Genomic DNA, 56834 nt, shown 5'->3' with positions numbered 1-56834 from the left:
CAATAGAACAGCTGGTCGTCAGAGATCTTCGACGTCGTCGCCTCGTGCTCGAAGACGGCGCTGGCATTCTTCGACTCGATATAGGGCACCGTGTGCGCGCCGCAGCGGTCGCCGATCAGCAGCGAGTCGCAGTTGGTGAAGTTGCGCGCGCCGCTCGCCCGCCGGTGCGCCGAAACGAGCCCGCGATAGGTGTTCTCGGAACGCCCCGCCGCGATCCCCTTGGAGATGATGCGGCTCGTCGTGTTGCGCCCGAGATGGATCATCTTGGTGCCGGAATCGACCTGCTGGAAGCCGTTCGAGATGGCGATGGAGTAGAACTCGCCGCGCGAATTGTCGCCGCGCAGGATGCAGGACGGGTACTTCCACGTGATCGCCGAGCCGGTCTCGACCTGCGTCCACGAGATCTTGGCGTTCCGGCCCCGGCAATCGCCGCGCTTGGTGACGAAGTTATAGACGCCGCCCTTGCCCTCGGAATCGCCCGGATACCAGTTCTGCACCGTGGAGTATTTGATCTCCGCGTCGTCGAGCGCGATCAGTTCCACCACCGCGGCGTGGAGCTGGTTCTCGTCGCGGGCGGGCGCGGTGCAGCCCTCCAGATAGCTGACGTAGGCCCCCTTGTCGGCGATGATGAGCGTGCGCTCGAACTGGCCGGTGTTGCGCTCGTTGATGCGGAAGTAGGTCGACAGCTCCATCGGGCAGCGCACGCCCTCCGGCACGTAGACGAACGATCCGTCCGTGAACACGGCCGAATTCAGCGTGGCGAAGAAATTGTCGGACACCGGCACGACAGTGCCGAGATACCTCTTCACAAGTTCGGGATATTCGCGGATCGCCTCCGAAATGGGGCAGAAGATCACGCCCGCCTTGCGCAGCTCCTCCTTGAAGGTAGTCACTACGGAGACGGAGTCGAACACCGCATCGACCGCGACGCGCCGCGAGGGCTCGACGCCGGCCAGAATCTCCTGCTCGCGCAGCGGAATGCCGAGCTTTTCGTACGTGCGCAGAATCTCGGGGTCGACCTCGTCCAGCGACTTCGGCGCGGGATTTTTCTTCGGCGCCGCGTAGTAGTGCAGATCCTGGTAGTCGATGACCGGATAGTTCACCCGCGCCCAGGTGGGCTCACGCATGGTCACCCAGCGCCGCAGGGCCTCGAGGCGCCATTCGGTCATCCACTCCGGCTCGCCCTTCTTGGCCGAGATCAGGCGGACGATGTCCTCGTTCAGTCCCTTGGGGGCCTTGTCGACCTCAAGCTCCGTCTCGAAGCCGTACTTGTATTGATCCACGTCGAGCGTGCGGACACGCTCGATTGTTTCCTGCACCGCAGGCATAGCACAACCTCCTGTTGCGGTTTCAAGGACCGCTGGTTGGTATGGCGTCCGCCATTTCAGGCCGCACTGCGACCGCTATGGCGAGATATAAGCATACCGACGACCTTTTCCAAAGCCGTTCTAAAAAAATCAAGATCCGCCTCGCGGGAAGCCCAGCCGAGGCTCACCCGCAACGCGCCTTCCGCGGTCCCCGGCGGCACGCCCATCGCGTCGAGGACGTGGGAGCGCTTCACCTTGCCCGACGAGCAGGCGGAGCCGGACGACACCGCGAAACCCGCAAGATCGAGCGCCATCAGCAGCGTTTCCGCCTTGAGGCCCGGCACGGCGAAAGCGCTCGTGTTGCCGAGACGCTGCGCACTGCTGCCGAATATCTCCACCTGCGGCAAAGCCACTTTCAAACGATTCTCGAATGCATCGCGTAAAGCCTTCAGGCGGGCTGGATACGCGTTGATCCGCGACAATGCAAGCGCCCCCGCTACGCCGAAGCCGACGATGCCGGCGACATTTTCGGTACCGGCCCGCCGTCCCCGCTCCTGCCCGCCGCCGCGCACCAGCGAATTGCCCAGATCGACGGCGTTCGAGCCCAGCACCAGCGCGCCCACCCCCTGCGGCCCGCCGAGCTTGTGCGCCGACAGGGTCAGCATGTCGGCGCCGAGCGCCCCGATGTCGAGCGCCATGCGGCCCGCCGCCTGCACGGCGTCGGCATGCATCACACCGCCCGCCGCATGCACGAGCGCGGCGATCTCGGCGACGGGCTGGAGCACTCCCGTCTCGCTGTTGGCGACCTGCACGCTGACCAGCGCGCCCGCCTCCGGCTCCTCGCGCGCGAGAACGGCGAGCCGCTCCTCGAGCCAGTCAAGCCGCAGCACGCCGTCGCCGCCGACCGGAACAGGCTCCACGCGGTCCGGCGCGAAGCGCCCGCCGGCAAGGACGCTCGGATGTTCCGTTGCGCCGACCAGGAGGCGCGTCACGCCACGCGCCCCGCCGGGCGCGCAGCCGTTGACGCCGCACGCGCCGGCAACCCGCACATGGGGCGTCAGGGCCATCGTGTTGGCCTCGGAGCCGGAGCCGGTAAAGATAACGTTATCGGCCTTCGCGCCGACAAGCCTCGCCACCGTGATGCGCGCATCCTCGACGCGGCCGCGCGCGGCGCGTCCCTCGGCATGCACCGACGAGGGATTGCCCGTGAGCGCCAGTGCGCCCGTCATTGCCTCCAGCACCTCTGGCAACAGGGGCGCGGTGGCGTTGTAATCCAGATATATGCGCTCGCGCGTCATCTCACCCGCTCGCTTCCGCTTCCGTTTGGTGCCCGCCGATCCTGCCTCCGCATCCATCATGGCCATTTATGGCGGGCCGATGGCCGATGATGGCGCAATATGCTTGCTTTTTCCCCCCCGTGCCATGCTACAGAAGCTACATGATGCCTTGCATTGTCTTATGCCAGAATGCCGCTGCCGGAACAATTCTCGCCCCTGGGCTATCCCTGCGGCGCGAGGTCCGGAACGGCACGCGCGTGGCGGCGGGGGGTGAAGTCGCGCGCGGGGTGCTGTGGAGGCCGGATCAGGCGGCCCGTCGGCCGGCATTCTGATCGCCCCGGTTCTCATGATTTCCCGCAACTTGCGTCCTGACAGCGTAGCCAGACTGACGCAGACTGCACGAATGGTGTTCGATGCCCGAGATTATCTTTTCCGGCCCCTCCGGCCGCATTGAAGGACGCTATCACCCCGCCAGGGACAAGGGCGCGCCCATCGCGCTCATCCTGCATCCGCATCCGCAGTTCGGCGGGACGATGAACAACCAGATCGTGTACAACCTCTACTACACGTTCGTGAATCGCGGCTTTTCGGCGCTGCGCTTCAATTTTCGCGGCGTCGGGCGCTCACAGGGCACGTTCGACCATGGCGCGGGCGAGCTGTCGGACGCGGCCGCCGCGCTCGACTGGGTGCAGTCCGTCAACCCGGAGGCGCGCAACTGCTGGATCGCCGGTGTGTCGTTCGGCGCGTGGATCGGCATGCAGCTTTTGATGCGTCGCCCCGAGATCGAAGGCTTCCTGTCGATTGCGGCGATGGCGAACCGCTATGATTTCTCGTTCCTCGCGCCCTGCCCGTCGTCCGGCCTCTTCATCCACGGCGAGCAGGACCGCGTCGCGCCGCTGCGGGAGGTCATCGGCGTCATCGAGAAGGTCAAGACCCAGAAGGGCATCCAGATCGAGCACGCGGTCATCCCCGGCGCGAACCACTTCTTCGACGGCCACATCGAGCCGCTGATCGCGAGCGTCAACGAATATCTCGACCGGCGCCTCGGCCCGGCGCCGGCCAGGGAAGAGATCTGAGAGAATCGGAACCAGGATTTGCCGGCGACGCCCCGCACGCTGCCTGATTGTCCTGAGGAAAACGGTTCGCTTCAACGGCATATGCCCGGTGGCCGGTTTCCACCGGGCCGCTTCCGCTGTAATCTGCCGCGGCAGACACAGGCAGGCGCAGGGTTCGATCGTTTCCATCTCCGAAACGCGCGGCCGCGCCTTTGCCGCGTCGGGCGAGGAAGTGTTGGACAGGGCCGCTTGCCGAAACTGGTAGACGGAAGGCACTTAAAATGCCTCGGGCTTCGCCCGTGTGGGTTCGAGTCCCACAGCGGCCACCATAACTCCAACGGCCACAGCGCTGCCCGTCAGGGATAACGTGCAAAAGGCGGTGCGGCACTCTGAAAATGTAGCTAAAGGCTCGCGCAGCGGCGACAGGGGTTCCGCGGTGTTTGGTCATGCGATGCTGAAGTTCGCAAAAGCTTACTCCCAAGGCATTCGGCAAGAGAGCAAGTGCCGGTTCAGAGCTGTTTGACTGCTCGCTTGTTCAGGTCCACGCCGTCCCGCTTGCCCGCGAACAGCCCGCTGGCGGAAAACGTCGGTTTCTTCGTATCGCTCTTGGAAACGATATGCCCTCTGAAATTACCCGACTTAGGCGAATCCACCGACGCCAAAGAAACGGACGCAACATTGCCGGTATGGCCGGCGCCCTTAATAGGAGTAGCCATTACATAATCCCTTTAAATAAACACACGAAACAATCAAATACGCACAAAACGTTCCTCGCCCTCTCCCGCCGCAATCGCGGCGGCGGTGTTTTCAGGGCGCACCAGCGCCTCGAAAAGCGAGCCTTTCAGGAACTCGATCTGATCGACGGCGGCCTTCAGCTTCTCCTGAAACCGCTCCTGTGTCAGATCCGACAGCGGCACCGTCTCCGACCACACCACCTGGCCATGCTGCTCGTCGACGGTCAGCGCGCCCTGGCCGTTGAATATCGCATAGTGGCACTCGGCCAGCAGGCGGCGGAAGAAACCCTCGTCGCTCGTCGGGATCGGGCCGACGGGCCCGTAGAGCAGAAACGCGTCGCGCGGCCCGTCGTAAAGGATGTTGAGGGCGTGATCGTCGAACATCAGCCCGACAAAGCCGTGCTCGCCGAACGTCAGCCCCGGCAGGCCGATATACTTGCCGAAATCGGACAGAAGCGCTTCCGCATCCAGCGAAACAGCCGCACGAACATCGCTCATCAAATCTGCTCCCGAACTCATGGTTTTACATCCGGCATCAACAGACGAAGGAGGAAAACGAAGCTTTAGACGCCAACATGATCGCTATATCGTAATAAACGATAATATTGCAAAATCAAACACGCCGCGATTTTCTTTATACAGAAACAAACAAAAAACGGAAGAGGCGCCCTCAACTCCACCACAAGAAACATATCCACACATAACGGTTGCCTGTATTGCATGAATAGACGCGGATGTCAAATCCTTCCTGATTTCTGGCGCCAATGTGACGCGGTATCGCCACATTTGTGGTGTCAGCCGTTGCCTCCCCCGCGCCGATAGCGTCACGCGCGGACTGCGACATCCCCGCGCTTTGGCCCGGCCGTCGTTCGGCATATGCTGCAAGGATATGGCCCGGCGCGGGTTGCGGTTGCTCGGAGCACACGTTCCGATGGAATCGGAACCTGTGTTTTAACTTTTATCATTTTTCCGCAGCTTGATTCAATGTGATGATCAAATTGAATCAAGCTGCTATAGCGATGGCGGCATGGCCGCCAGCACCGCGGACGGGACGGCGGCGCGCAGAAAGGAAACGAAACCGATGGACGATTTGGCGGAGCGCAGGGCGCAGATCGTGGCGGACATCATGGCCGCTACGGGCATCGACGACGACATGATCGCCCGCCTCGTCGATACGTTCTATGCCCGCGTGCGCGCTGACGCCGTGCTCGGCCCGATCTTCGAGAGCCATGTCTCCAACTGGGACACGCACCTGACGCAGATGCGGCTGTTCTGGTCGTCGGTCGCGCTGATGAGCGGCCGCTATCACGGCCGGCCGATGCCCAAGCACATGAACCTGCCGATCGACGCGCGCCATTTCGACCATTGGCTGGCGCTGTTCGAGACGGTCGCGCGCGAGGTGTGCCCGCCCGCCGCGGCCGAGCACTTTCTCGACCGCGCGCGGCGCATCGCCGAGAGCCTGGAATACGGCGTCGCCACCCGCCACGGGGCCGCGCTGGAGCACGGGGAGCGCTTCATCAACCCGTCCCTGCCGGCGGCGGAGCCCAGATCCGCCCCGGAACCGGCGACACGGAACGCGGCGGGCGGCCGCGCATAAGAAAGCCGAGCATGAGCCAACGCCAGGCCCGCCGACACCGCCGGCCTGCCGCTCCCCGCAGGCTTGCCCGCGAGTCTGCGCGCCTATCGGCAATCGCCCGTGTTCGATCGGGAGACGATCCTCGATGCCCTGAAACGCCATCACAGTCTCAAGGCCGGCGTCTGGGCCGTCATCCATGTGCTGGAGAGCGCCCTGCACGTGCGGCCCAAGCAGGCACACTCCGTCCGGGCCGAGAGACCGGTGCGGTTCGTGGTGGAACCTTTACGCTGCCACGGAAGCGGGCAACCCCCACGCGTGACGCGCGGGCTCACGCCTTCTTGACGAACTCCGTCTTCAGCACGAGGCCCTTCACCTGCTTGGTATTGGCCTCGATCTCGCCGGACTTGCCGGTCAGCCGGATGTTCTTCACCAGCGTGCCACGCTTGAGCGTTTCCGAGGTGCCCTTGACCTTGAGATCCTTGATCAGGGTCACGGAATCGCCGTCCGCGAGCGCGGCGCCGTTGCTGTCCCTGACGATGTCCTCGTCGCTCATACCGTATCTCCATCCGGCGTGTCGTCATCGACGCCCACTTCGGCAGGGTCCATATCGTAGAAGCGGGAGCAGAATTCGCAGGTCACGCCGATGCGGCCGTTGTCTCCCACCATGTGACGCCGGTCGTCCTCGTCGAAGGTCGTCAGCATCGCGGTTATCCGCTCCCGGCTGCAACGGCACGCCTCATGCACGCCCTGGGCCGCGAACACCCGCACGCCGCGTTCGTGAAACAGCCGGTAGAGCAGCCGCTCGCTCGACACCGTCGAGTCGATCAGCTCGTGATCCTCCACGGTATCGACGAGCAAATGCGCCTCCTGCCAGCGGTCGTCCTCCGGCCCTGCGGCAGCCGCCACCTCCGCCGCCTGTGGCAGAAACTGCACCAGCATGCCCCCGGCGCGATAGCCGATGCGCCGCTCGCTGCCCGCGCCCAGCGTTTCCTCGCCGACGGCAAGGCGCACGCGCGTCGGGATCTGCTCCGACTGGCGAAAATAGGTGTGCGCCGCCTCCTCCAGCCCCTCGCCTTCCAGCGCCACGATGCCCTGATAGCGCGTCATGTCGCCGCCCTGATCGACCGTGAGCGCCAGATGGCCGTGGCCGATCAGCGCGCCGGTGCCGGCCTCGCCCTTCTCCTCGGCCGCGCGCACGCGCTCGGCGTCGAAGCGGGCGCAGGCGCGCAGCCTGTCGGGCGCATCGTAATCCACCACGATCATCTCGATCGGCCCGTCGGAGCGGGTCTGCAACTGGAACTGGCCCTCGAACTTGAGCGACGAGCCGAGCAGCGCCGTCAGCGCCGCGGCCTCGCCGACCACGCGCGCCACCGACGGCGGATAATCGTGACGCGACAGGATGAGATCGATGGCCGGCCCGAGCCGCACGACGCGCCCGCGCACGTCGAGCCCCTCGATGGCGAAGGGCAGCACGCTGTCGTCGGCGCCTTCGTGCGCGGCTTCCCCGGCGTGCGGAACGCTCATTCGCCTGCGCCTTTCGCGCCCCTCGCCCCCTTCGCGCCCGCTCTTTTGGCAAGCCTGGCGACATCCGCCGGCGCCACGTCGCCGAGGCCGATGCCGAGGCACCAGGCCAGCACGCCCTTTTGCGCGTGCAGCCGGTTTTCCGCCTCGTCGAACACCACCGACTGCGGGCCGTCCATCACCTCGTCCGTCACCTCCTCGCCGCGGTGGGCGGGCAGGCAGTGCATGAAGACGGCGCCCTCGTTGGCGGCGGCCAGCAGCCTGTCGTTGACCTGATACGGCCGCAGCAGGTTGTGGCGGTAGCGCTCGTCGTCGTCGCCCATGGACACCCAGCAATCGGTGATGACCGCATCGGCCCCCTTCACCGCCTCGAACGGATCGCGCGTAAGCAGAACGTTCGCCCCCTCGCGCCGCGCCCATTCGACGAGATCGGCGCGCGGCGCCAGCTCCGCCGGCGTAGCGATGGCGATGTTGAAGCCAAGCTTGGCGGCGGCATGCACCCAGGAGGTGAGCACGTTGTTGGCGTCGCCGGTCCAGGCCACCGTCCGGCCACCGATCGGTCCGCGATGTTCCTCGAACGTCAGCAGGTCGGCCATGATCTGGCACGGATGCGACTGCTTGGTGAGGCCGTTGATCACCGGCACCGTGGCGAATTCGGCGAGCTCGCGCATGGCGGCGTGGTCGAGAATGCGGATCATGATCGCATCGACGAAACGCGACAGCACGCGCGCGGTGTCGGGAATGGACTCGCCGCGCCCCAGCTGCATCTCCGCGCCCGTGAGCATGAGCGGTTCGCCGCCCAGCTCCCGGATGCCGACGTCGAACGACACGCGCGTGCGGGTCGACGGCTTGTCGAAGATCATGGCCAGCACCTTCCCGTCCAGCGGCCGGTACTGCTGCGGCCCGCCCCTGACCCGGCGCGCCTTCAGCGCCTTGCCGAGTTCGAGCATCTCGCGCAACTGCTCGCCGGCGAAATCGGTCAGGTCGAGGAAATGGCGCACGCCCGTGCCCGAGGCACTGTTCGAGATCGTGGTGGCCAATGCTGCGCTGCCCTGCGTCATTCTGGGTTACTTTCTGTCTTTTCCACCTCATGGGGCGCATCGAACGAGGCGGCGACGGCATCGAGCCCGTTGATCGCCGCGCCGATCTCGTCCTCGCTGATGATCAGCGGCGGCAGCAGGCGCACGACATTCTCGCCCGCCGCGATCGTCACCAGCCGCCGCTCCAGCGCCCGCTTGACGAATTCGCCGTTCGGCACCTTGAGCTTCAGCCCGAGCATCAGCCCCTCGCCGCGCACCTCCTCGATCACGTCGGGATGACTGTCCTTCAACTGCGCCAGCCGCTGGCGCAGCAGCCCGGAGCGCGCCTGCACGTCCTCCAGAAAGCCCGGCGCGAGAATGATGTCGAGCACGGCGTTGCCCACCGTCGTCGCCAGCGGATTGCCGCCGAAAGTCGTGCCATGGGTGCCGAGCGTCATGCCCTTGGCGGCCTCCGCGGTCGCGAGCATCGCCCCGAGCGGAAAGCCGCCGCCGATGCCCTTGGCGATCGCGACGATGTCGGGGCGGATGCCGGCCCACTCATGGGCGAAGAGCTTGCCCGTGCGGCCGATGCCGCACTGCACCTCGTCGAGCAGCAGCAGCAGCCCGTGATCGTCGGCGATCTGGCGCAGGCGGCGCAGGTCGGCCGGCGGAACCGGGCGGATGCCGCCCTCGCCCTGCACGGGCTCGATCAGGATGCCCGCCGTCTCGGGCGTGATGGCGGCGGCAAGCGCCTCCCAGTCGCCCAGCGGCACCTGGTCGAACCCCTCGACCTTCGGACCGAAGCCCTCGATATACTTCTGTTGCCCGCCGGCGGCGATGGTCGCCAGCGTGCGCCCGTGGAACGCGCCCTCGAAGGTGATGAGGCGGAAACGCTCCGGATGGCCGCTGACGGCCTGATACTTGCGTGCCGTCTTGATGGCGGCCTCCAGCGCCTCCGCGCCCGAATTGGTGAAGAACACCGTATCGGCGAAGCTCGCGTCGACGAGGCGCTGGGCCAGCGTCTCGGCTGCGGGTATCCGGAACAGGTTCGATACGTGCCAGAGCTTGTGCGCCTGCTCCTCGAGCGCCGCCAGGAGATGCGGGTGAGAGTAGCCGAGCGCATTGACGCCGATGCCGGAGCCGAGGTCGAGATATCGTTCGCCGCCGCGCGCCTCGAGCCAGACACCCTCGCCCTTCTCGAATACAACATCGGCCCGCGCATAGGTCGGCAAAATCGGCGACGTCACAGCTTGTTACTCCAGAACGTGAGAGCGGCACGCGCGCCACGCACGCGGCACGCCCCGGCGTGGCACGCATCCGCCGCAAACGATCCGGGCCGGGGATCGGGAAACCGGATCGGCACCGGGTTCGGGAGCCGGGACGGAAGACCGGAGGGCAAGCACCCATCAGAGCCCGGCGAATGCGAACGGCGCAATGGAAAAAGCCGCCCCACGGGACGGCATGTTGTATAACTTAGCGGCCGCGGCAGGCAGTTTCAAGTTGAATCTGAGCCGCGCGGCAGGATGGTGGCATTCCCCGCAAGGGCAGCACTGCGCGCAAAGGCCGCAGCCGCCGCCCTGCCGGCGGGCGGCGATCCGCCGATATCGGCCGGCAGGCCGAAAACCGGAACGAAATCCGTCCCCCAGGAGGTTTCGGGCGGGATTTTTTGCGCGATCGTCGCCTCCGCGCCTTGAAATTGCCCGCATTCACAGCAATTTCTGCGCTGTCAAAGAATTGTTTACGACTTCTCCTGTGGGAAAATGCATGCGAAAGCATGCGCGACTCTTGCAGGAGAGTCGCGCCATATTGTAGTTTCCCGGGTGACGGCCACGAGATGTCGTTTGGCTGCCTCCTACCCAGCGTTTCCTCTCAGGTGAACGTTGCGCCCGGCGATCTGCCGTTTGGGGCGGGATGGAGGATTCCGTGCGACGCGGGGTGGAATGGAGCATGATGATGAGCGATCCTGGTAATACCTGGACTGATGAACGTGTCGAGCAACTGCGTAAACTCTGGAGCGATGGCCTGAGCGCCAGCCAGATCGCGACGGAGATCGGCGGCGTGAGCCGCAATGCGGTCATCGGCAAGGTTCATCGTCTCGGACTGTCCGGACGCGCCAAGGCTCCGGTGGCCGCGACCCCTCGCCCGGTGCGCAAGGCCCCGGCGGCGGTCACGCCCGCCCCCCGGGCTCCCGCCGTCCCGCCAGCCGACCCCCCGCCGCAGGCCCAGACGTTCGGCAATACCGCCCTCGCCGCCGCTCGTGCGGTTGCCGGGCCGGCCGAGGATGTCGTCGCCAAAGTCGTTCCGCAGGCGGTGCCTCAAATCGCTCCGCAGGTGGTGCCGGCAGCGCGGGAAAGCGTCGTTGTGCCGCTCTCCGAGCGCGTCACCATCATGGACCTGCGAGAATATATGTGCCGCTGGCCGGTGGGCGACCCGACCTCGCCGAGCTTCCGCTTCTGCGGCGCACGCTCGGTGACGGGTATGCCCTATTGCGCGCACCACGCCGGCATCGCCTATCAGCCGGTTCTCGAACGCCGGCGGGACCGCAAGCGGGCCTGAGCAGGTCGGCCCGACGACATCACTGCCGAGATAGAGAAAGCCTCCCGAGGAACTTGGGAGGCTTTGCCGTTTCAGCGGACACCGCACCGGCAGAAGCGGCGCCGGCGGCCACGGCCCCGCCTATTCGGCGCGGGCAAACGTCTCGTCGAAGGCATAGCCCGCGCCGCGAACGGTGCGGATCGGATCGGGACTGCGCGGACGGTTGATCGCCTTGCGCAGACGTCCCACGTGGACGTCGACGGTGCGCTCGTCGATATAGACGTCGTGCCCCCAGACGCCGTCGAGCAGTTGCTCGCGGGTGAAGACACGTCCCGGGCTCTGCATCAGAAATTCGAGCAGCTTGAATTCGGTCGGCCCCAGATGCAGCTCGCGGCCGTTGCGGCGCACACGGCGCGTCTCGCGGTCGAGCTCGATGTCGCCGGCGAGCAGCAGGGTGGCGACATGGCCGGGTTTCGTGCGCCGCAGCAGCGCCCGGACACGCGCGAGCAGCTCCGGCACCGAAAACGGCTTGACGACATAGTCGTCGGCGCCGGTGGCAAGCCCCCTCACCCGCTCGCCCTCGTCGCCGCGGGCGGTGAGCATGATGATCGGCAGCCGCTCCGTATCGCCCCGGGCGCGCACCCGCCGGCACAGCTCGATGCCGGAAAGCCCCGGCAGCATCCAGTCGAGCAGCACGAGGTCCGGAACCTGTTCCCTCAGGCGTATCTCGGCCTCGTCGCCACGCGCCACGCTATCGACAGAATAGCCCTCGGCTTCCAGATTGTAGCGCAGCAGCAGCGCCAGCGGTTCTTCGTCCTCGACGATCAATATGCGCGGTCCCACCATAAGATCCTCGTTATACCGCTCGCAGGGGCGCGAGACATCACGTGTTCAAAGATCTGCATACCCTCCGGACATCGGAGAAGGAAACATGGTTTTGCGCGTCAGCCGGCTCGGCCGACCGCGATCATAGCTTTTCCGCCGTCGCGAAGCTCGTCGTGTCGCCCTTGGGGCGCTCGCCCGACAGCGTCTCGCCGGTGGTGAGGTAATAGATGGTCTCGGCGATATTGGTGGTGTGGTCGCCGATGCGCTCTATGTTCTTCGCCAGGAACAGCAGATGCGTGCAAAAGGTGATGTTGCGCGTATCTTCCATCATATACGTCAGAAGCTCGCGGAAGACCGAATTGTAGAGCGCGTCGATGCGGTCGTCCCGGTTCCAGACATCGAGCGCCTTCTGCTCGTCGCGCTGGGCGTAGGCGTCGAGCACGTCCTTGAGCTGCGCCTGCACGAGGTCGCTCATGTGCTGAACGCCGCCGACGATCTTGGCCGGATGGGCCTCGTTGCTGATGGCGAGCACGCGCTTGGAGGTGTTCTTGGCGAGATCCCCGATGCGCTCCACGTCGCCGGCCACGCGAATGGCGGACACGAGGTCGCGCAGGTCGATGGCCACCGGCTGGCGCCGGGCGATGGTCGCGACCGCGTGTTCCTCGATTTCGTGCTGCAGGCCGTCGAGCCTCGCATCCGCATCGATGACCTGGCGCGCGAGCGCGACGTCGCGGCGCACCAGCGCACGCGTCGAATCGTCCAGCATTTTCTCCGCGATGCCGCCCATCTCGGCGATCTTGCTGCGCAAGAGTTCGAGATCGGCATCGAATGACGTCACGATATGCTCAGGCATGACCACACATCCCGTTCAAAAGGCCAGAATGGACAGCACCCCGCCGCCCGATCCCAGCGATCAGCCGAAACGGCCGGTGATATAATCCTGCGTCCGCTTATCGTTCGGCGCGGTGAAGATCTTCGTCGTTTCCGCGAATTCCACCAGCTCGCCGAGATACATGAACGCTGTGAACTGAGACACGCGCGCCGCCTGCTGCATATTATGCGTGACGATGGCGATCGTGTAGTCCTCGCGCAATTCGTCGATCAGTTCCTCCACCTTCGAGGTGGAAATCGGATCGAGCGCCGAGCAGGGCTCGTCGAACAGGATCACCTCCGGCTTCACCGCGACGGTGCGCGCGATGCATAGACGCTGCTGCTGCCCGCCCGAAAGGCTCTGGCCGGAGACGTTCAGCTTGTCCTTCACCTCCTCCCACAGCGCGGCGCGGCGCAGGGAGGACTCGACCCGCTCGTCCATTTCCGCCTTGTTCAGGCTCTCGTAAAGGCGGACGCCGAACGCGATGTTCTCGTAGATCGTCATCGGGAACGGCGTCGGCTTCTGGAACACCATGCCCACCTTCGCGCGCAGCGCGTTGACGTCCTGGCCGGGATCGAGCACGTTGCGGCCGTCGACCATCACCTCGCCCTCGGCCCGCTGGCCGGGATAGAGGTCGTACATGCGGTTGAGCACGCGCAGAAGCGTGGACTTGCCGCAACCCGACGGGCCGATGAAGGCCGTGACGATCCGGTCGTACAACGGCAGGTTGATGTTCTTCAGCGCCAGGTTGCTGCCGTAGTAGAACTTGAGGTTGCGGACCGAGACCTTTTCGGTGAGCGGGCCCGCGGGGATCGCCGGCGGCCCGGGGGACGTGGCGGTCTGGATTGTCATTTCGTCCTCCTCGTGGAGAGAGCCCGAGCCGCGATGCTCATCGCGAGAACCGTGAAGGTGATCAACAGGGCGCCCGTCCACGCAAGCTGCTGCATGTTCTCGTCAGGCGTCTTGGTGAAGTTGTAGATCACGACCGGCAGGCTGGCGATCGGCTGTGACATCGAAGTCGAAAAAAAGTTGTTGCTGAGCGCGGTGAACAGCAGCGGTGCCGTCTCGCCGCTGATGCGCGCCACCGCCAGCAGCACGCCGGTGACGATCCCCGCAAGCGCCGCCTTGTAGGCGACCTGCCTGATGATGATGGACCGAGGCAACCCGAGCGCCGCCGCCGCCTCGCGCAACTGGTTCGGCACGAGCAGCAGCATGTCCTCGGTGGTGCGCACCACGACCGGGATCACGATGACGGCGAGCGCCGCCGAGCCCGCCCAGCCCGAGAAGGTGCCGAACGGCGCGACCAGGATTTCGTAGATGAACAGGCCGATGACGATCGACGGCGCCGACAGCAGGATGTCGTTGATGAAGCGCACGACGTTCGTCAGCTTTTCATAGCGGCCGTATTCCGCCATGTACGTGCCGGCCAGAAGCCCGAGCGGCGTGCCGATGAGCACGGCGAAGAACACCATCATCAGCGAGCCGATGATGGCGTTGAGCAGGCCGCCCCCCGTGCTGCCGATGCTCGGCGTGATCTCCGTGAACACGTGCGGCGACAGCCCGGCCAGCCCCTGCCAGACAAGCACCGCGAGAATGAGCACCAGCCAGAGCATGCCGAACAGGGCCGCGACCGTGCAAAGGCTCATGGCGATGCGATTGGAGCGCCTGCGCGCGGCGTAGAGCGCCATGGTCAGCCCTCCAGCTTGTTGAGGCGCGCCAGCATCAGCCGCGCTGCCGCCAGGACGATGAAGCTGATGATGAAGAGGATCAGGCCCAGCGCCACCAGCGACGAACGGTAGAGCCCCTCGGAAGCCTCGGCGTATTCGAGCGCGATCGTCGCCGATATGGTCGTGCCGGGCTGCAGGATGGAGGCCGAGATCTGCTTGGCGTTGCCGATGACGAAAGTCACCGCCATCGTCTCGCCCAGCGCGCGGCCGAGCGCGAGCATCACACCGCCGACGAGGCCCGCGCGGGTGTGCGGGATGACGACGCTGCGCACCACTTCCCAGGTCGTGCAGCCGAGGCCGTAGGCAGCCTCCTTCATCACGGGCGGCACCGTCTCGAACACGTCGCGCGACACCGAGGCGACGAAGGGCAGCACCATGATCGCCAGGATGAGGCCGGCGGTGAGCGTGCCAAGCCCGTAGGGCGGACCCGCGAAAACCGCGTTGAGGACCGGCACCGGGCCAAACAGCGAGATCAGGAACGGCTGCAGCGTCTGCTGCAGGAACGGAGCGAAGACGAAAAAGCCCCAGATGCCGTAGATGATCGACGGAATGCCGGCGAGCAGTTCGATCGCGATGCCGATGGGCCGGCGCAGGATCGGCGGGCACAGCTCGGTGAGGAAGACCGCGATCCCGAGCCCCACGGGCACGGCGATCAGCATGGCGATCAGCGACGTCACCAGCGTGCCGTAGATCGTCGCCAGCGCGCCGAACTCCTCGGCATTGGCGTCCCACGACTGGGACACGAAGAAATTGAACCCGAAATGGCTGAGCGCCGGCCACGCGCCGTATGCGAGCGACACGACGATGGCGAACAGCAGTCCCAGCACCAGAAGCGCTGCGGTTCGGGTCAGATAGAAGAAGAACCTGTCCCCCCGCCTGAACTTGTCCAGGATCCGCGAACGGTTCCCTATCCCATCGCCAGCGTGGGATACGTCCTTGATTGCAACGTCGGCCATAACTCTTTGCCTGTGCGCGAAAAAAGCACTCGTCGGCCCGCCGCACGACAGCGCCGCCGCATGCGGCCCCTGTCGGGCGGAAGGCGCGACAGATCCGGCGGCGGGAGCCGTGGCAAAGGCCTGAGGCCAGTGCGACGAGCGGGCAAAAACGGGGCGCTCCGATGGCACCCCCCTATATCATCGGCTCGTCAATGTCACGAACCTGCCGCCGGGACGAGCGGCAGCTCAGTTGGTTTTCACCTCGGCCGCCCACGCCGCGCGGATTCGGTCCGTCAGGCTGTCGGGCAGCGGAATGTAGGCGAGCTCGTCCGCATAGGGAGCGCCCTTGGCATACGCCCAGTCGAAGAACTTCAGAACGGCCGCGACCTGCTCCTTGTCCTTCGGGTCCTTGTGCACGAGCACGAAGGTCGCGGCCGTGATCGGCCAGGACTCGTCGCCGGGCTCATCGACGAGAACCACGCCGAACCCGGGAGCCGATGTCCAGTCCGCGTTGCCGGCCGCCGCCTGGAATGACGCCGTCTCGGGCGTGACGACCTTCCCCGCCTTGTTCTTGAGCTTGGCGTAGGAAAGGTTGTTCTTCTTGGCGTAGAAATATTCGACATAGCCGATCGAGCCGGCGATCTTGGCAACGTTGTTGGCGACGCCGTCATTGCCCGGCGCGCCCAGGCCGACGGGCCACTGCACCGTGGTGCCGGCGCCGAGCTTGCCCTTCCAGTCGGCCGAGACTTCCGACAGGTAGCTGGTGAAGGCGAAGGTCGTGCCCGACGAATCGGCGCGGCGCACGACGGCGATCGCCGTCGAGGGCAGAGTGACGTCCGGGTTCAGCGCCTTGATGGCGGCGTCGTCCCACTGCTTGATCTCGCCGAGGAAGATCTTGGCCAGCGTGTCGCCATCGAGCGTGAGCACGCCGGGCTCGATGCCTTCCAGGTTGATGATCGGCACCACGCCGCCGATGACGGTCGGGAACTGGACGAGGCCGGACTCTTCGAGATCCTTGCCGGAAAGCGGCGCGTCGGAGGCGCCGAACGCAACCGTATTGCCCTTGATCGCCTTGATGCCGTTGCCCGAACCGCTCGACTGGTAGTTGATCTGAACGCCGGTTTCCTTGTTGTAGACTTCAGCCCACTTCACGTAGATGGGCGCCGGGAAGCTCGCGCCAGCGCCGGTCACGGTCTGCGCGGAAGCAGGGGCGGCGAATGCGGCGGCGGCGATGCCTGCGGCGGCATAAAGATGGGAAAACTTCACAGAACGCCTCCAGAATAAAAAACAAAAAACCGACACAACGCCCATCCGCCGGGGCAGCGCATGCCCGGATAACAGGCAGGAAGCCTAAACGGTCGAACACGCTCTCTTTATGACACACAAATGACGCTTCAATGACACAATACAACCGGAGCGGACATCCCTGACGTCTCCGCCGCGCCGCCTGCGGCCGCCGCACTGCCGATAACCGCCGGCGTCTCAACGATTCCACGCTCCGGCGACATGCGCCGCCGGTGGAGGTGCGACGGCTGCTGCGCCGGCAAAACAGATTAGCGTCGTATGACACCCGGCGCAAACGACCGCCAGGCCCATGAAAGCGGCCGCATGGAAGAGCTGTGGAATTCAGTCGTCGGCGCCGTGATTGCTGATCGCGGGCAGGTACACGGTGAACGACGCCCCTTCCCCGAGGCGGCTGGCGATTTCGAGGCGCCCGCGATGGCGGTTGACGATATGCTTGACGATGGCGAGGCCGAGACCCGTGCCGCCCTTCTCGCGGCTGTGGGCGACGTCCGCGCGGTAGAATCGCTCGGTCAGCCGCGGCAGATGCTCGGGCGCGACCCCCGGCCCGTAGTCGCGCACTTCGACCATCACTTCCTGCTCGCCGCGCTTCGCTCCCTCCACCGTCTGCATCGTCACGTCGACCCGGCGGCCGTTCTGGCCGTACTTGATGCCGTTCTCGACCAGATTCTCGATCACCCGCAGCAGGTCGTCCCTGTCGCCGATGACGAACAGCGGCCCGGGCGGCTGCTCCAGCGCCAGCGTGACGCCGCGCTCCTGCGCCAGCGGCGCGAGCGTCTCGATCATATGGCGCACCAGAAGCCCCACCTCGACCACCTCGCTCGGCGGCACGTGCAGGTTCATCTCGATTCGCGACAGCGACAGCAGGTCGTCGATCAGCCGGGACATGCGCTGGGCCTGATCGCGCATGATGGCGAGGAACCGCTCGCGCGCGGGCTCGTCGTTGCGCGCGGGCCCCTGCAGGGTCTCGATGAAGCCGATGAGCGAGGCGAGCGGCGTGCGCAGCTCGTGGCTCGCGTTGGCCACGAAGTCGACGCGCATGTGCTCGAGGCGCCGGGCGCTGGTGAGATCGCGAATCAGCAGCACCGCGCCCTGCGGCTGCGAACGCGAATGCGCATGTGAATGACCCGGCGCCGTCGCGGCCGCTGGGGCGAGCACGGGCGCAATATGCGCCTCCAGCGTGCGCTCCACCGCGCCGTGCTCGCGAAACTCGGCGTTCACCGCCGCGCCGCCGTGGAGCACCGTCTCGATACCCTCGAGCACGGCGGGCGCGCGCACGATGAACGCGAGCGGCCGCGCCTCGACCAGAAGCGGAAACAGCTCCCGCGCCGCCGGATTGAGGTTCAGCACGATGCCGCGCCGGTCGATCAGCACGATCGGATCCGGCAGCGCGGCGAGCAGGGACTGAGGGGCAACCGGTTCGGAGGCCGCCGGCTTGACCCGGTCGGGCGGCAGCCGGCCGCGCAGCGGCCGCCGGTCGCGGAACAGCCCGCCCACCGCCAGAACGGCGAGCACGCACGCGACCAGCACCGGCCAGGAAAGCGTGCCTTGGAAGAAACCGATCACGATGAAGATGGTGCAGACCACCAGTGCCGACCGAATGGCGATCGCGCGTGCGCTCAACTCCATACCCGTATCCCGCCCCCGTCAAACGCCCATGCCAGAGGCGCCAAATTGTCAGTTTCCTTCCTAACTCGCTATGATGCCATTCGATTCATGACAGGGAGACGGCACATGGCGAACCATAAGAAACACGCATCGCGGGAGGCCGCCGCGCAGGACACGCACGACATCCTGTCGCAGTTCGACATCGATGCCCCCGAGCTGCCGGCGCCCATCGCCGACGCGGCCCTGCGGTCGGGCGGATTTCCCTACGACGACAAGCTGGCGCGCAAGATCTATAAGCGCGAGCTGCGCAAGCTGCAAATCGAGCTTCTGAAGCTCGCGACCTGGGCGCGGGACTCGGGCGAACGCCTCGTGATCGTTTTCGAGGGGCGCGACGGCGCCGGCAAGGGTGGCGCCATCACCCGGTTCACCCAGCACCTCAACCCGCGCTCGGTGCGCATCGTGGCGCTGCCGCGCCCGTCGAACATCGAGGCGCAGCAGTGGTACTTCCAGCGCTATGTGTGCGAGTTGCCGGCCGCCGGCGAGATCGTGCTGTTCGACCGGTCATGGTACAATCGCGCCGGCGTCGAGGCCGTGATGGGCTTCTGCTCCCCGGCGCAGACCGAGCGCTTCCTGCACGAGGCGCCGCTGGTGGAGAAATTGTGGACCGACGACGGCATCAGGATCGTCAAGATCCTGCTGACCATCGGCCCCGAGATGCAGATGGCGCGCCTGCACGCCCGCCAGCACGACCCGCTCAAGCGCTGGAAGCTGTCGCCCATCGACTACGAGGCGATCCCGCGCTTCGATGCCTATTCCCGCGCCTTCGACCGCATGATCGAATTCACCAGCACGCCCCATGCGCCGTGGACCGTCATCCGCGGCAACGACAAGCTGCGCGCGCGACTTGCGGTCATCCAGCACGTTCTCGACGTCATCCCCTATGCCGACAAGGACATCGCCGCCGTCGGCACGCGGGACAGGGGCGTGGTGCTGTCGGCCAAGCGCTTCCTGTGCAAGGGGGGAGAGCCGGTCGCCAACGGGGAGGATTGAGGGCCGCAGCGTTGCGCACGGCCACTGACATTGCAGCCCGGGGCCTCCATGTTGACGACGGCGACGAGACGTGAGGTCGCCAGCCCGTCATGCAGTTCGCTGCAAGGTGAAACGTCGCCGGACGGGTGAGCTTTTCGCTGAACCGTCCACGTGCTAGATTTTCAGCATGCGACGGAGACGAGAAATGCGCTGGCGAATTGGCCCTGCCCTTGCACGCAGGTCCGTGCAAATCCTGATCTGGTCCGGTCTGCTCCTTGGCGCTACCGCCTCCGGCGCTGTAGCTCAGACGGCCTCGCCCGTCGTCAACACGCCGCGCGACATCGGCCCGGCGCTGGTTGCGTGCTGGAACCCGCCGGGCGGCTCCGACGGCCTGACGGCCACCGCCCGTTTCAGTTTCCGGCGCGACGGCAGCCTCATGGGGCCGCCACGCATCACCTTTTCACGGCTCGGCGAGAACGACGCCCGCGCGCGGGCGTTCCTGCAATCCATCGCCGACGCCTTCCTCGATTGCACGCCGCTGAACTTCAGCCCGTCGTTCGGCAGTTCCGTGGCAGGGCGCATCTTCACCCTGCGCTTCATCCCCTCCGCGCGGCGCATCTGATACCCGGCCTCAATGCGTATGGCTCATTGAGACCGGACCGAGCCCGCACGCGACCGGCCCAAGGCCGGAAGCGTGGATCTGGGAAGCGGACCGGCTGCCGCAGCCGGCTCAATGCTTGGGAGCGCCTTCCGCGGGAGCGCCTTCCTTGTGCTCCGCGCCGCCATGCCCGGCGTCGCGCGCGCCCAGGCTGCGCACGGCGAACGTCACCGGCACCGTGCCGGCCTCCTTGAACACGAGGTCCGCGGTGAAGGTCTCTCCCTCCCTCAGCGGCCGCTTCAGGCCGATGAACATGGCGTGATAGCCGCCCGGCTTCAGCTCGACGCTCTCGCCCGCCTTCACGGGCAGGCCGTCGTCGAGCTTGCGCATGCGCATCACGCCGTCGGTGACGGCCATCTCGTGCACCTCGAACTTCTCGGAGATGTCGGTCGAGCCGGACAGCAGCACGTCGTCCTTGTCGCCCTTGTTGATCAGCACCAGATAACCGCCGGCGACACGGGCGCCCGTGGCGGTGGCACGCGACCACGGCGCTTCGATCGTCAGGCCCGTCGAGGTGGTGACGGCCTCCCCGTGCGCGTCCGGCGCCTCATGCGCCCCTTCATGCGCCTGGGCGACGGGCGCATAAGCGACCGGCAGCGACAGCATCAGGGCGAACAGGGAGGCGCGAAGCACCGGCGCAGCCGGGCGGCGGATCGGAAGAATGGTCTTGAGGGTCATGTCTCTCACTCCAGGGCGCGCCCCTTCCCGACAGGGGGCATTGCGCCATCCATTTGATCACAATATCGAAAAGCGGTGAATGGGTGGTCAGGTCGCAGGCGGCCCGCGTGCCGGGGGAGACAGCCTCGGGGCGGCGAGGCGCGGGGCCTCGCGGATATCGCCAAGGGCGAGCGCGCGGCGCCACTCCGGCGTGAGCAGGGCATAGGCGCCCGCCGGTCCGGGCAGGCCGGCGCCCTGCAGCGCGCATATGCCGCAGCACAGGCGAGCGGGTGCACGGTCCGGGTTGGTGTGTTCGCCGGCATCGAACGCGTCCGACCATGCCGCCCCGGGACGGCAGAGCACCGTCGCCAGCCTTATCGCCACCTGCACGTCGCCGCGCGCGGCGATGACGATGGAATCGGCGCGCCCCTGCGATCCCATTGCCATGACCGTGGTGGCGAAGGCTAGCAGGATCAGGTGCGCCGCCAGCCCGTAGGCGACGACGCACGGGATCGCCGCCCGCAGGAAGCGGTTCAGCCAGTGCAGGCGGCGCATAGGGCCGTGCCTGCCGATCGTTTGACGCCTGCGGGGGAACATGGTCGAATAGGCTTGGTCCCGGCCTGAAATAAGTTCGCTTGGCGCATTTTTTGCGAGAAAGGTGCGTGTCAGCATTTGACTTGTGCAGCCTTTTGCCCCCACTTATCGCGCCCGTTGCACAAAACTCAAGTGCAATCGTCGCGTCAGCCATCGGGGATTGAATCATGAAAGTCGTTGTCGTCGAGTCGCCTGCCAAAGCGAAGACGATCAACAAATACCTAGGCGCGGACTACGAGGTTCTGGCCTCCTTCGGCCATATCCGCGATCTGCCACCCAAGGACGGCTCGGTCGACCCGCAAGCCGATTTCGCCATGGTCTGGCAGGTGGAGGACCGCGGCGCCAAGCGCGTCGCCGAGATCGCCCGCGCGGTCAAGGGCGCGGAAAAGCTCATTCTCGCCACCGACCCCGATCGCGAGGGCGAGGCGATCTCGTGGCACGTCGTCGAGGCGCTGGCGCAGAAGAAGCTGCTCAAGGACCTGCCGATCGAGCGGGTGACCTTCAACGCCATCACCCGCGATTCCGTCGCCGAGGCCATGGCGCATCCGCGCCAGATCGATCAGGCGCTGGTCGATGCCTATCTGGCGCGCCGCGCGCTCGATTACCTCGTCGGCTTCAACCTGTCGCCGGTGCTGTGGCGCAAGCTGCCCGGCGCGCGCTCGGCCGGCCGCGTGCAGTCGGTGGCGCTCAGGCTCGTCTGCGACCGCGAGCGCGAGATCGAGACCTTCGTCTCGCGCGAGTACTGGTCGCTCGTCGCGCTTCTGGCGACCGTCGAGGGCGCGACCTTCGAGGCCCGCCTCGTCGGCGCCGACGGCAAGAAGATCAACCGCCTCGATATCGGCACCGGCGAGGAAGCGGAGGCCTTCAAGCGCGCGCTGGAGACGGCAGCCTTCACCGTCGCCTCGATCGAATCCAGGCCCGCCAGGCGCCATCCGCAGCCGCCCTTCACCACCTCGACGCTGCAGCAGGAGGCCTCGCGCAAGCTGGGGCTTGCGCCGGCGCGCACCATGCAGCTTGCGCAGCGGCTCTACGAGGGCGTCGAGATCGGCGGCGAGACGGTCGGCCTCATCACCTACATGCGAACCGACGGTGTCGACATGGCCCCGGAGGCGGTCGCGGCCACGCGCGCCGTCATCGGCCGCACGTTCGGCGACGCCTACGTGCCGGGCGCCGCCCGCAAGTATACGTCCAAGGTCAAGAACGCCCAGGAGGCGCACGAGGCGATCCGCCCCACCGATCCGGGCCGCCTGCCCGCCGCGGTGACGCGCCATCTCGACGCCGAGCAGGCGAAGCTTTACGAACTCATCTGGACCCGCACCGTCGCGAGCCAGATGGAATCGGCGCAGCTCGAACGCACCACGGCCGACATCACGGCGCGGGTGGGCGCGCGGGTGCTCGACCTGCGCGCCACCGGGCAGGTGGTGGTGTTCGACGGCTTCCTCAGGCTCTACCAGGAGGGCCGCGACGACGAGACGGACGAGGACGGCGGCCGCCTGCCGGCCATGAAGGCGGGCGACCCGCTGGAGAAGCGCGAGATCCGAGCCACCCAGCACTTCACCGAGCCGCCGCCGCGCTTCACCGAGGCGAGCCTCGTCAAGCGCATGGAGGAATTGGGCATCGGCCGCCCCTCGACCTATGCCGCCGTGCTCGCCGTGCTGCGCGAGCGCGAATATGTGCGCCTCGACAAGAAGCGCCTCGTGCCCGAGGACAAGGGCCGCATCGTCACCGCCTTTCTGGAGAGCTTCTTCCAGCGCTACGTCGAATACGACTTCACCGCCGATCTGGAGGAAAAGCTCGACCGCATCTCCAACCACGAGATCGACTGGAAAGAGGTGCTGCGCGACTTCTGGCGCGATTTCCTGGCCGCCATCGAGGGCACGCGCGAGCTGCGCATGACGCAGGTCATCGATTCGCTCAACGAGGTGCTCGGGCCGCATATCTTCCCTGCACGCGCCGACGGCGGCGACCCGCGCGCCTGCCCGTCCTGCGGCAGCGGACGGCTGTCGCTCAAGATCGGCAAGTTCGGCTCCTTCATCGGCTGCTCGAACTATCCGGAATGCCGCTACACGCGCCAGCTCAACGCCGGCGAGGGCGAGGGCAACGGCGGCGACAACGGGCCGAAGGTGCTCGGCACCGATCCCGAGACGGGGCTCGAGGTGTCGCTGCGCGACGGCCGTTTCGGCCCCTATGTCCAGCTCGGCGGCGACGCGGCCGAGGAGGACACGGCGAAGCCGAAAGAAAAGTCCAGGGAGAAACCGAAGCGCCAGACGCTGCCGCGCGGGCTCGCGCCCGACGTCGTCGATCTGGAAACAGCGCTGAAACTGCTGTCGCTGCCGCGCCCCGTCGCGACGCACCCCGAAACCGGCAAGCCGATCAAGGCCGGAATCGGCCGATTCGGTCCCTATGTGCAGCACGACAAGACCTACGCGAGCCTCGCCAAGGACGATGACGTGCTCGATATCGGCGCCAACCGCGCCATCGACCTCATCATCGCCAAAGAGCAAGGCGGCGGACGGCGCGGCGCTGCCTCCGACCCCGGCAAAGTGCTGGGCGAGGAACCGGAAACCGGCAAGACCCTGTCGCTGAAGGCCGGTCGCTACGGCCCCTATGTGACCGACGGCACCACCAACGCCACGTTGCCCAAGGGGGTGGAGACCGATTCCTATACGCTGGAAGAGGCGGTCATCCTGATCCGCGCCAAGCGCGCGGCGGGCAAGAAGGCGCCGGCCGGGAAAAAGACGCCGGCCGCAAAGAAGCCAGCGACCGCGAAGAAACCCGCCGCCGGCACCACAACCCGGAAAACCGCCACGCGCGCGAAAAAGGCCGACGCCGGAACCTCGCCCGGCGAGGGAGCGCCGCCGGAAGGCAGCGCGATGAACGATGGTCCGGCAACCCCCAAGGCCGCCGAAGCCTACGGGAGCCCGGCGGCCCGCGGCCGCAAGAAGACCGTCGCGGGCGAGTAGGCGGCAGGTCGCGCCTCAACCTTTCGCAGGCTGATCGACCCGGCTGCTCCATTCATCCTCGGCCGGGCGGGAGCAGACGGTGAGCTGGCCGATGTCGCGGCAATAGCGTTCGGCGTCCGGGATGCGCGGCGCGTAGGCTTGCCGGGCCGTCGGCCCGATGATACGCGTCTCCCCCGGCTCCAGCGGTGCGGCAATCTCCAGATGGTCCGCGCAATCGCGCTTGTCGTGCCAGCGGGCCAGATACATGGTGTTGACCGGCACCGCCGTCTCGGAGGCGATGACGAGCAACTGGATGATGTACCCGAGTTCGGTCTCGGTGTCTCCTTGGGGCACGCATTCCCAGCGCGGATAGATGCGCAGAACCGACGCCCGCGAGATCGCTTCCCGTATCGGCACGACGTCGAAAGGCCATGCGTTCGTGCTCGTGTTGTTCGCGCTCGTGTACAGTTCACGCGCCAGCGCCACCCGCGCATTCCTGTTGTCGGCGAACTGGATGACCGCGACGATCACCAGCAGCCCCGTCCTCAACCAGGCGTTCCGCACGCGCGACAGCCCCAGGACAACCGCGAGGACCAGCATATAGGCGACGGGCCAGAACATGCGTCCCGACGAGCGGAAGTGATCGAACAACGACTTGATGCCCTCCGGGAACCGGTTCGTCGCGTAGAAATCCTCAAGAATGTAGCCGCCTATTCCGATGGTGCTGGACAGGGAGAACACGACCATGAACACTGACGCCAGCACCAGTCCGGCATGACGGCGCAAATCGCCAAGCAGCGCTCCTCGCCTGACGAGCAGGAGGAAGACGAGCCCGATCAGCATGCCGAGGCCGAGATACTGATATCCTTCCCATGCCCCATACTCCTGGGTGTAGAGCAGGGGAAGATCGAAAGGCAGCAGCGTCGAGCCCGCCGGCCAGAAGGGCGACAGCAGGTTCATGCCGAAAATGCCGAAGCCGCCGCCTCCGTGCGCGCCGAGATAGTGGGTCTGCCACGCCACGCCGATGCTGGCGCCGATGGCGACGAGGCTCGCCAGCAGCGACGAGCGCCAGCGCGCATCGCCATTGAAGACATGCGTCAGCGGAACGGCGGCGAGCAGCGCCGCCGTCATCGCCCACAGATAGGGGTGCGTGAACAGCGCGACGACGATGAACAGGAATGCGGCCACCCAATACCGCCACGTGTTGTAGCGCACGATGTAAAAATAGAGGCCGAACACGATCCAGATGAGGAAATGGGCCGTCAGCGACGCATGCGGAAAGCGGTTCCACCAGCTCGGCATGGCGATGGCGACGACGGCGATGCAGACCGCCGGCAGCAGGCGCCGCTCGCCGGCCGCACGCAGACACCAGACCGCCGTCACCGGCTGCATGGTCCACGTCAACGCATACCACAGACCAAAGCCGTGAAAACCATCGGGAAGCAGAAAGGAAAACGCCTTCAGCAGCATCGCGAGGACGGGAATGGAGTCGGTGAACGCGACATGGACGCCGTCCGGGAAGTTGAGCCGGGGGACATCGAGCAAAGGCCAGCGCCATGCGTCGGCGATAAAGTAGCGCTGGCCGATAATATGCTGCGCGAAGTCCTGCGAAATCGCATGCGCGGCGATAACCGGGGGCCAGATGAAATCGACCGGAAAGACCGACAGGGTAATATACAACCCTAGCGCGAAGGCAAAAACATACGAAAGAACAGTCGGCAACCCGTCCCCGCTGAAACGCATTTGCCCGTCTCCAGTATCGCTACTGCTCCAAAACGGGAATGCAGTGCAGAACTTGATACTCCGCTGTTCTTGACATGTTTCTGCTGCGTTATCCAGCCTGGAAATGACAGGCGTGCGTTATTACCCGCCGCGCGGGAACTCCAGCCCCATCTCGCGGTAGCGCGCCGGATCGTCGGCCCAGTTCTCGCGCACCTTGACGAAGAGGAACAGGTGCACCTTCGTCTCCGTGATCGCGCTGATCTCGGCGCGCGCGCGCGAACCGATGGCCTTGATGGTCTGGCCCTGATGGCCCAGCACGATCTTACGCTGGCTCTCGCGCTCCACGAAAATCGTCTGCTCGATGCGGACCGAGCCGTCCTTCTGCACCAGCCACTGGTCGGTCTCGACCGTGGAGGCGTAGGGCAGTTCGTCATGCAGGCGTTCGAACAATTTTTCGCGGGTGATCTCGGCGGCGAGCTGGCGCAGCGGCGCATCGGACATCTGGTCTTCCGGATAAAGCCAGGGCCCCGGCCGCGCATAGCCCGCGAGGCGGGCGCGCAGGCTCGGGACGCCGTCGCCGCTGATCGCGGCGATCATGAACGTCTCGTCGAAGGCGAGCTTCGCGTTGATCGCCTGCGCCAATTCCAGCAGCGCCGGGCGGGGCACGAGATCGATCTTGTTGAGGATCAGCACCTTGGGGTGGCGTACATCCGGCAACTTCCTGAGAATGGCCTCGCTTTCCTCGTCGAGCCCCTTGCGGGCGTCGATCAGCAGGCACACGGCGTCCGCGTCCCCCGCGCCGCCCCAGGCCGAGGTCACCATGGCCCTGTCGAGCCGGCGCTTGGGGCGAAAGATGCCCGGCGTGTCGACGAAGATGAGCTGGGCGTCGCCTTCGATGGTGATGCCGCGCACCAGCGCGCGCGTGGTCTGCACCTTGTGCGACACGATGGACACCTTGCCGCCCACCAGGGCGTTGAGCAGCGTGGACTTGCCGGCGTTCGGCGCGCCGATCAGCGCGATGAAGCCGCAGCGGGTGCCGCCGCCTTCGTCCTGCGCGTGGGTGTTTTCCTGTGTCATGACTGGTCGATCCGTATCCCCTCGCGGGCGAGGAACGCACCGGCGGCGTCCTGCTCGGCGTTGCGCTTCGAGGCGCCGTGTCCCTCGGCCACGGGCTTGCCCTCCACCCGCACGACGACGCGGAACTGCGGCGCGTGGTCCGGGCCGCTGCGATCGGCGATCTCGTAGGTGGGCGCGGGAAGCCCCCTGCCCTGCGCCCATTCCTGCAAGGCCGTCTTGGCGTCGCGCAGCGGCCGGCGGGGTGCGTGCATGCGCGCCGCGAACGCGGATTCCACCAGCGCACGCGCGGCCTCGAACCCGCCATCGAGAAACACCGCCCCCACGATGGCCTCGCAGACATCGGCGATGATGGCGGCGTTGTCGCGCGCGCCTGCGGCGATCTCGCCCTCGCCGAGGCGCAGGTGCGGCCCCACGTCCCAACCGCGCGCCACCTCGGTGCAGCTTTCCTTGCGCACGAGTTCGGCCAGCCGGCGCGACAGCTCGCCCTCCTCCGCCTGCGGGAAGGCGGCATAGAGCATGTCGCTGACCACGAGCCCGAGCACGCGGTCGCCCAGGAACTCGAGCCTTTGATACGATTTCACCTTCTGCGTCGGAATGGCGCTGACATGGGTAAGCGCCATTTCCAGCAGGCCACGATCGCCGAAGCGATAGCCTAGCCGCTCCTCCAGCGCCGCAAATCCACCCGTTACAACTCCACCCGTCACAAGTCCGCCCATCAACGAACTCGCTTGAAGATCCGGTCCCAGCGCACGGCCTCCGGCCAGCGCCAAAGCTGCCATGCGGGGGCGCCGTCGATGGAGAAGAACAGCACCTCTGCCCGGCCGACGAAATTGTCGAAAGGCACGAAGCCGACGGCGCTCATGTCGCGCGAATCCGCCGAATTGTCGCGGTTGTCGCCCATCATGAAATAGTGCCCCTCGGGCACCTTGTAGAGCGGCGTGTTATCCCACGGCCCCCTGTCGCCGTAGCGCTCGATCACCACGTGGCTGACGCCGCCGGGCAGGGTCTCGCGATACATGGGAACCTGCGGCCCCGAGCCGGGCGCGGCGTCCTCGTCATCGCGATAATTGCCGATCGCCTCGCGCTCGACCATCTTGCCGTTGATGAAGAGCCGCCCGTCGATCATCTGCACCGTATCGCCGGGCAGGCCAATGACGCGCTTGATGTAATCGGTGCTCTCGTCCCGCGGCAGCTTGAACACGGCCACGTCGCCGCGCTTGGGCTCGGCCCCCAGGATGCGGCCCTCGAACGGGATCAGGGCGAGCGGGAACGAGAAGCGCGAATAGCCATAGGCATATTTCGACACGAACAGGTAATCGCCGATCAACAGCGTCGGGATGAGCGAGCCGGAGGGGATGTTGAACGGCTGGAACAGCAGCGAGCGCACCACCAGCGCGATGAGCAGCGCCTGTGCGACGACCTTCACCGTGTCGAGAAACCCGCCTTCCCTGCGGGCGGGCTTGACCTGCCTGTCCTTCACACCGGCGGTATCCGCCTTGTCGGGCTTGACGCCACTTTGCTCCATCGTCCGTCCATCTGTTCGTGCCGCCATCCCCGCCGCCCGTGTTGTGTAGCCGGTTTTGGCGGGTAGGGAAACGGATTTTTCGGGGCTTTCGGATAGATTGGAGCTTCACGAACGGGCGATGTCCCGCTCGATGAGCGTCCGCACATAGTGCGTGAAGGGAACGCCTTTCTGCCGGGTCTTTGTCTTGATTGCTTCGAGCAGAGATTGCGGAATGCGCATGTTCAGCACCGACGATTTCTTCTTGAATTCGTAACTTACCGGCTCTGCCACGTTTCAGTCGTATTCGGAGAGAACGGCATTGTCGACGAAGTCTTCTACTGCCTTATCGTCGGGCAGGGTCGGCCAATTGCCACTACCTCCAATCAAAGCCTTCGATCTCAATCATGAGCATCCTATACAAACGCAACGCATAGGTGCCTCCTGACCCGAAAAACGCCCCGGCCTTTCGGGCCGGGGCGCTGAGCTAACGTTGGGGATCGGCGGGGAAGCCGCCGATCCGGATATGCTTGTCGCAACTTACTGGAACAGCGACAGGATGTTCTGGGTCGAGCTGTTGGCGATGCCGAGCGCCTGGATGGCGAGTTGCTCCTGCACCTGCAGGGCCTTCAGCTTGGTGGACTCTTCGTTGAGGTCTGCATCGACGAGCTGGCCGATGCCGCGGTTGTTGGCGTCGATCAGGTTCTTGACGAAGCTCCGGTTGCCCTCGATACGGGCCTTGGCGGCACCGATGACGGAAGCGGAGAGGGTCAGTTCCTGCAGCGCATCGTCAACCGCCGAGATGTAGGCCGACAGGACGCCCTTATCGAACGCTGTATCCGTCAGAGCGGAGATGTCGATATCCGAGACGCGGACAGCCTTGGCGCCCGTACCATCCACGCTGGAAACGACGGTGCGAACCTTATCGAAAATGCCAAGCTTGTTGTTGTCGGAATTGGCCCTTGCTGCAGCTTCATAAGCTTTGCGCGCATTGTCAGCGGTCTTGGCGACAAAGGTGTCACGCGCCGTCGTGCCGAGATACTTGTTGACAGTCGCGGCAATGGCAGCGTCATAGTCCGCGAGCGCTGCCGTAGCGTCGCTAGCGTTGTCGGCCCCCATCGGATCGGTGCCGGTCGTCACACGAGCAGCGATAGCACCCAGGGCCGTCGTCAGCGTTGTCCTGTGGGCATTGAGCTCGTTGAGAAGCGCGGTCCTGTCGTTGGGTGCGATCGCTGCAAGAAACTCCTCGCCGCCGGCCGTGAAATCGGCCTCCGGGCCAAGCGCCAGCGCGTCACCCAGATCTGCATCGGTCAGTGCGACGATATTGGCGATCTCGGCGAGAAAATCAGCCTGCGTTGTTGCGCCATTAATAAACTCGTCTCTGGAAGCCTGTGGAGTCGCAACGCCAGCAATACTATCGGCCTCGGCTGGATCATAGGTTTTCGCAAGTGATGCGTTCCAAGCAGCATCCGTTGCGCTGGAAACGTCGCTGATTGCGGTCAGCGCAGCCTCATAGACCTCGCGGGGCGTATCAGTGGTGCTGACATCCAGGGCGTCCGTTACCGCCGTCTGGGCTGCGGAGCTGTTCTCGTACAGCTTCGTCTGATTGATGTCGATGGTGATGTTCTCGATCGTCACCACGCCGCCGGCGCGGGTGAAGGAACCGACAATATCCTTGCTGGCGCTGTAGCCGGTCACCGACGAATCCTGCGTCAGCCAGCTCTCGCTATTGATGACGGTGGATTTCGACACGTCCTTCAGGCGGTTCTGGAGCTGGGTAATCTCGGCCTGCACCTGGGCGCGCGGCACGCCCGTCTGGCTGGCGGCGACGAGCTTGGACTTGATCTGGTCCAGAAGGTCCTTGGTGTCGTTGATGCCGGTGTAGACGGTATCGACGGTGGCGGCACCGAGACCCAGCGCGTCCTGAACGGCGCCGAGCGCGTTCACGTCCGACCGCAGGGTGGTGGCAATCGACCAGTAAGCGGCGTTGTCTTCCGCCGTGTTGATGCGGTAGCCGGTGGAGACGCGGTTCTGAGTCGCGCCGAGGCTCTTGGAGGCCGCCGTCAGCGTCTTGAGAGCGGTTTGGGCGGAAGCGTTGGTAAACAAGCTGGCCATAACGTCAATCCCTTATTCAGATCATGAAACACACAGCATGACTTCATCGGGACATACCGGGCTTGACCGGCACGGCGGGGGCGACATCATGTCTCCGAGGGATCGGGAATGGCGCTTCATCTTCCCGATGCGAGCCCGATGCGAGCACAATACCCCAACCTCGACCCACCAGCGTCATCCACAGCTTGACCCGCCAAGCTTGCGCGAAGCTTGCGCCGCACGGAGAAGTGGCCGCAATGTGCTGTGATGCGCCCATAAAAACGTTGCCGTTAAAGCGATTTCACGACTGACGGGAAGCAGAAGGAGCCCGCGCCGGCCACCAGCCTGCAATCCTGAAAGGAGGAATTGCCGCTGTTTTCAGTGAGAATGAAACGGGAAATCGTACGGATACTGCGCCCAGGCCCGCAGATAGGCGCGGAATTGCCGGAGATGGGCTTGATTATTGTCGGAAAATATGATCGGGTGGTGGGAACCCGTTGGTGAAATGCGCTCCAATCCTGATGCGCCGATCGGCGAGAGCCTCGGGGCCGAGTTCTGGGCGATGGCCACCATCGTGGAGCCCAAAACACCCAAGCCTGTGCTGCTGAAACTCGACCCCGATGTGTCCGCATTCTTCAAAGCACAGGGAAAAGGCCATATCCGCGGCATGCAGAACTTGCTCAAAGCCTATGCGGATGCTCGCAGAACGAGGACACATAACGGCCCGCAGGGAATAGAGGGTCAGCAGCGGGGGCTTGAGCCTTGATCTCCCTCATCGTCGTGTGGAGCCCGGGCCGGTGTCGATGCCCTGCCGGACCAGTTCGCGCACGGCCTCGCTGGACTTATTCATCAGAAAGCCCCTCACCGCCGCGCCTTGCGCGCCTTGCGGTGAAGCTTGTGCGAGGAGCGCGGCAGGCCCTTGTGGTGGACCGTGCGCAGCAGCTCGCTCAGCGAGGCGTCGCCCGCGCGCTCGGCCGCCTCGGCAACCGGCAGCCATTCCACACGGCGTTCGGATTTCTCGGGCCAGTCCGGCGCCCTGTCCACCACCCACGGCGGATAGAGCTCGACATAGCAGCGCGCGCTGCCGCCGCTTTTCAGGCGCTTGTCGTACATGTAGGCGCCGACGGGGTTCTTGCCCGTCACGCCGACCACCCCGGCCTCCTCCCGCGCCTCGCGGGCAGCCGTCTGCGCGCCGGACAAGCCCTTGATCGGCCACCCCTTCGGCACGATCCAGCGGCTCGTCTCGCGCGAGGTGATCATCATCACCTGCATCCGCCCGTCATCGTCCATGCGCAACGGCAGCGCACCGAACTGGCGGCGGTAACCGGATTTCTTCTCCATATCCGGGGGCTTCAGGTAATGCGCCATCCTGGAACGTTCACCCTCCTTGAGCCGTTATCCCTTTCCAACACGCGGCCGATCAATAATTGACATTCGTCGGTCAATATAGACAATAGAGTACAAGAGTAAGTCATATTCGCCCGCAGACAAGTCCCCCTCTGGCATTTAGGGGGATTGTCAACAGGCTGTATCGGAAATACCAGTGCACGAATTCAGCATGTGTCGGTACGTAACAGGCATCCCGGTGCGTCGGCCGTGAGCGATTGATGACATGTTTTAGAGCGGATCGCGTCATTGCTGAATCAGGATCCGTTGCGCAACCCGTTCTGATTTCCGCAGTTCTCCACAATTTGCATTCAATTTGATACTCAAATCAAACGCAAACTGCCTTAGCGAAATACGACAAACGGTCTCACAAAAACACGCGCCATGCCGTCAGGCCGGCTGGCGGAGCATCCAGCGCACGACGTCCTCGACCGGCGGGGCGCGGGAGCCGGTGAGGCGTTCGGTGAGTGCCGGATCGCCCCATTGGCGCGACACCTCGTCCGGCCGCACGAAGGCGGGATCGGTGACGATGCGCGGGCGGTGGCCGGTTTCGGCCTCGAGCGCGGTCAGCAGGGCGTCGATCGAGACGGCGCGTCCCGAGCAGAGATTGACGACCGCCGGCGGCCGCTCGGCCGTCAGCAGCGCGAGATAGGCGCGGGCGATGTGGCGCACGTCGGAGAAATCGCGCGCCACGTGGCGGTTGCCGAGGCGCAGCTCCGGCTGACGCACGCGAAACGCCTCGACCAGCTTGGGCACGAGAAACCGCGCCGGCTGCCCGACGCCGGTGTAGTTGAATGGCCGTGCGATCACGATTCCGAGACGGTCCCCGAACGGACGGGCGAGGTACTCCATCGCCAGCTTCGACGCGCCGTAATGGGTGACGGGCGCGAGCGGCGAGGCCTCGTCAAGGCGGCCCTCCCGCGCGCCGTAGACATGCGCGGACGAGGCCAGCACCACGCGGCGCGGCGGGTGCGCGGCATTCGACAGGGCGACAAGCAGCGCCGTCGTCCCCACCGTGTTCACGGCGTAGACGTGCGCGTCCACGCCGTCGGGCGCGAAGCTGACGCCGGCGAGGTGCAGCACCGCCCCCGGCGCGGAGCGGGCGTCGCTGAACAGGGCGGCGACGCGCCCTTCCACCGCCGCCGCCTGCGTCAGATCGGCATCGAGCGCCACCACTGCATGGCCGGACGACGCCAGCAGCGGCAGGACGTAGCGCGCGGTAAAGCCGGCCTCACCTGTCACAAGCACACGCATGGATGCTCCCCCCGGGCAGATTCGCCGCGCCCGGCGGCGGAACCGGATGGATCAAAACACCTGGCCCCGGCGGACGCGGTCGATATCCGCTCTTACCATGATCTCGCAGAGCCCCTCCAGAGAGGTCTGCGCCTGCCAGCCGAGCTGCTGCTGCGCGCGGGAGGCGTCGCCCTGGAGCACGTCGACCTCCGCCGGGCGGTAGAAGCGCGGGTTCACCCGCACGCGCACCGCACCGGTCGCGGCGTCGCGGGCGTGCTCGTCGACGCCCTCGCCCTCCCACGCGAGCGCGATTCCGACGGCCGCGTGGGCGAGTTCCACGAAACGGCGGACCGAGGCCGTGCGGCCCGTCGCCAGCACGAAGGTCTCGGGCTCGGTATGCGTCAGCATGGCATGCATGCCGACGACATATTCGCGCGCGTATCCCCAGTCGCGCCGGGCATCGAGGGAGCCGAGCTCCAGCGGCGCGGTCTCGCCGAGCGACGCGCGCGCCACGTGGCTTGCGATCTTGCGGGTCACGAACTCCCGCCCGCGCAGCGGGGATTCATGGTTGAACAGGATGCCTGAAGCGGCGAACAGGCCGTAGCTCTCCCGGTAGTTCACAGCGGCCCAATGGGCCATCAGCTTGGCGAAGGCATAGGGTGAGCGGGGGTGGAAAGGCGTGGTTTCGTTCTGGGGCGTGGCGGCAACCTTGCCGAACATCTCGGACGTGCTCGCCTGGTAGAAACGCGTGTCGGGCTTGGCGATCCGCACCGCCTCCAGGAGCCGCAGCGCGCCGAGCCCCGTCATGTCCGTCGTGGCGAGCGGCTGCTGGAACGACACGCTGACGAAGCTCTGCGCGGCAAGGTTGTAGAGCTCGTCCGGCCGATGGTCGGACACGAGACGGATCGCGCTTCCCGTGTCGCCGAGGTCGAAATCGACCAGCTCGAACCGCTCCGCGCCCAGAACGCCGAGTTCGGACAGCCGCCAGAAGTTCTCCGTCGACGTGCGTCGCACCGCCCCCACCACGCGGTAGCCGAGCCCGAGGAGATATTGCGCGAGGTACGCACCGTCCTGCCCGGTGACGCCGGTGATGATCGCGGTTTTCGAGGCGCTCGCAGCAGACATGACCCTATCCACGGAATCGATGACGACGGATATCAGTTGTTTACGTCGGGAAACGACTCACGCCCCCAGACTGTACACGATCGCCTAACGTATATGACGGGCAATATCCATAATAGACTCGCTCTTTGCCCGTCGTGATTTGTTATGCGCAATTTCTGTCGTGACTTCAAAGAGTCCGGTGTCGCACTGCGTGCATTCCTGCGGGTTGGCGCGCGGACCCGGCGCTTGCCGGTGCGCCGTCTGCGGGGCGCATCTGGCAACGCCCCCTTAATCCGCCACATTTACAGTGCCAAAAAGCTGCTGCAGAAGACCGGTGCAAAAGCCGGTGACGGACAGCAGCGCGCGCAAGGACGAGATGGGCAAGAACGACGGCAACGGCATTGGCGCAGACAGGCATGGCGGCACGCGCCGGGAACCGCGCTTCGATTTCGACGCGGACGCGCCCGGCCACGATTCCACGGCCGACGACTGGCGGGTGTCGACGCACGATCGCCTCGCCCCCCTTCACGGCGACGTTGACGACATCATCGACGAGGACACCGACATGGCCACCGCACGGCGTAAAGGAACAGCCACTGCCGGCCGAGGCGCCAGGAAGACGGGCGGCAACGGCGCCGGCGCGCGATCGGGCCGCACGGCCGCTTCCGCGCCGCGCCGCAGGCGCCGGGCCGGCCGCAGGCGCTCGCTCATCGGCACGCTGTTCTCGACGCTGTTCGTACTCGGCATCTGGGGCACGATCGCGGTCACTGGCGTGGTGGCCTATCACTTCGCACAGCTGCCGCCGATCGACACACTGACCGTGCCGCGCCGGCCGCCCAACATCGCGGTGCTGGCGGCGGACGGTTCGCTGCTCGCCAACAAGGGCGACACCGGCGGCCAGACGGTGAATCTCCAGGATCTGCCGCCCTATCTGCCGAAGGCGTTCGTCGCCATCGAGGACCGCAGGTTCTACGACCACTGGGGCGTCGATCCGATGGGCGTGGCGCGCGCGCTCGCCGCCAACCTCACCGCGCGCGGCGTGGCGCAAGGCGGCTCGACGCTGACCCAGCAACTCGCCAAGAACCTGTTCCTCACCCAGGACCGCACCGTCTCGCGCAAGATCCAGGAAGCCATCCTGTCCGTCTGGCTGGAGCGGAATTACACCAAGGACGAGATTCTGGCGCTCTACCTCAACCGGGTCTATTTTGGCGCCGGCGCCTATGGGGTGGAAGCGGCGGCACTGCGCTATTTCGGCAAGCCGGCGAAGGACGTCACGCTGGCCGAGGCGGCGATGCTCGCCGGGCTCGTGCAGGCGCCCTCAAGGCTTTCGCCCACGCGCAACCCGCAGGCGGCGCAGGCGCGCGCCCAGCTCGTGCTCGCCCGCATGGCGGAGCAGGGCTTCATCACCGACAAGGAGGCCAAGAACGCGCTGATGACGCCGGCCGAGGCGGTGAAGCCGCGCGGCACGGGCAGCGCCAACTACGCCGCCGACTACGTCATGGACGTGCTCGACGACTTCATCGGCGCGGCGGACACCGACATCGTCGTGCGCACCACCATCGAGCCCGCCCTGATGAACGCCGCCGAGCGCGCCATCACCGATGTCATCGCCAAGAAGGGCACGGAGGCGCGTGTGTCGCAGGGGGCGCTCGTGGCGCTGTCGAACGACGGCGCGATCCGCGCGCTCATCGGCGGCCGCAACTACGCGGCGAGCCAGTTCAACCGCGCCACCGCCGCCCGTCGGCAGCCGGGCTCGGCCTTCAAGCCCTTCGTGTATCTGACGGCGCTGGAGCGCGGCATGACGCCCGCGACCGTGCGCGTCGACGAGCCGGTGAACTTCGGCGGCTGGCAGCCGCGCAACTTCAGCCGCAATTACAACGGCCCGATGACGCTCGCCTCGGCGCTGGCGCATTCGATCAACACCATCGTGGTGAAGCTCGCGGTCGAGGTGGGGCCGAAGACGGTCGCCGAGACGGCGCAGAGGCTCGGCATCACCTCGCCGCTGACCGCCAACGCCACCATCGCGCTCGGCACGTCCGAGGTGAGCCCGCTGGAGCTAACCGCCGCCTACGCCGCCTTCTCCAACGGCGGCACCGGCGTGGCGCCGTGGATCATCCGCGACGTGAAGACCGTCGACGGCCGGCTCGTCTACCAGCGCCAGCCGTTCGACCTCGGCCGGGTGATGGGCGAGGACGAGGCCTCGATGATGAACTACATGCTGCATCAGGCCGTCACCTCCGGCTCCGCCCGGCGCGGCGCGATCGCGGGATACGAGATCGCCGCCAAGACGGGCACCACGCAGGAGACGCGCGACGCGTGGTTCGTGGGCTACACCAGCGGCCTCGTCACCAGCGTGTGGCTTGGCAACGACAACAACAGCCCGACGAAGAACGTCACCGGCGGCTCGCTGCCGGCCGAGACGTGGCATGCCTTCATGGTGGAGGCGTTGAAGGGCGTCGCGCCCGCGCCGCTCCCCGGCAGCCCCTGGACCGCCCCCGCCGACGAACCGCCGCCGCCGGAAGTGGCGCGCCAGATCGAGGCTGCCCGGCCCGCGCCGCCGCAGACCGTGCGCCAGCCCGCGCCGCAGCGGGAGAAGAGCTTCTTCGAGCGCCTGTTCGGCGGTTGACCGGACCGGACAATGATGTATTTTTATAGTCCTAATTGTACGATTATTGGAATAATATTAGATAATGGGACAATATAATGTCGACTGTTTATTCTGCTTCTTCCGATCGCCTGCCGTTTTCCGGGGCCGGATGTTTCACCGCCGACGCGTTTTCTGCCCCTCGGGGCACCCTGCCGGAGGAAGGCCGTAGGGGCAAGCGGCTGCCGGTGGTGCGCGGCGGCAGGCGCACTCAATGGCAGCGGCGCGCCGTCAGCGACATTCTGACGCTTTGGCCGCGCGTCAGGCACCTGCATCCCGCCAACCGGCCGCTGACCGTCGACTCCTTGAGGGCGACGGTGGCCGGAACCGGACGAGGACGCGCCTGACACAGGCCATCCCGTGAACCCGCTTGCCGAATACCCGGCTCAATACCCTCCGCGATACGATCTTCACCTGGATCCCGAGGCGAACCCCTTGAGGGAATTCCCGGGCGGGCCTTTGGATCAATTCCGAGGCGGACCCGTGGACGAACCGCTGGACGCCCCCCTGTACGAACTCCCCGGCAAGGACGACATCGGCTGACGGCCGAGGCCGGCCTCCTGCGGCATCAGGCCGGATGCAGCCGTCGGGCGGGCGCTCAGGTAAACGGCGGACCTGCAAATGGCCGACCCGCAAATGGCACTCCGGCAGCGGAACACAACCTGGAATCGGGCAAAAATCGGGCATCATTGTGCCAAACGGCACAGTGGCGCGGGAGAGGTATGGCATGCTTGTGGCCAGGGCCCGCATGGCCGGATTTTACATATCTATACTTCAGTCTTGTTTCATTGATGAAGGCAGGCGTCATGGCGGATCAGGCTCTTTCTCCCGGCAACGTTCACGGTGCGGACGGCCGCGACGCTGTGGTGGCGGGCGCCGCGGAAGTTGCCCATGGTCCGGCGGTTCACGAACCGGCCCCGCATCGGCCCGCTTCTCATGCGCCCGTCCATCATGCACCGCAGGGCGCGTCGCGGACGGCCGTGGCGCTGCTGGCGGATTTCGGCCGGCTTGTCGGCCTGCCGTCGCTTTATTTCGGCGATGACGACTGCTGCTGGCTGGATATCGGCGCGGAGCACATCGCCTGCATCGCCACGCTCGGCGACGGTGGCTTCCTGCGGCTCCACGGCGAGGTGGCGGAGCTGCCGGCGGAGCGCGACTCGCCCGACCTCTCCGGCTATTTCCGCCGCCTGCTGGCGCAGAACGCGGCGGCCGTGAGGCGTGGCGACGCCCTGCCCTTCGCCATCGACCCGCGCCGCAACGCCCTGGTGCTGACGGACACGGTGCCCGTGAAGGCGACGGGGCAGCAGCTTCGCGACGCCATGGAAACGCTGGTGGAGCAGATGACCGCCCTCAAGCGCAACCCTCCGCCCGTCGACGGCGAGCAGGCAGGAAATAGGCCGGAGGGCGACACGCCGGAACCCGCGGCGGAAGACGGCGGCCTGAACGGTCCGGCCCAAGAAACCGGTCTGCTGCATAACGGCGTCGCCCGCCCCACCCATCTCACCGCCCCGCCACCCGCCGTTACAGGCGAACTCGTGTGGCGGGTATGACGGCGGCACGGCGGGACAAGGATTGAGGAAGTTGGGATGACTCAGGTGCAGGGTCGTTTGCAGTTGGGGCCATTGGAGCAACTGCAGGTTCAGGACAGTGAGGGGTTAGGTTCCCCAAGGGGAAACATGGGCGGAAACACGATAGCGCAAAGGGATACACCTCCCAACAGTCCGGAAGAAAAATGGTGGCCCAATTTAAGTGCCAGCATAGTGGGTTCCGCCGCATTAAATTTCGGCAGGAATGTTGTAAACACTATCGCAACGCTAGCAACTGTGACTGTCAACGGTGTCGGAGAAGTCATATCGAACACGATAGGTTCGGGTTTCAACCTAGACTCCTCTTTACCTATGGAGTTTACCGACGAGGAAATCACTCAAGACTTAGGCACAGCCAAAGGCTTACATGATGTTTTTTCTGTGAACGCTCGCAGGTCCGTCAATCCTACGGATGACGATATGCCACTTTTCGGCAATAAGGAACTTGAGAGTTTTCTTTCCGGGGTGGAAGCCGACGCACCATTGACCGACCGTGACGATTTAGCGAATGAGCTTTCTCCTCGGCCGTCACAGTCAGTCGATATGCAATCAGTCCCTGCCTCTGAAAGAGGCCATCGTATAGATTACGGCACCTTTAATTCTGATGGGCTAGATGATGATTCTGACAGCTTAGGCGATAAAAGCGTTCCACTAAGAGAACGGCTTAAGGAGTATGACCTGGACGCCCAGCAAACCCAGAAGCATGAGCTGCTGGCGGACGACATCGGGCTGGAAGGATTTTATTCGACAGACGCTATACCAGCTCTAAAAGAAATAAGAGATGATTTTGAAACTATCTTCAATGAAATAGGCCTTGATCCTGGGATCAGATATAATGTGTTTACGGCACTAGATGGCTTCATAAGCAAAATTGAGGATGGCACATCTCAATCCGATGCAAACGTCAATTTGTCGTCCATTGTTGACGCTATGACCAAGCAAGTCAGGGACAGAGGCATTCAGGTCCCCGACGTGAGCAAGTTCGAGACACGGGAAGCCTTCCGCGAGGCTCTCACAACATCGCTGCTGAGCGGGCTCGGTGGCGGCGACGCGTCTCTGTCGGCGCAACAGGTCAACGCATCCGGCATTACCGACACACATTCTGGCGATCAAACGCCTGACACGAACGTCGCCGCCACTTCCCCGTCCGTGGTTACGGGTGAATCCCCGTCTGACAAGACCAAGACCGACTACAATGCGACGTTCAAGAATGTGCGCGAGGCTATAGCTACATATCACAGGAAAAATCCTGCAGCCGCCGATGATCCGAAAACAGTGGCATTGACCTTGCTGGCCGAATTCCTCCGGCCACCGCCGGACGGAGTACCTATCGGCAAGGATGAGATTATCGAGCGCACCCGGAATGTGGTCATCTCCTCTTTGCAAGACTCTATTGCGAATAAGGAATTAGAGAAGCTTAAAGGGAGATTCGACGATGAAACCGCACATTCAATACTCGATCGCTTACTTGACGCAGAAGGAAACGCTGCCGATATAGCAACATCAGTCAATGTTATATCCGGATACCTTGCGCATGTTCTGGGCGGCCAAGGGGGGCTGAAAGAGACGGCCCTGGACACCTTATGGCTGGATGGAGATCTGGACAAGGACAAGACATTCACCGTCGAAGCCCTCAACGCAAGCCTCGATACGTGGCTCGGGGTAAAGGATGCCAACAAGGCCGAGGAAACGGCAAACTCGGCCGCCGCTGGCGGAGCCGGAGGTAGCGACCTGGCTCTCCCGGGATGGGACGAGCCTGCTTTCGAGTTATACCGCTTCTATAATGAGCCGCCGGTCGAGGGTTGGTTAGCAAAAATTGCAAGGGTATTCAGCAAGTTGGCCAAATATTTCGGCAAGACGTCCACCGGCCAGAATAATCTTGGCAAGTGGGAGAATCTTCGGGCCGGTGGCACGATCAATCCCGCAAGTATCACGAAATGGGGACGTAAGGACATACAAGGCTTCGTTGAGCAAATCCATAAAGATGCCGAGAGTAGAAACATATCGATAGAGCAACATATACAGGAAAAATATGTAGAATATCGTGAATACAAAACAGCTCTCGTGCCGGAAGAGTTAGCTGAATGACCGCCCCCGCGCCGCGCAAGCGCCCGCGTCCCGGAGGCGGCGGGGTGCCCTTGCCGGAGACGGACCGTCTCTCCAGCAACGCGGCCATGCGTTCGGGGTATGCGCGTCCGGCTGTACATGACGGCAAAGGCTGATACTCTATAAAAATTGTATCGTTGCCGATCAGCCTGCCGCCGCTGTCCGCACCCGGCGGGCGGTCGCGCGTCCGCCTGCCGGGAGCCCGCCATGACAGACCAAGCCGCCTCCTTCGAAACCACCGCCCCTCGACCCGCGACCCGCCGCCTCGGCCGGACCGATATCGAGATCGCCCCGCTGGTGTTCGGCGGCAACGTCTTCGGCTGGACCGCCGACGAGGCGACCTCCTTCGCGCTCCTCGACGCCTTCGTGGCGGAAGGCTTCACCGCCATCGACACCGCCGACGTCTATTCGCGCTGGGTGCCCGGCAACGACAGCGAGAGCGAAAAGATCATCGGCCGCTGGCTCAAGGCGCGCGGCAACCGCGACATGGTGCACATCTTCACCAAGGTCGGCTCCGACGTCGGTCAGGGCAAGAAGGACCTTTCCGCGAAATGGATCGAACAGGCCGTGGAGGCCTCGCTGACGCGGCTGCAGACCGATTACATCGACCTCTACCAGAGCCACTGGCCCGACCCCACCGTGACGCAGGAGGAAACGCTCGGTGCCTACGGCAGGCTCATCAAGGCCGGCAAGGTGCGCCATATCGGCGCCTCCAACTACGACGCCGCCCTGCTGACCGAGGCGCTGGACCTCGCCCGCGACAAGGGCCTGCCGCGCTATCAGACGATCCAGAACGAATACAACCTCCACAAGCGCGACGCCTATGAGGGCGCGGTGCAGGACATCGTCTTGCGCGAGGGCCTCGGCGCCATTACCTACTACGGGCTGGCGGCCGGCTTCCTCACCGGCAAGTACCGCACGGAGGCCGACCTCAAGGGCGCGCGCGGCGACAGCGTGCGGCGCTACCTTGATGAGCGCGGCCTCAGGATCCTCGCCGCCCTCGACGAGGTGGCGGCGGAAACCGGCGCCGCCCCTGCCGAGATCGCGCTGGCGTGGCTCGTCTCCCGCCCCGGCATCACCGCGCCGCTGGCCTCGGCCACCTCGCCGGCACAGCTCGAGGGCCTGATCCGCGGGGTGCGCCTGACGCTCTCGGCCGAGCAGCTCGATCTGCTCACCGCCGCCGGCGCCTGAGTCGCCGTCACGATTTCGCCGCCGATTGTCCCGGCGCGTCGGGTCGCTCCGCAAAAAATCGCGTCATTTATGTGAAAATGGTTGAAATTACATTTCCTTTGCGGCAATAAATCCGCAGTTTGCATGGCTGGATAAGCTTTGACGCAGATCCCGGGGGCTTGGCGGCCCTGTCCGGGTCCGTTATCGTCCTGCCAGCCGTGCGGATTGCGGTTGAGTCGGATTGCGTGTGAAATACCGTCCACGGTCCGCCTGTCCGCGGGAGCGAGGACTTATGCAGCAGACAACAACGAACAAGACGGATCAGCTCGCCGATCTGAAAGTGCCGACACTGACGCTTTCCGTGCGCGAGACTTTCGGCATCGACTCCAATCTCGAGGTTCCCGCGTTCGCCGAGCCGGACGAGCACGTGCCGGACGTCGATCCGGACTACCTTTTCGACCGCGAGACGACGCTCGCCATCCTGGCCGGCTTCGCGCGCAACCGCCGCGTCATGATCACGGGCTATCACGGCACCGGCAAGTCGACCCATATCGAGCAGGTGGCCGCCCGCCTCAACTGGCCGTGCGTGCGTGTCAACCTCGACAGCCACGTGAGCCGCGTGGATCTCGTCGGCAAGGACGCCATCGTCGTCAAGGACGGCCACCAGGTGACGGAATTTCGCGACGGCATCCTGCCGTGGGCGCTGCAGAACAACGTCGCGCTGGTGTTCGACGAGTACGACGCCGGCCGCCCGGATGTGATGTTCGTCATCCAGCGCGTGCTGGAGGTGTCGGGCCGCCTGACGCTGCTCGACCAGAACCGCGTCATCCGCCCGCATCCGGCCTTCCGCCTGTTCGCCACCGCCAATACGGTGGGGCTCGGCGACACCTCCGGCCTCTATCACGGCACGCAGCAGATCAACCAGGGCCAGATGGACCGCTGGTCGATCGTCGCTACCCTCAACTATCTCCCGCACGACAAGGAAGTGGAGATCGTCGTCGCCAAGGTGCACAACTACCGCAGCACCCAGGGGCGCGAGACCGTCAACCGCATGGTGCGCCTCGCCGGGCTCACACGCAATGCCTTCATCAACGGCGACCTGTCGACCGTGATGAGCCCGCGCACGGTGATCACCTGGGCCGAGAACGCCGATATCTTCGGCGACCTCGCCTTCGCCTTCCGGCTGACGTTCCTCAACAAGTGCGACGAGACCGAGCGCCCGCTGGTGGCCGAGTTCTACCAGCGCTGCTTCGGCAAGGAACTGCCGGAGTCCGCCGCCAACGTGGCGCTGTCGTAACGTAACGGATCGGATGAGCACCAGAAGTACCGGGCGCGATGACCATCACCAACCATAGGCGGGGCGCCAATGCCCAGCCGAACGTGACGGAACCGATCAAGCAGGCTGTGGCCAGCGCGCTGCGCGGCATCGCCGGCCAGGCGGCGCGCGAGCTGGAGGTGACGTATTCCAGCGACCGCCCGTCGCTGACCGACGAGCGCGCCCGCCTGCCGGAACCGCCGCGCCGCCCCTCCCCCGGCGATATCGCCGTCATGCGCGGCAATGCCGATTCCATGGCGCTGCGGCTTGCGGTCCACAACAAGGCCGTGCACCAGAAGCTCGCGCCCGAGGGTGCCGCGGCGCTCGAAGTGTACAACGCCATCGAGCAGGCACGGGTGGAGGCCATCGGCGCGCGGCGCATGAGCGGGGTCGGCGCGAACATCACCGCCATGCTGGAGGACCGCTACCACCGCGGCAATTACGAGGACGTCTCCGACCGCGCCGATGCGCCGATCGCCGACGCGCTGTCGCTGCTGGTGCGCGAGCGCCTCACCGGCCTGCCGCCGCCGCAGGCCGCGGAGAAGATCGTCTCGCTGTGGCGGGACACGATCGAGGCGCGCGCCGGCAAGGATCTCGACAAGCTGAGCGGCAACATCGACGACCAGTTCGCCTTCGCGCGCAACATCCGCGAGCTGCTCGCCGCGCTCGACATGGCCGACGACGCCAACATGGACCCCGACGAGGGGGACGAGGGCGACCGCGACGAGCCCCAGGGCGAGGAGGAGAGCAGCGACGGCGAGGCGCAGCAGCAGTCCGAGACCGAGCAGGCGCGCATCGACGCCATGGACGCTGCCTCCGACGACATGGAGGAGGGTTCCAGCGAGGCGGAGGACGCGCCGTCGGGCGAGATTCCCGACGAGAGCGAATCGTCGGACGCCGAGGAAGCGGGCGCCGCGCGCAACCCGCCGCAGGCCAACGCCGAGGAATGGCGCGGCGCCGGCTACAAGGTCTACACGACGCGCTTCGACGAGGTGATCACGGCGGAAGAGCTGTGCGACGCCGACGAGCTGGCGCGGCTGCGCGCCTATCTCGACAAGCAGATCGCCAATGTGCAGGGCGTCGTCGCCCGCCTCGCCAACCGCCTGCAGCGCCGCCTGCTGGCACAGCAGAACCGGGCGTGGGAGTTCGACCTCGAGGAAGGCATTCTCGACCCGGCGCGCCTGCCGCGCGTCATCATCGATCCGTTCCAGCCGCTCTCGTTCAAGTTCGAGAAGGACACGGATTTTCGCGATACGGTGGTGACGCTGCTCATCGACAACTCCGGCTCGATGCGCGGGCGGCCGATCACGGTCGCTGCGACCTGTGCCGACATCCTCGCCCGCACGCTGGAGCGCTGCGCGGTGAAGGTCGAGATCCTGGGCTTCACGACGCGCGCCTGGAAGGGCGGGCAATCGCGCGAGGCATGGCTGCAGGCCGGCAAGCTGCCCGGCCCCGGCCGCCTCAACGATCTGCGCCACATCATCTACAAGTCGGCCGACGCGCCGTGGCGGCGCGCGCGGCGCAACCTCGGCCTGATGATGCGCGAGGGGCTCCTGAAGGAGAACATCGACGGCGAAGCGCTCGACTGGGCGCACAAGCGGCTGCTCGGGAGGCCCGAACAGCGCCGTATCCTGATGGTGATCTCCGACGGCGCGCCGGTGGACGATTCGACCCTGTCGGTCAATCCGGGCAATTATCTGGAACGGCACCTGCGCGCCATCATCGAGGAGATCGAGACGCGCTCGCCGGTGGAGCTCATCGCCATCGGCATCGGGCACGACGTGACGCGCTATTACCGGCGCGCGGTGACCATCGTGGACGCAGAGGAACTCGGCGGCGCGATGACCGACAAGCTGGCGGAGCTGTTCGAAGAAAGCCACGGCCAGCCGCGGCAGGGCTTTGGGACGCGCCGGCGCGCCGGCTGACGTCGGGGCGCTTGACCTGCCGATCGAAACAAAAAGCCGGTCAGTCGCCTGACCGGCTTTTGCTTTTCATGCCGCCGGCAGGCGTCAGCCGCGCACGCGCGGGACGTCGACGGGCACGACGACACGCAGCAGCGCGCCGTAGGGCACGAGCATCAGCAGCGCCATGGCGACCTTGACGAGAAAGTCGGTCACCGCCCAGGCCATCCACACGGGTGCAGCCACGCTCCAGCCCGCGAGGCCGTACACCGCCACGTCGGTGACAACGCCGGCAAAGGCGAGCGTGAAGAACAGCGCCGTGTCGACGGCCGAACCGATCAGGCCGGACGCCAGCGGCGCGCGCCACCAGACGAGACGGCGCAGGCGGTTGAAGACCGAGACGTCGAGCAACTGGCCGGCGAGGAACGCGATGCCGGATGCGGCGGCGATGCGCGGCTCCGACAGGACCGCGGAGACGACCACGGCGATCATGAACCCGACCGCCACGAGGCGGCGCGCCGCCCGAACGCCGAATCGGCGGTTGGTCAGATCGGTGATCAGGAACGCCACGGGATAGGTGAACGCGCCCCAGGTCAGGTAATCCTGCAGGCCCCAGGGCGTGAACGGGTACTGAACGGCAATGTTTGATGCGACGACAACAGCGGCCATGGCGGCCACGGGCCACCACAACCACCTGAACTCGTCACCGACGCTGCTCATGAGAATGCCCGGCCGGACGAAGCTCAGTTCACGGCCGCTTCGGCGTGCTTCTTGGTGATCTCGCGCTTCAGCGCGCGCGCGCCGAGCGACAGTTCCTCCTCGCCGGCCTTGATCAGGAAGGCATCGAGGCCGCCGCGGTGCTCGACGGAGCGCAGCGCCGAGGCGCTGATGCGCAGACGCACGGAACGATCCAGCGTCTCCGACTGCAGCGTCACCCTGACGAGGTTGGGAAGGAACCGACGCTTGGTCTTGCGGTTCGAGTGGCTTACGAGATGGCCGACGAGAACGGCCTTACCCGTCAGTTCGCAGCGGCGCGCCATGACGATGATCCTTAAGTTAGTGCTTGTGGGGCGCCCCGCGCCGGACGCAAACAACCGCGTAACGGCAAAAGCCCGACGTTGCCGCCGGGAGCGCGGACATCCCATGTCCCATGAAAGATGGGCGTGTATAGTGTATGAGCGCCATCCGCGTCAAGGCGGACGCGCCGCTTTGTCATGCGAATGACGCAAACGGCCGGCAGTTAGGGGCATCGGGATGAAAACCACGCTCTCGCCGCCATGTGGAAGAAACACCCGGCGTGTTTACAGATCGTTATCCATAGTGGGCGATTCTGTTGCGCGTGTTTGGACAACAATGATTCCGCCAGATCCGGCCGCCTGCCCGACACCGGCTGCCGCGCAGCCGCGGCGGGCATCCCGGCGATAGCGCATCAGACCGGGAACGGGTTCCGTTTCTGGATGAATTTGGTGCATGAACTGAAGAGACAGAGCTGTGCGGCTGCGGTTTTCCGTCCGCCGTCCCGGCTTTCGGTCAGGGAGTATCAGCGTATGATGCGGCAACTTTTCCTGGCGGCGGGCTTGATGGGGCTGTCCCTTCCCGCCATCCCCCTCCAGACGGCCGAGGCGCGGGCGGATGACAGGACCGCGACATTCGAAAGCCGTTACGATGTCACCCTGATGGGCATGCAGATCGGCGTGGCGCAGCTCAGGTTCACCCTCGACGGAGACAGGTACAAGACCGAGGTATGGACGCGCCTGACCGGGCTTGCCGGCGTCATGACGGACGGCAAGGGAGCGGGCAGCGCCACCGGCAGGCTGGCGGGCGACACCGTGCGCCCGGCGACCTTCGCCGTGACCACGGCGTCGGGGAACAAATCGGTGAGCGTGCGCATGGCGCTCAGCGAAGGCACGGTGCGGGCGCTGAAGGTGACGCCGCCGGTGCCCGCACGCCAGAACCGCGTCCCGCTGCGCGACGCGGACACCCGCAACATCGTCGATCCCGTGAGCGCGCTGCTGATGCCGGTAGCCGGGCACGCGGAGGCCGGCGATCCGGCGGCATGCAACCGCACGCTGCCGCTCTTCGACGGTTCGGCGCGATTCGACGTCCCGCTGTCGTTCGTCCGGGCACACAAGATCAACGGCCGCGCTTTCTCCGGTACGGTTTCCGTGTGCTCGGGACGCTACCGGTCGATCGCCGGCCACGTGCCCGACCGCGCCGACATCAGGTTCATGGAAAACAACCGCAACATCGAATTGTGGCTCGCCCCCGCTCCGGGCGGCCGGCTGTTCCTGCCCTATCGGATATCCGTGCGCTCGCCCATCGGCCTCGTGGTGATCGAGGCGACGCGTTTTCCCGGCGGCACGGCGACGCCCGATCTCGCACCCGCCTCCCGGTCCCCGCGTGAACAGCAGGCGAGCAACTGAGACGATTCGCCGAGCCTACACGGATACCGGCCTGTAAGGCTTGTCAAGGTGAACAGATACCGATTCCGGCGTGGTGTGCGATTCGGGCCGCTTTCGTTCCGGCCACGTTCATTCTCCATGGTGAATGCCCGTCGCATCGTCAGGCACGGCCTGGCCGAATGCCGATCGGAAGCCGTGGAAATCACGATGCTGGCCTCGCGGCGTCAATATGCTACACATGCCTAGTGGCATTCGCGATTCCGGCATGGTGGGCGAATCCCGCACGTTTTATCCGGGGCGGATGTCATCCGCGAGTCCCGGCAGAAGCAAGGCACCCGCATGAACTGGCGGCCCCATTGTCTGGAAAAGAACGCCCGGCGAGCGGCCGGCTCCGGAGTATCGTCCTTCCCTCATGGCGCTTAACCTCCTTCCCCGCTCGCTGCCAGCGCGTGTGCGCGCACGTGGCGTCACCGCCGTGCTGGGGCCGACGAACACCGGCAAGACGCATCTCGCCATCGAGCGGCTGCTGGCGCACGAAAGCGGCATGATCGGCCTGCCGCTGCGGCTCCTGGCGCGCGAGGTCTACAACCGGGTCGCCGAGCGGGCGGGCACGGGGGCCGTGGCGCTCATCACCGGCGAGGAAAAGATCAAGCCCGCCAATGCCCGCTACTGGATCGCCACCATCGAGGCCATGCCGCGCGACATCGACGTGGCGTTCTGCGCCATCGACGAAATCCAGCTTGCGAGCCACTTCGACCGCGGCCACGTGTTCACCGACCGGCTGCTGAACCAGCGCGGGCGGGCGGAGACGCTGGTGATCGGCGCCGCCACCATGCGCCCGCTGGTGGAGCAGCTGCTGCCCGGCGCCAACATCGTCTCGCGGCCCCGGCTGTCGAAGCTCTCCTTCGCCGGCGAGAAGAAGATCACGCGCCTGCCACGCCGTTCGGCCATCGTCGCCTTCTCCGCCGAAGAGGTCTATGCGATCGCCGAACTGATTCGCCGCCAGCACGGCGGCGCGGCGGTGGTGCTCGGCGCGCTGTCGCCGCGCACGCGCAACGCACAGGTGGAGCTCTACCAGTCCGGCGACGTGGACTACATCGTCGCCACCGACGCCATTGGCATGGGCCTCAATCTCGATGTCGACCACGTGGCCTTCGCCTCGACGCGAAAATTCGACGGCTTCGGCTTCCGGCCGCTCAACCCGTCGGAAATCGGGCAGATCGCCGGGCGCGCCGGCCGCCACCTCAAGGACGGCACCTTCGGCACCACCGGCCGGGCCGAGGCCTTCGACGCCGAGATGGTCGAGGCGGTGGAGGACCATCTGTTCGAGCCCGTGCGCATCCTGCAATGGCGCAACCCCGATCTCGATTTCGGCACAGTCGCCCATCTGCAGGCGAGTCTCGCCGCGACGCCCAGCGAGCCGGGGCTGACACGCGCGCCCATCGCCGAGGACGTGGCGGCGCTCGACGTGCTGGCGCGCGATTCTGGCGTCCGCGACGTCGCGCGGGGCAAAAGCGCGGTTGAAAGACTGTGGGAGGTCTGTCAGGTTCCCGACTATCGGAAAGTCGCGTCCGCTGCGCATGCCGAACTCGTCGGAACCATCTACCAGTCGTTGATGCGTGACGGCGCGATCGCCGACGACTGGTTCGCCCGTCAGATCCGGCATGTCGACAGGATCGACGGCGATATCGACACGCTTTCAGGGCGCATCGCGCAGGTGCGCACCTGGACATTCGTGGCGAACAGACCTGACTGGTTGCGTGATCCGGACCATTGGCAGAACGTGACACGTCAGGTAGAGGACAGACTATCCGATGCGTTGCACGAGCGGCTCGCCAGCCGCTTCGTGGATCGCCGCACCAGCGTACTGATGCGCCGCCTGAGAGAGAATGCGATGCTCGAAGCCGAAGTCACCACTGCAGGCGATGTCCTGGTCGAAGGCCAACACATTGGCCGCCTGCAGGGATTCCAGTTTGCGCCGGATGCGGAAGCGGAAGGACAGGTCAACGGACAGGAGGCCAAGGCGCTGCGCGCCGCCGCCCAGAAGGCGCTCACCGGTGAGATAGAGGCCCGCGCCGAAAAGCTCGCGGCGAGCGGCGACGATTCCTTCGTGCTCTCCAACGACGGCGTGATCCGCTGGAACGGCGACGCCGTCGCGCGTCTCGTCGAGGGCGAGAAGCTGCTGTCGCCCGGCCAGCGCATCGTCGCGGACGATACGCTGGCCGCCGGCGCGCGCGAGAAGGTGGAGGCCCGGCTCGCAACCTGGCTCAAGGCGCATGTGACGAAGCTGCTCGGCTCGCTCGACCTCCTGGAGAATGCCGAGGAAGTCACGGGGCTTGCGCGCGGCATCGCCTTCCAGATCGCCGAGGCGCTCGGCGTGCTGGAGCGCTCGCGCGTCGCGCAGGACGTCAAGAGCCTCGATCAGGAGAGCCGCGCTGTCCTGCGCAAGTTCGGCGTGCGCTTCGGGGCGTACCATCTCTACATCCCGCAGCTGCTGAAACCCGCGCCGCGCGCGCTCGCGACCCAATTGTGGGCCCTGAAGCACGGTGGCCTCGACCAGCCCGGCATCGACGACATCGCCCATCTCGCCTCCTCGGGCCGCACCTCGTTCAAGGTGACGCCGGAGATCGCCAAGGGCCTCTATCGGGCAGCGGGTTTTCGCGTCTGCGGCGAGCGGGTGCTGCGCGTCGACATTCTGGAGCGCCTGGCGGACCTCATCCGTCCCGCCATCGCGTACCGGCCCGGCGTCACGCCCGGCGAGCCGCCAGCGGGAGCCGCCGACGGCGACGGCTTCGTGGTGACGGTGGCCATGACGTCGCTTGCCGGATGCGCCGGCGAGGACTTCGCCTCGATTCTCCGCTCGCTCGGCTATGTCATCGAAAAACGCCCCGGCCCGGCGATCACCGTGGCACTGGTGCCCGCCCCGCGCCTCATCTCGGCGCCCGCCGCGCAGGAACCGGCAGAGCCGGCTCAGCAGCCGGCACAGGCGGCGGAAGCGGAAGCGGCCGCAGGAACGGACGCGGGAACGGACCCCTCGACCACCGCCGCTGCTGCCGACGGGCAGCCCTCCGCCGCCGATGAACCCTCGGTCGAAGCACCCGCTGCCGAGGTGACGGCGGACCAATCCGCCCCCTCCCCCGAGCAACCGCCGGCGGACAGCACGGACGCGGCCGTCGCTGTCGCGGCTGCGGACGGCGAGGAGACGCCGGCTCCGGTGGTCGAGGGCGGCGCCGAGACCGCGCCTGCGCCGCCTGCCCCGGAGGGGCCGCAGGAGACCGCGCAAGAGCCGGCAGAGGAGCCGCAGCAGCCGGCAGAGCCGGCGCCAGAGGCCAGCGCGGAAGCACCGGCGGACCGCGTCGCCGAAACGGCTGCCGAGGAAGCAACGGCTGCCGAAGAAGCGTCCGGCAAGGAGGAGCCTGCCGAGATCGTCGAGATCGAGGTCTGGCGTCCGCATCGGCATCAGCCCGGCCATCAGCGGCAGGGCGACAGGCGCGGCAGGGGCGCAGGCGGGCGTGGCCATCAGCGCCAGCAGGGCGCCGGCGACGCGGCCGGGCACCAACGGCAGGACAGGCGCCACGATGGCCCGCCGCAGTCCGGCGAAGCCGGCGCGCCGCAGCGTCACGAACGGCCGGAGCGGCAGCGGCGGCTCGACGCCTATAGCGACGCCTCGCGTTCCCGCGGCGGCGGACAGGAAGACGGCACGCGCGAGGGCGCCGGCGATGGACGCGGGTTCGGCCGCAACCGCAACGGCGGCGGCGGCCGGGGACAGGGCGGGCCTCACGGCAAGCCGGCGCAGGGCCATGGGTCCTACGGCAAGGGGTCCCAGTCCAAATCCTGGCAGGACCGCAAGAACGCCGCGCCACGTCACGAGCGCGCGCCCGATCCGGACTCGCCCTTCGCCAAGCTCGCCGTCCTCAAGCAGGCGCTCGAATCGCGCGGCAACGACAAGGAATGAAGCATCCCGGAATGAACCATCCCGGCGCGGGGCCGCGGACAATCGAGACGCCTTCGGGCAAGGGCATGCCGAGGGCCGACGCAATCATGTGACGACAACAGGATAGGGCGGCGGCAAGGGACCCGCGCTAAAGTCCGCTGCCCGGAAGCGCGTTCCGGCCGGCAGGAATCCGGTCGGCACCCGCCCCAATCGCAACATCGAGGAGCGCAATCCGATCCCGGTGGATCAGGCTGCGCTCCGGTCAGGAGCGCTCTTGCCCGAAACCGCGGCCCCTTTCCGACAGCGCCTCGACAAGTGGCTGTGGCACGCCCGGATGGCCCGCACGCGCACGCTTGCGGCGCGGCTGGTGAGCGAAGGCCATGTCCGCATCGACAGCCGGCGGGTGACGGATCCCTCCAAGAAGGTGCGGGCGGGTGACATTCTGACGCTGGCGCTCGCGCACGCCACCATCGTGATCGAGGTCGCGGACTTCGCCGAGAGGCGCGGCTCGGCGCCGGATGCGCGCCGCCTGTACAAGCTGCTCAGCGCTCCTGCCGGGCCAGGGCAGGCGGCGGGTGAGGACGGGGTGGGCGAGGACGGGCCGGCCGGAGACGCCGGACCCATGCGAAATCCTGATATCGGCGAAGACGACGACGCTCTTGCGCCCGACGACGATTATCGCTAGAGGACCAGTTTGGAAGCAGTCCAGATATATCGGGAAACATAGCGTCACGGCCTTCTGCGCCGTGGGGTGCGCAGAGAGCTTTACTTGCTCTATCGACGCAATGCGCTATCGTACCGGCAAGTCACGCAGCAGCCGTCGCGATGAGGCGTCGGCGGCGGCAACCTGATGAATCGACATGTTTTCTCGCGCGGGACATGTCCGTTTCACCCTTGAGCGCTCTCCGGTCGGATCGAGTCGTCTGATCGGCCGGCATGCGCTTGAAATAACGAAGTGAGGGGTTTCACGGTTTCGGTGAAACGGTGATGCCTCCTAACGCGTCGAACGGTCTATCGCGATGTCGGCCCGCCGGATTCCGTCCGGGTGCCGACGGCAGGAGAGGTGAATGCCCTACGTCGTCACCGACAATTGCATTCGGTGCAAGTACACGGATTGCGTTGAAGTTTGTCCCGTCGATTGCTTCTACGAGGGCGAGAACATGCTCGTCATTCACCCGGACGAGTGCATCGACTGTGGCGTGTGCGAGCCCGAATGCCCTGCCGAAGCCATCAGCCCGGACACGGAACCCGGCCTGGAGAAATGGCTCAAGCTGAATGCCGATTATGCCAAGATCTGGCCCAATATCACTCAGAAGAAGGACCCCCTGCCCGAAGCTGCGGAGTTCGACGGCGTACCCGAGAAGCTCGAGCAATATTTCTCCCCGGAGGCCGGCGAGGGCGACTGACTGTCGCAGGTCGGCCGCGCCTTCGGAATCCGGACCGTTTCGGCGCCTCCGATGAACCGCGGAAAGCGCCGCCCCCGGTCCGTCGCGTGTTGTCATCTTGCTGCAATCCGGCCTCGCTAAGCTATTGGCCACAAGACCGATTCGCTGACGATGCCTTGCGATGGAGCGTGGACGCCTTACTTCCGCCATGCTTCGAATGCATGAACGTTGCCTGAAAGTGTTATTTGATTTCATTTACGTGCAGATGCCGCATAGCAGACGCTCCCCAGGCGGCGGGCGTGGGAGAGATGTTAACAATTTTGATTTCTACCAAGCGTTATGTTATGCTGATTTTTATTGATCGGTTTTGTGGTGAGGCATGCTGCCCGGACTTGGTAGCGGTTCAACAATCAACGGACTGACATGAACGGCATGACGGCTTGGTGCTGCTGTCATAGGGCGGTATGCATCGTGTCGCGCATGTCGTATTTGCGTGCGGCCATTTTTCAAGGGCTGCGAGCGGTCAGTCGTTGTCCGGACGCCATCTCGCCACGAGCATGTCGCATCCCTTGTGGAGCGAGAAGGAGGCAACCACAACTATGAACAACGCCAAGAAGACTGCCCAGCGCCTGGGTTTCAAGACCGGTGAGTCGATTGTCTATCCTGCCCACGGCGTTGGTCAGATCATCGCCATCGAGGAGCAGGTCGTAGCGGGCTGTACGCTCGAACTGTTCGTGATCTCCTTCGAAAAGGACAAGATGACTCTCCGTGTGCCCACCGCCAAGGCCGCCAGCGTTGGAATGCGCAAGATCGCGGAGGGTTCGCTCGTCGACAAGGCGCTGGAAACCCTTACCGGACGCGCGCGCATCAAGCGCACCATGTGGTCGCGCCGCGCTCAGGAATACGAATCCAAGATCAACTCCGGCGACCTGATCGCGATCGCCGAGGTCGTGCGCGACCTGCACCGTTCGGAATCGCAGCCCGAGCAATCCTATAGCGAGCGCCAGCTTTATGAAGCCGCGATCGATCGGATCGTGCGCGAAATCGCGGCCGTCAACGGCGGCACCGACACCGAAGCCATGCGCATCGTCGAGACCGCCCTCGCCCAGTCTCCTCGCCGTCCGGCCAAGAAGGCCGCGAACGAAGAGCAGGCTCCCGCGGAGCTGGAAGACGAAGCTGCCTGATCCCCTACCGATGCGAACGCAAGGCAATCCGAGCGCCATCCGAGGACGGCGCAGCCGGGTCGTTTTGCCGCCTCGCGCCGGTGGATGAAAGACCCGGCGGCATGCCGGGCGTATCGCCCTAGAGATAACGACAGCCGGTCCCGCGGGATCGGCTGTCGTCGTTTGGGTGCCCCCTCGCTATTCCGAGATCAGCTTGTAACGCTCGCCCGCCGTCAGCGGCTGGCCGGGACGCAGGCCGTTGAGGACGCGGAACCGCTCGAGCGCCATGGTCGAGGTCGCCATTTGTGCCGCCAGGGTTTCCGGCGTGTCCGTCGCCGAGGCGGTCACGACGCGGATGCGCAACGGCCGGATCGCACGGATCTCGGCCGGCGTCATCTGGCGCAGGCTCTCGAACGCCGTCAGGAATTCGCTTTCGATCCGCGCATCGGGCTGGCGCGTGGCGATGACGAGACGGAAGACCGTCTTGTCGAGCCGGACCGCGCCAAGATAGAAGGTCCACTCCTTGCCCCGCGCGACGCCGGTCGCGGCCGGCAGGCCGTTGATGCTGGTAAGCGTCGTGCTTTCCGTCGTGACGCCGTTGATCCAGCCGGAAGCCAGAAAAGTGTCGAGCGGCATGGTGACGTCCAGCTCCACGGCATCGAGCCGCAGCGCCAGTTCCCCCCCGCTGGAGACGCCGAGCACCGCCTGGCTGGTATTGTCGAGCACGAACCCCTCCGGCGCGGTGAACGTGATGCCGAGGCGCGGATGGCGGAAGACGCGCCCGCGCACCTGTCCGTTGGCTGGATCCTCGCCCCAGCTGATGCCGTCGATGGCGTCGAGATACGCGCCCTTGTCGCGCGTGCCGACCCCCGGCGGCGAGACTTCGCGCGCGCCGCGAAGCGCCAATGCGACGCGCTGCGGCGTGCTCGGATGGGTCGCCATGAAACCCGCCGCGTTGCCCGACTGTCGGCTGCCCTCCCGGCCGAGCCTGACGCTGCCGTCCAGCGCCTCCAGAAAGCGGGCCGAGCCGTAGGGGTCATAGCCGGCTCGTGCGCTGGTGCGGATGCCGATGCGGTCGGCCTCCAGCTCCTGCTCGCGCGAGAACCCCGCGATCGTTCCCCTGACATTTGCGCGGAAGGCCTCGTCCTTGGCCGGATCGTTCAAGACATGCGTGTTGACCCGGCTGATCAGATCCGTGCGCTTTTCCAGCTCGTCGCGCGCCAGGGCATGGTTGGCGGTGACGTGCGCCATCTCATGCGCCAGCACCCCGGCAACCTCCGAGGCGTCGTTGCCGAGCGCCAGCAGGCCCCGCGTGACGTAGATATTGCCGGAAGGCAGGGCGAATGCGTTGATGAGCGGCGAGTCCAGGATAGTCAGCCGGTAGTTCAGGTCTGGCCTGTCGGTGGCGGGCACGAGGCGCGCCACCAGATCGTCGAGCATGCGCTGGGCCTTCGGCGACTGATACACACCGCCGAAGGCCGCCACCAGGCGCTGGTGCTCGCGATCGCCGGGCCGGGTGACGGCCGCGACGCGCGGCGCAGCCGGCGGCACGGCGGGGGAGAGCGATGCGGCCTCGGAGGGCTCGCGCCCGGCGGGGTTGATCACGCATCCTGCCACCCCGAACGCGGCGGCGATGGCGGCAACGCGCGCCGCAACCGGAACGCGCCACCGCAACCTGCCTGCCGCCGGCCGTGCGCCCTCTCCCGCAGCATGGGCCTGCTCCCGCCTGTCGCGAGCGCACGTCAGCAAACCGGGCGATGCCATCTGATCGGAACACCGCATTGAAAACCCATGCACCCAAGACCTCTGCACCCGACAGCCCCGCACATCGATTCAATCCGAATCCACAATGGAAATACCACGCGCCACTGATAGCCTGATTACCGGCGCGCTGCCAGTAGTCCGGCGCGCCGTCCCGCTCGCGACGTCCCGCAACAGCAAGTCTCCACGCACCATCACCGTCCTGCCCTCCAGCGCCCCGGCCGTAACGCCTTCTTTTGCCATCTTCTCCCAGTCCGTGCGGACGATCTCGACGAAAAAGTCCCGGCTCCAGATCCGCCCGAAATTGATGTAGATCATTTTGCGCCGTTCGCCGACGGATACAACCCGGCCGGTGACGATAACGAATCGGCCTTCATATTGTTTCAGCCGACGCGGGTCGTCGGCCGCCAGCGGCATCGGCGCAGCCCCTCCCCATCCGCCGCGACCGGCGCGGCGCGCCGCCGCCTCCAGCGCATTGAGCCGGGCCGCGCAGGCCTCGGACAGGCCCGCGGCCGGCGACCTTGCGGCTGCCCGGGGCGGCAGGATGCTGTCGGCGCGCCAGACGGCAAGCCCTTCCGCCACGAGCGGCTCGATCAGGGAAACGACGCCGGTCTCGGTGCTGACCGCGAGTTGCGCGTCATGCCGCCCCCAGCGATCGGGCTTGCCGGCAACGGCGACGACGCGCACGCCGTCCGCGACATGGCGCCTGATCGCCGCCGCCATCGCCGCGTCGTCCAGCGGGGCGATGCCGGTGATGCGAAGGATGCGGCCATCCGTGAGCGCGACGTCGCCATGCCCGGTAACGCGCGCCACCGCGACGGGCTCGCCGGCGCCCGAAGCATCGAGGCAGGCCGCCACGGCCCCTGCCGCACCACACAGGAACGCGAGCGGCACAGCAGCCAACGCCACTGTGCAAAGCCACATGAAAGGCGAAAAGAACCGGTGCGCGATCATCGCGCATATGTTAGTAGAAGGCGTTCGCAGTTGTGAAGGGCCGCCGGGAAATCCGCGCGGAGTGCTGCATGCGGCATGATTACACGGTTCTCCGGCGGGCAGCCCACGGCACGGCGGAAAAGACCATCGGCCCAGGCCTGGGTCCCGGTAGCTCAGCAGGATAGAGCAACGGTTTCCTAAACCGTAGGTCAGGGGTTCGAATCCCTTCCGGGACACCACCTATA

General features: G+C 65.8%; 50 protein-coding genes and 2 tRNA genes (1 of these 52 running past the window's edge). 22 read left to right on the top strand and 30 right to left on the bottom strand.

The genetic code is table 11. The features are described from left to right. Together sufB and ACUSIJ_RS22430 are read right to left on the bottom strand one after the other, a co-directional pair. Window positions 1-1328 carry the 5' portion of a Fe-S cluster assembly protein SufB gene (gene sufB, locus ACUSIJ_RS22435; RefSeq protein WP_449310650.1) on the bottom strand. Its footprint begins 145 nt before the window's first position, so the window shows 1328 of its 1473 coding nt (coding positions 1-1328); its start codon is at window positions 1326-1328; its stop codon lies beyond the left edge, outside the window. 56 nt (window positions 1329-1384) lie between these two features. Further along, window positions 1385-2605: a cysteine desulfurase family protein gene (locus ACUSIJ_RS22430; RefSeq protein ID WP_449310649.1), complete on the bottom strand. Its 1221-nt coding sequence runs from the start codon at window positions 2603-2605 to the stop codon at window positions 1385-1387. Between the two features lie 392 nt (window positions 2606-2997). Here ACUSIJ_RS22430 and ACUSIJ_RS22425 point away from each other — a divergent pair, with 392 nt between their 5' ends. Beyond that, complete coding sequence (locus tag ACUSIJ_RS22425) at window positions 2998-3660, top strand: alpha/beta hydrolase (protein ID WP_449310648.1); 663 nt, start codon at window positions 2998-3000, stop codon at window positions 3658-3660. Window positions 3661-3882: 222 nt separating this feature from the next. After that, window positions 3883-3968 (top strand) — tRNA-Leu (locus ACUSIJ_RS22420). A 180-nt stretch (window positions 3969-4148) separates the two neighbouring features. Here the strand turns inward: ACUSIJ_RS22420 and ACUSIJ_RS22415 are convergent. Both ACUSIJ_RS22415 and ACUSIJ_RS22410 read right to left on the bottom strand, forming a co-directional pair. Continuing rightward, window positions 4149-4355, bottom strand: coding sequence for a hypothetical protein (locus ACUSIJ_RS22415; protein ID WP_449310647.1), 207 nt, complete (start codon window positions 4353-4355; stop codon window positions 4149-4151). Between the two features lie 33 nt (window positions 4356-4388). Continuing rightward, window positions 4389-4871 (bottom strand): type III secretion system chaperone, encoded by a 483-nt coding sequence (locus ACUSIJ_RS22410; protein ID WP_449310646.1) that lies wholly within the window; start codon window positions 4869-4871, stop codon window positions 4389-4391. A 583-nt stretch (window positions 4872-5454) separates the two neighbouring features. Here ACUSIJ_RS22410 and ACUSIJ_RS22405 point away from each other — a divergent pair. Together ACUSIJ_RS22405 and ACUSIJ_RS22400 are read left to right on the top strand one after the other, a co-directional pair. Beyond that, entirely contained in the window at window positions 5455-5970 is a 516-nt protein-coding gene (locus ACUSIJ_RS22405) for a group III truncated hemoglobin (protein ID WP_449310645.1), read from the top strand. Window positions 5971-6069: 99 nt separating this feature from the next. Continuing rightward, window positions 6070-6291, top strand: coding sequence for a DUF1971 domain-containing protein (locus ACUSIJ_RS22400; RefSeq protein WP_449310689.1), 222 nt, complete (start codon window positions 6070-6072; stop codon window positions 6289-6291). Here ACUSIJ_RS22400 and ACUSIJ_RS22395 read toward each other — a convergent pair. The 4 genes from ACUSIJ_RS22395 to ACUSIJ_RS22380 are packed head-to-tail and all read right to left on the bottom strand — an operon-like array spanning window position 6278 to window position 9736. Next, the gene (locus ACUSIJ_RS22395) at window positions 6278-6502 is read right to left on the bottom strand and encodes an alkylphosphonate utilization protein (RefSeq protein ID WP_449310644.1); all 225 of its coding nucleotides are present in this window, start codon (window positions 6500-6502) and stop codon (window positions 6278-6280) included. The genes ACUSIJ_RS22400 and ACUSIJ_RS22395 overlap by 14 nt on opposite strands. Beyond that, window positions 6499-7473 carry an Hsp33 family molecular chaperone gene (locus ACUSIJ_RS22390; protein WP_449310643.1) on the bottom strand — a complete coding sequence of 325 codons (975 nt, stop codon included), beginning with the start codon at window positions 7471-7473 and terminating at the stop codon, window positions 6499-6501. The genes ACUSIJ_RS22395 and ACUSIJ_RS22390 overlap by 4 nt, the downstream gene beginning before the upstream one ends. Then, the gene (argF, locus tag ACUSIJ_RS22385; protein WP_449310642.1) at window positions 7470-8531 is read right to left on the bottom strand and encodes an ornithine carbamoyltransferase; all 1062 of its coding nucleotides are present in this window, start codon (window positions 8529-8531) and stop codon (window positions 7470-7472) included. The genes ACUSIJ_RS22390 and argF overlap by 4 nt, the downstream gene beginning before the upstream one ends. Then, the gene (locus ACUSIJ_RS22380; protein WP_449310641.1) at window positions 8528-9736 is read right to left on the bottom strand and encodes an acetylornithine transaminase; all 1209 of its coding nucleotides are present in this window, start codon (window positions 9734-9736) and stop codon (window positions 8528-8530) included. The genes argF and ACUSIJ_RS22380 overlap by 4 nt, the downstream gene beginning before the upstream one ends. Window positions 9737-10442: 706 nt before the next feature. Here ACUSIJ_RS22380 and ACUSIJ_RS22375 point away from each other — a divergent pair. Beyond that, a complete protein-coding gene (locus ACUSIJ_RS22375; RefSeq protein WP_449310640.1) occupies window positions 10443-11045 on the top strand; it encodes a GcrA family cell cycle regulator in 603 nt (200 codons plus the stop codon). A gap of 120 nt (window positions 11046-11165) precedes the next feature. Here ACUSIJ_RS22375 and phoB read toward each other — a convergent pair whose 3' ends face one another. The 7 genes from phoB to ACUSIJ_RS22340 all read right to left on the bottom strand — a co-directional run bounded on the left by phoB (window position 11166) and on the right by ACUSIJ_RS22340 (window position 18313). Beyond that, window positions 11166-11867 carry a phosphate regulon transcriptional regulator PhoB gene (phoB, locus tag ACUSIJ_RS22370; RefSeq protein ID WP_449310688.1) on the bottom strand — a complete coding sequence of 234 codons (702 nt, stop codon included), beginning with the start codon at window positions 11865-11867 and terminating at the stop codon, window positions 11166-11168. 124 nt (window positions 11868-11991) lie between these two features. Then, window positions 11992-12702, bottom strand: coding sequence for a phosphate signaling complex protein PhoU (phoU, locus tag ACUSIJ_RS22365; RefSeq protein WP_449310639.1), 711 nt, complete (start codon window positions 12700-12702; stop codon window positions 11992-11994). 60 nt (window positions 12703-12762) lie between these two features. Further along, entirely contained in the window at window positions 12763-13572 is an 810-nt protein-coding gene (gene pstB, locus ACUSIJ_RS22360; RefSeq protein WP_449310638.1) for a phosphate ABC transporter ATP-binding protein PstB, read from the bottom strand. Beyond that, window positions 13569-14408 carry a phosphate ABC transporter permease PstA gene (gene pstA, locus ACUSIJ_RS22355; protein ID WP_449310637.1) on the bottom strand — a complete coding sequence of 280 codons (840 nt, stop codon included), beginning with the start codon at window positions 14406-14408 and terminating at the stop codon, window positions 13569-13571. Before pstA ends, pstB begins: the two co-directional genes overlap by 4 nt. A gap of 2 nt (window positions 14409-14410) precedes the next feature. Further along, window positions 14411-15403 (bottom strand): phosphate ABC transporter permease subunit PstC, encoded by a 993-nt coding sequence (pstC, locus tag ACUSIJ_RS22350; RefSeq protein WP_449310636.1) that lies wholly within the window; start codon window positions 15401-15403, stop codon window positions 14411-14413. A gap of 225 nt (window positions 15404-15628) precedes the next feature. Further along, the gene (gene pstS, locus ACUSIJ_RS22345) at window positions 15629-16693 is read right to left on the bottom strand and encodes a phosphate ABC transporter substrate-binding protein PstS (protein ID WP_449310635.1); all 1065 of its coding nucleotides are present in this window, start codon (window positions 16691-16693) and stop codon (window positions 15629-15631) included. Between the two features lie 315 nt (window positions 16694-17008). Continuing rightward, the gene (locus ACUSIJ_RS22340; protein ID WP_449310634.1) at window positions 17009-18313 is read right to left on the bottom strand and encodes an ATP-binding protein; all 1305 of its coding nucleotides are present in this window, start codon (window positions 18311-18313) and stop codon (window positions 17009-17011) included. 105 nt (window positions 18314-18418) lie between these two features. On the opposite strand from ACUSIJ_RS22340, the gene ppk2 reads away from it, so the two are divergent. Both ppk2 and ACUSIJ_RS22330 read left to right on the top strand, forming a co-directional pair. Continuing rightward, a complete protein-coding gene (gene ppk2 / locus ACUSIJ_RS22335; protein ID WP_449310633.1) occupies window positions 18419-19342 on the top strand; it encodes a polyphosphate kinase 2 in 924 nt (307 codons plus the stop codon). 184 nt (window positions 19343-19526) lie between these two features. Further along, the gene (locus tag ACUSIJ_RS22330) at window positions 19527-19943 is read left to right on the top strand and encodes a hypothetical protein (protein ID WP_449310632.1); all 417 of its coding nucleotides are present in this window, start codon (window positions 19527-19529) and stop codon (window positions 19941-19943) included. A gap of 108 nt (window positions 19944-20051) precedes the next feature. Here the strand turns inward: ACUSIJ_RS22330 and ACUSIJ_RS22325 are convergent, their stop codons facing one another. Both ACUSIJ_RS22325 and ACUSIJ_RS22320 read right to left on the bottom strand, forming a co-directional pair. Further along, entirely contained in the window at window positions 20052-20657 is a 606-nt protein-coding gene (locus ACUSIJ_RS22325; RefSeq protein WP_449310631.1) for a copper chaperone PCu(A)C, read from the bottom strand. An 87-nt stretch (window positions 20658-20744) separates the two neighbouring features. Further along, window positions 20745-21191: a hypothetical protein gene (locus tag ACUSIJ_RS22320; RefSeq protein WP_449310630.1), complete on the bottom strand. Its 447-nt coding sequence runs from the start codon at window positions 21189-21191 to the stop codon at window positions 20745-20747. Between the two features lie 206 nt (window positions 21192-21397). On the opposite strand from ACUSIJ_RS22320, the gene topA reads away from it, so the two are divergent. After that, entirely contained in the window at window positions 21398-24193 is a 2796-nt protein-coding gene (gene topA, locus ACUSIJ_RS22315) for a type I DNA topoisomerase (RefSeq protein ID WP_449310629.1), read from the top strand. Between the two features lie 15 nt (window positions 24194-24208). Here topA and ACUSIJ_RS22310 read toward each other — a convergent pair whose 3' ends face one another. The 6 genes from ACUSIJ_RS22310 to ACUSIJ_RS22285 form a co-directional block, all read right to left on the bottom strand. After that, on the bottom strand, window positions 24209-25915 hold the full coding sequence (locus ACUSIJ_RS22310) for a DUF6311 domain-containing protein (protein ID WP_449310628.1): 1707 nt from the start codon (window positions 25913-25915) through the stop codon (window positions 24209-24211). 120 nt (window positions 25916-26035) lie between these two features. Further along, window positions 26036-26971 (bottom strand): GTPase Era, encoded by a 936-nt coding sequence (gene era / locus ACUSIJ_RS22305; protein WP_449310627.1) that lies wholly within the window; start codon window positions 26969-26971, stop codon window positions 26036-26038. After that, complete coding sequence (rnc, locus tag ACUSIJ_RS22300) at window positions 26968-27687, bottom strand: ribonuclease III (protein WP_449310626.1); 720 nt, start codon at window positions 27685-27687, stop codon at window positions 26968-26970. Before rnc ends, era begins: the two co-directional genes overlap by 4 nt. After that, on the bottom strand, window positions 27687-28523 hold the full coding sequence (lepB, locus tag ACUSIJ_RS22295; RefSeq protein ID WP_449310625.1) for a signal peptidase I: 837 nt from the start codon (window positions 28521-28523) through the stop codon (window positions 27687-27689). Before lepB ends, rnc begins: the two co-directional genes overlap by 1 nt. A gap of 78 nt (window positions 28524-28601) precedes the next feature. Continuing rightward, a complete protein-coding gene (locus ACUSIJ_RS22290) occupies window positions 28602-28766 on the bottom strand; it encodes a CopG family antitoxin (RefSeq protein ID WP_449310624.1) in 165 nt (54 codons plus the stop codon). 246 nt (window positions 28767-29012) lie between these two features. Beyond that, entirely contained in the window at window positions 29013-30587 is a 1575-nt protein-coding gene (locus tag ACUSIJ_RS22285) for a flagellin N-terminal helical domain-containing protein (RefSeq protein ID WP_449310623.1), read from the bottom strand. A 454-nt stretch (window positions 30588-31041) separates the two neighbouring features. Between ACUSIJ_RS22285 and ACUSIJ_RS22280 the strand changes: the two genes are divergently transcribed. Next, a complete protein-coding gene (locus tag ACUSIJ_RS22280) occupies window positions 31042-31332 on the top strand; it encodes a BrnA antitoxin family protein (protein ID WP_449310622.1) in 291 nt (96 codons plus the stop codon). Window positions 31333-31427: 95 nt separating this feature from the next. Here the strand turns inward: ACUSIJ_RS22280 and ACUSIJ_RS22275 are convergent, their stop codons facing one another. The 3 genes from ACUSIJ_RS22275 to gmd form a co-directional block, all read right to left on the bottom strand. After that, entirely contained in the window at window positions 31428-31934 is a 507-nt protein-coding gene (locus ACUSIJ_RS22275) for an NUDIX hydrolase (RefSeq protein ID WP_449310621.1), read from the bottom strand. Window positions 31935-32342: 408 nt separating this feature from the next. Continuing rightward, window positions 32343-33206, bottom strand: a complete 864-nt coding sequence (locus ACUSIJ_RS22270) for an NAD-dependent epimerase/dehydratase family protein (RefSeq protein WP_449310620.1) — start codon at window positions 33204-33206, stop codon at window positions 32343-32345. 51 nt (window positions 33207-33257) lie between these two features. Beyond that, window positions 33258-34310, bottom strand: a complete 1053-nt coding sequence (gene gmd, locus ACUSIJ_RS22265) for a GDP-mannose 4,6-dehydratase (RefSeq protein ID WP_449310619.1) — start codon at window positions 34308-34310, stop codon at window positions 33258-33260. Window positions 34311-34854: 544 nt separating this feature from the next. Between gmd and ACUSIJ_RS22260 the strand changes: the two genes are divergently transcribed. The 7 genes from ACUSIJ_RS22260 (at window position 34855) to cobT (ending at window position 45035) form a co-directional block, all read left to right on the top strand. Then, window positions 34855-36915 (top strand): transglycosylase domain-containing protein, encoded by a 2061-nt coding sequence (locus ACUSIJ_RS22260; RefSeq protein WP_449310687.1) that lies wholly within the window; start codon window positions 34855-34857, stop codon window positions 36913-36915. A 77-nt stretch (window positions 36916-36992) separates the two neighbouring features. After that, window positions 36993-37280 (top strand): hypothetical protein, encoded by a 288-nt coding sequence (locus ACUSIJ_RS22255; RefSeq protein WP_449310618.1) that lies wholly within the window; start codon window positions 36993-36995, stop codon window positions 37278-37280. 459 nt (window positions 37281-37739) lie between these two features. Beyond that, window positions 37740-38483, top strand: coding sequence for a type III secretion system chaperone (locus tag ACUSIJ_RS22250; RefSeq protein WP_449310617.1), 744 nt, complete (start codon window positions 37740-37742; stop codon window positions 38481-38483). A gap of 36 nt (window positions 38484-38519) precedes the next feature. Further along, complete coding sequence (locus tag ACUSIJ_RS22245) at window positions 38520-40607, top strand: hypothetical protein (RefSeq protein WP_449310616.1); 2088 nt, start codon at window positions 38520-38522, stop codon at window positions 40605-40607. Window positions 40608-40832: 225 nt separating this feature from the next. After that, the gene (locus tag ACUSIJ_RS22240) at window positions 40833-41816 is read left to right on the top strand and encodes an aldo/keto reductase (RefSeq protein ID WP_449310615.1); all 984 of its coding nucleotides are present in this window, start codon (window positions 40833-40835) and stop codon (window positions 41814-41816) included. A gap of 271 nt (window positions 41817-42087) precedes the next feature. Continuing rightward, entirely contained in the window at window positions 42088-43092 is a 1005-nt protein-coding gene (gene cobS, locus ACUSIJ_RS22235; RefSeq protein WP_449310614.1) for a cobaltochelatase subunit CobS, read from the top strand. Between the two features lie 38 nt (window positions 43093-43130). Next, on the top strand, window positions 43131-45035 hold the full coding sequence (gene cobT, locus ACUSIJ_RS22230; RefSeq protein ID WP_449310613.1) for a cobaltochelatase subunit CobT: 1905 nt from the start codon (window positions 43131-43133) through the stop codon (window positions 45033-45035). 84 nt (window positions 45036-45119) lie between these two features. On the opposite strand, the gene ACUSIJ_RS22225 is transcribed toward cobT, so the two are convergent. Both ACUSIJ_RS22225 and rpmB read right to left on the bottom strand, forming a co-directional pair. Further along, the gene (locus tag ACUSIJ_RS22225) at window positions 45120-45731 is read right to left on the bottom strand and encodes a queuosine precursor transporter (protein WP_449310612.1); all 612 of its coding nucleotides are present in this window, start codon (window positions 45729-45731) and stop codon (window positions 45120-45122) included. Between the two features lie 23 nt (window positions 45732-45754). After that, window positions 45755-46051 (bottom strand): 50S ribosomal protein L28, encoded by a 297-nt coding sequence (rpmB, locus tag ACUSIJ_RS22220; protein ID WP_449310611.1) that lies wholly within the window; start codon window positions 46049-46051, stop codon window positions 45755-45757. A gap of 507 nt (window positions 46052-46558) precedes the next feature. On the opposite strand from rpmB, the gene ACUSIJ_RS22215 reads away from it, so the two are divergent. The 5 genes from ACUSIJ_RS22215 (at window position 46559) to ACUSIJ_RS22195 (ending at window position 53916) form a co-directional block, all read left to right on the top strand. Continuing rightward, complete coding sequence (locus ACUSIJ_RS22215) at window positions 46559-47434, top strand: DUF3108 domain-containing protein (RefSeq protein WP_449310610.1); 876 nt, start codon at window positions 46559-46561, stop codon at window positions 47432-47434. Between the two features lie 391 nt (window positions 47435-47825). Beyond that, complete coding sequence (locus ACUSIJ_RS22210; RefSeq protein ID WP_449310609.1) at window positions 47826-51368, top strand: helicase-related protein; 3543 nt, start codon at window positions 47826-47828, stop codon at window positions 51366-51368. A gap of 253 nt (window positions 51369-51621) precedes the next feature. After that, window positions 51622-52032: an RNA-binding S4 domain-containing protein gene (locus ACUSIJ_RS22205; protein ID WP_449310608.1), complete on the top strand. Its 411-nt coding sequence runs from the start codon at window positions 51622-51624 to the stop codon at window positions 52030-52032. A gap of 382 nt (window positions 52033-52414) precedes the next feature. Further along, window positions 52415-52753, top strand: coding sequence for a ferredoxin FdxA (fdxA, locus tag ACUSIJ_RS22200; RefSeq protein WP_449310607.1), 339 nt, complete (start codon window positions 52415-52417; stop codon window positions 52751-52753). Between the two features lie 578 nt (window positions 52754-53331). Further along, window positions 53332-53916 carry a CarD family transcriptional regulator gene (locus tag ACUSIJ_RS22195; RefSeq protein ID WP_449310606.1) on the top strand — a complete coding sequence of 195 codons (585 nt, stop codon included), beginning with the start codon at window positions 53332-53334 and terminating at the stop codon, window positions 53914-53916. A 177-nt stretch (window positions 53917-54093) separates the two neighbouring features. On the opposite strand, the gene ACUSIJ_RS22190 is transcribed toward ACUSIJ_RS22195, so the two are convergent. Then, window positions 54094-55659: a M48 family metalloprotease gene (locus tag ACUSIJ_RS22190; RefSeq protein ID WP_449310605.1), complete on the bottom strand. Its 1566-nt coding sequence runs from the start codon at window positions 55657-55659 to the stop codon at window positions 54094-54096. 69 nt (window positions 55660-55728) lie between these two features. After that, the gene (locus tag ACUSIJ_RS22185) at window positions 55729-56565 is read right to left on the bottom strand and encodes a hypothetical protein (RefSeq protein ID WP_449310604.1); all 837 of its coding nucleotides are present in this window, start codon (window positions 56563-56565) and stop codon (window positions 55729-55731) included. Between the two features lie 186 nt (window positions 56566-56751). On the opposite strand from ACUSIJ_RS22185, the gene ACUSIJ_RS22180 reads away from it, so the two are divergent. Beyond that, window positions 56752-56828, top strand: a tRNA-Arg gene (locus tag ACUSIJ_RS22180). Window positions 56829-56834: the final 6 nt, after the last annotated feature.

This window comes from Pseudochelatococcus sp. B33 (assembly GCF_053570585.1).
This window is presented reverse-complemented; position numbering and strand designations above follow the sequence as displayed.

What these genes read in the sequence shown, in the direction of transcription:
- ACUSIJ_RS22190 (WP_449310605.1), bottom strand. Translation starts at nt 55,659, where the DNA reads ATGGCATCGCCCGGTTTGCTGACGTGCGCTCGCGACAGGCGGGAGCAG.
- ACUSIJ_RS22285 (WP_449310623.1), bottom strand. Translation starts at nt 30,587, where the DNA reads ATGGCCAGCTTGTTTACCAACGCTTCCGCCCAAACCGCTCTCAAGACG.
- rpmB (WP_449310611.1), bottom strand. Translation starts at nt 46,051, where the DNA reads ATGGCGCGCCGCTGCGAACTGACGGGTAAGGCCGTTCTCGTCGGCCAT.
- lepB (WP_449310625.1), bottom strand. Translation starts at nt 28,523, where the DNA reads ATGGCGGCACGAACAGATGGACGGACGATGGAGCAAAGTGGCGTCAAG.
- rnc (WP_449310626.1), bottom strand. Translation starts at nt 27,687, where the DNA reads ATGGGCGGACTTGTGACGGGTGGAGTTGTAACGGGTGGATTTGCGGCG.
- pstC (WP_449310636.1), bottom strand. Translation starts at nt 15,403, where the DNA reads ATGGCCGACGTTGCAATCAAGGACGTATCCCACGCTGGCGATGGGATA.
- phoU (WP_449310639.1), bottom strand. Translation starts at nt 12,702, where the DNA reads ATGCCTGAGCATATCGTGACGTCATTCGATGCCGATCTCGAACTCTTG.
- ACUSIJ_RS22270 (WP_449310620.1), bottom strand. Translation starts at nt 33,206, where the DNA reads ATGCGTGTGCTTGTGACAGGTGAGGCCGGCTTTACCGCGCGCTACGTC.
- ACUSIJ_RS22395 (WP_449310644.1), bottom strand. Translation starts at nt 6,502, where the DNA reads ATGAGCGACGAGGACATCGTCAGGGACAGCAACGGCGCCGCGCTCGCG.
- ACUSIJ_RS22255 (WP_449310618.1), top strand. Translation starts at nt 36,993, where the DNA reads ATGTCGACTGTTTATTCTGCTTCTTCCGATCGCCTGCCGTTTTCCGGG.
- argF (WP_449310642.1), bottom strand. Translation starts at nt 8,531, where the DNA reads ATGACGCAGGGCAGCGCAGCATTGGCCACCACGATCTCGAACAGTGCC.
- ACUSIJ_RS22310 (WP_449310628.1), bottom strand. Translation starts at nt 25,915, where the DNA reads ATGCGTTTCAGCGGGGACGGGTTGCCGACTGTTCTTTCGTATGTTTTT.
- gmd (WP_449310619.1), bottom strand. Translation starts at nt 34,310, where the DNA reads ATGTCTGCTGCGAGCGCCTCGAAAACCGCGATCATCACCGGCGTCACC.
- topA (WP_449310629.1), top strand. Translation starts at nt 21,398, where the DNA reads ATGAAAGTCGTTGTCGTCGAGTCGCCTGCCAAAGCGAAGACGATCAAC.
- ACUSIJ_RS22415 (WP_449310647.1), bottom strand. Translation starts at nt 4,355, where the DNA reads ATGGCTACTCCTATTAAGGGCGCCGGCCATACCGGCAATGTTGCGTCC.
- ACUSIJ_RS22320 (WP_449310630.1), bottom strand. Translation starts at nt 21,191, where the DNA reads ATGCGCCGCCTGCACTGGCTGAACCGCTTCCTGCGGGCGGCGATCCCG.
- ACUSIJ_RS22210 (WP_449310609.1), top strand. Translation starts at nt 47,826, where the DNA reads ATGGCGCTTAACCTCCTTCCCCGCTCGCTGCCAGCGCGTGTGCGCGCA.
- ACUSIJ_RS22325 (WP_449310631.1), bottom strand. Translation starts at nt 20,657, where the DNA reads ATGACCCTCAAGACCATTCTTCCGATCCGCCGCCCGGCTGCGCCGGTG.
- ACUSIJ_RS22390 (WP_449310643.1), bottom strand. Translation starts at nt 7,473, where the DNA reads ATGAGCGTTCCGCACGCCGGGGAAGCCGCGCACGAAGGCGCCGACGAC.
- ACUSIJ_RS22425 (WP_449310648.1), top strand. Translation starts at nt 2,998, where the DNA reads ATGCCCGAGATTATCTTTTCCGGCCCCTCCGGCCGCATTGAAGGACGC.
- ACUSIJ_RS22260 (WP_449310687.1), top strand. Translation starts at nt 34,855, where the DNA reads ATGGCCACCGCACGGCGTAAAGGAACAGCCACTGCCGGCCGAGGCGCC.
- ACUSIJ_RS22340 (WP_449310634.1), bottom strand. Translation starts at nt 18,313, where the DNA reads ATGGAGTTGAGCGCACGCGCGATCGCCATTCGGTCGGCACTGGTGGTC.
- ACUSIJ_RS22225 (WP_449310612.1), bottom strand. Translation starts at nt 45,731, where the DNA reads ATGAGCAGCGTCGGTGACGAGTTCAGGTGGTTGTGGTGGCCCGTGGCC.
- ACUSIJ_RS22215 (WP_449310610.1), top strand. Translation starts at nt 46,559, where the DNA reads ATGATGCGGCAACTTTTCCTGGCGGCGGGCTTGATGGGGCTGTCCCTT.
- ACUSIJ_RS22240 (WP_449310615.1), top strand. Translation starts at nt 40,833, where the DNA reads ATGACAGACCAAGCCGCCTCCTTCGAAACCACCGCCCCTCGACCCGCG.
- ACUSIJ_RS22430 (WP_449310649.1), bottom strand. Translation starts at nt 2,605, where the DNA reads ATGACGCGCGAGCGCATATATCTGGATTACAACGCCACCGCGCCCCTG.
- pstA (WP_449310637.1), bottom strand. Translation starts at nt 14,408, where the DNA reads ATGGCGCTCTACGCCGCGCGCAGGCGCTCCAATCGCATCGCCATGAGC.
- ACUSIJ_RS22245 (WP_449310616.1), top strand. Translation starts at nt 38,520, where the DNA reads ATGACTCAGGTGCAGGGTCGTTTGCAGTTGGGGCCATTGGAGCAACTG.
- ACUSIJ_RS22280 (WP_449310622.1), top strand. Translation starts at nt 31,042, where the DNA reads ATGATCGGGTGGTGGGAACCCGTTGGTGAAATGCGCTCCAATCCTGAT.
- cobT (WP_449310613.1), top strand. Translation starts at nt 43,131, where the DNA reads ATGACCATCACCAACCATAGGCGGGGCGCCAATGCCCAGCCGAACGTG.
- fdxA (WP_449310607.1), top strand. Translation starts at nt 52,415, where the DNA reads ATGCCCTACGTCGTCACCGACAATTGCATTCGGTGCAAGTACACGGAT.
- ACUSIJ_RS22275 (WP_449310621.1), bottom strand. Translation starts at nt 31,934, where the DNA reads ATGGCGCATTACCTGAAGCCCCCGGATATGGAGAAGAAATCCGGTTAC.
- ppk2 (WP_449310633.1), top strand. Translation starts at nt 18,419, where the DNA reads ATGGCGAACCATAAGAAACACGCATCGCGGGAGGCCGCCGCGCAGGAC.
- cobS (WP_449310614.1), top strand. Translation starts at nt 42,088, where the DNA reads ATGCAGCAGACAACAACGAACAAGACGGATCAGCTCGCCGATCTGAAA.
- ACUSIJ_RS22375 (WP_449310640.1), top strand. Translation starts at nt 10,443, where the DNA reads ATGAGCGATCCTGGTAATACCTGGACTGATGAACGTGTCGAGCAACTG.
- ACUSIJ_RS22250 (WP_449310617.1), top strand. Translation starts at nt 37,740, where the DNA reads ATGGCGGATCAGGCTCTTTCTCCCGGCAACGTTCACGGTGCGGACGGC.
- pstS (WP_449310635.1), bottom strand. Translation starts at nt 16,693, where the DNA reads ATGGGCGTTGTGTCGGTTTTTTGTTTTTTATTCTGGAGGCGTTCTGTG.
- pstB (WP_449310638.1), bottom strand. Translation starts at nt 13,572, where the DNA reads ATGACAATCCAGACCGCCACGTCCCCCGGGCCGCCGGCGATCCCCGCG.
- ACUSIJ_RS22195 (WP_449310606.1), top strand. Translation starts at nt 53,332, where the DNA reads ATGAACAACGCCAAGAAGACTGCCCAGCGCCTGGGTTTCAAGACCGGT.
- era (WP_449310627.1), bottom strand. Translation starts at nt 26,971, where the DNA reads ATGACACAGGAAAACACCCACGCGCAGGACGAAGGCGGCGGCACCCGC.
- ACUSIJ_RS22405 (WP_449310645.1), top strand. Translation starts at nt 5,455, where the DNA reads ATGGACGATTTGGCGGAGCGCAGGGCGCAGATCGTGGCGGACATCATG.
- ACUSIJ_RS22410 (WP_449310646.1), bottom strand. Translation starts at nt 4,871, where the DNA reads ATGAGCGATGTTCGTGCGGCTGTTTCGCTGGATGCGGAAGCGCTTCTG.
- ACUSIJ_RS22330 (WP_449310632.1), top strand. Translation starts at nt 19,527, where the DNA reads ATGCGCTGGCGAATTGGCCCTGCCCTTGCACGCAGGTCCGTGCAAATC.